Genomic DNA, 52,930 nt, shown 5'->3' with positions numbered 1-52,930 from the left:
CTGCAGGTCGTTGCCGGCGAAGACGGCGGTCGGCCGGTCGGGGCGGCGCAGCAGCTCCAGGCCCCGCCGGTAGCCGGCCTCGTGGTGGAAGTCGCCGGTGACGATGAGGGCCGGGTCGACCGGCAGCCCTGCGGTCTCCAGGGCGGCCCGATAGCCGTCGACGCGGGCGCGGCTGCACATCATGCGGGTGGGTCCGCTGATGGCGCCGATGCGGGTGTGGCCGAGGTCGATCAGGTGGCGGGTGGCGGCGAGTCCGCCCTGCCAGTTGGTGGCGCCGATGGAGGGCACGTCGGCGCCCGGGTCGCCGGCCGGGTCCATCACGACGAAGGGGATGGAGCGGCTGGTCAGCAGCGCCCGCTGGGCTCCGTCGAGGTCGGACAGGACGAGGATCACGCCGTGCGGGCGGCGGGCGGCGACCTGGTCGGCCCAGGTCCTGCCGGGGGTGAGGCGTCCGGCGCTCTCGGAGAGCACGACGCTGAGCCCCGCGTCCCGCGCCACGTTCTCCACGCCCCGGATGACCTCCATCGCCCAGGCGCTCTCCAGCTCGTGGAAGACCAGGTCGATCAGCGGCGAGCGGCTCGTCTCGGCCCGCCTGCGCCGGTAGCCGTGGGTCCGCAGCAGCTCCTCGACGCGGGCGCGGGTGGCGGGGGCGACGTCGGCGCGGCCGTTGAGGACCTTCGAAACAGTCGGTGCCGACACGCCCGCCTCGCGGGCGATCTCGGCGAGGGTCGCGGTCCGGGCGGACCGCTTCTGCGGCCGGGTCTCAGCGGGCTGGCGGGATGTCATGGCGGCGATCGTATCCCTGGGGGCGCTTGCGGCGAAGAGCCCGCAGGGACATACCGGCCGGAACATTCGACGAGAGGGCCGAAAGATTCGACCGGTCGCCACGATGCCGGCGGACCGTGCGGTCAGCGCGTGTCCACCGACTCGAACCGCCACCGGTGCACCGGGCGGGCGACCAGATCGCCGTCCGGGTCCGGCAGTTCGGGCAGGTCGGCGTCGTGGGCGGCGTCCCACCAGGTGATGACGAGGACGCGGTCCTGCGGGGCGCGCAGGGTCTCCCGGCGCAGCGGGGTGCCGTCGAGCGGCCGGGTCCGTGCCCAGGCGAGCAGCTCCTCGCCCCTGCCGGGCACGGCACGGGCCTCCCACATCAGCGCGACGGTCACGGGTACAGGTTCTCCTTGCTCACCTCGTGGACGTGGTCGTGCGTGTGGCCCCGCCCCGGCACGTGCGGGTCGGTCACCGGCAGCGAGGAGTCGGCCGACAGGTCCCAGTCGGAGGCGGCCCGGTTGCGGGCGACCATCTCGGCGCCGAGCGCGGCGACCATCGCGCCGTTGTCGGTGCACAGCTTGGGGCGCGGCACGCGCAGCCGGATGCCGGCCGCCTCGCAGCGTTCCTGGGCGAGCGCCCGCAGCCGGGAGTTGGCGGCGACGCCGCCGCCGATCATCAGGTGGTCGACGCCCTCGTCCTTGCAGGCGCGCACCGCCTTGCGGGTCAGCACGTCCACGACCGCCTCCTGGAAGGAGGCCGCCACGTCCCGCACCGGCACCTCCTCGCCCGCCGCGCGCCTGGCCTCGATCCAGCGGGCCACGGCCGTCTTCAGCCCGGAGAAGGAGAAGTCGTACGCCGGGTCGCGCGGGCCGGTGAGTCCGCGCGGGAAGGCGATGGCGTCCGGGTCGCCCTCGCGCGCGTACCGGTCGATGACCGGGCCGCCGGGGAAGCCCAGGTTCAGCACGCGGGCGATCTTGTCGAAGGCCTCGCCGGCCGCGTCGTCGATGGTGGCACCCATCGGGCGGACGTCGGAGGTGATGTCCGAGGACAGCAGGAGGGAGGAGTGCCCGCCGGAGACCAGCAGGGCCATCGTCGGCTCGGGCAGCGGGCCGTGCTCCAGCTGGTCGACGCAGATGTGCGAGGCGAGGTGGTTGACGCCGTACAGGGGCTTGCCCAGCGCGTAGGCGTACGCCTTGGCGGCCGAGACGCCGACCAGCAGGGCGCCGGCGAGGCCGGGGCCGGCGGTGACGGCGATGCCGTCGAGGTCGCGGGCGCTGACCCCGGCTTCCTTCAGGGCGCGCTCGATGGTGGGGACCATCGCCTCCAGATGGGCGCGGCTCGCCACCTCGGGGACGACGCCGCCGAAGCGGGCGTGCTCGTCGACGCTGGAGGCGACGGCGTCGGCCAGCAGGGTGGTGCCGCGCACGACACCGACGCCGGTCTCGTCGCAGGAGGTCTCGATCCCCAGGACCAGGGGTTCGTCAGCCATGGTTGTCGGTTCCTTGTACGGGGTCGGCGCCCGCGGCGGGGCCGCCGCCGGGCGCTGTGGTCAGGCGCATCACCAGGGCGTCCACGTTGCCCGGCTGGTAGTAGCCGCGCCGGAAGCCGATGGGCTCGAAGCCGAAGCGCTCGTACAGCCGCTGGGCGCGGGTGTTGTCCACCCGGCACTCCAGCATCACCTCGGTGCACTCGAAGGCGGTCGCCGCGCGCAGCAGCTCGGTCAGCAGCCGGGCGCCGAGTCCGGTGCCCCAGTGGTCGCGGGCGACGGCGATGGTCTGTACGTCGGACTGCTCGCCGGAGGCGACGAGACCGGCGTAGCCGACGACCTGTCCGTCCTGCTCGGCGACGACGTACCTGCGGGTCGCGCCGGGGCCGCGCGCGTGGGCCAGCTCGGACCAGAACATCCCCCGCGACCAGGCGTCCTCGGGGAACAGCTCCCTCTCCAGCCGGAGCACGGGGTCGATGTCCCACCAGCGCATCTCGCGCAGCACGGCTTTCTCGGGGGAAGGCACGGGAGCGGTCACCTGGGAGTGACCACCTTGTAGTTCTTGGGGACCTGGGCGTCGGGCCGGCGCAGGTACAGCGGCCGGGGCGCGGGCAGCTCCTCGCCCGCGGCCAGCTTCTCGGCGGCCAGGCACGCCAGGGCGGCGGCGGTCACGTGCTCGGGTTCGTGGGCCTTCGGGAAGGTGTCCGGGTACAGCAGGGCGCCGGCGCCGACGGCCGGGAGCCCGGCCACCTGCTCCGCGATGTCGGCGGGGCGGTCGACGGCCGGGTCGGTGAGGCGGGTGCGGGAGTCGGCGTAGCGCGCCCAGTAGACCTCCTTGCGGCGGGCGTCGGTCGCCACCACGAAGGGGCCCTCCAGGTCGGCCGCGTACGCGAGGCCGTCCAGCGTGCACACGCCGTGCACGGGCACGCCGAGGGCGAGTCCGAAGGTGTCCGCGGTCATCAGGCCGACGCGCAGCCCGGTGTACGGGCCGGGGCCGATGCCGGCGACGACGCCGGTGACGGCGTCGAGGCGCAGTCCGGCCTCGGCGAGCACCCGGTCGACGGCGGGCAGCAGCAGCTCACCGTGGCGGCGTGCGTCGACCTGGCTCGACGAGGCGATGACGTCCGTACCGTCGTGCAGCGCGACGGTCACGGCGGGCGTGGCGGTATCCAGAGCGAGCAAGAGCACGCAAACAGCCTACGGCGCCCGGGGGCTCGTGTCGGACGGCCGGGTGGGGCGGGCGGCTGCTGCTACGGTCGCCGGGAAACACGCCGCGTCACGGGATCGGCACTCCGGGTGACGCGCGCACGAGTACGTCGTACGACACCCAGGTGGTCCCAGTGGCAAGCAGCAGCGCCGGTTGGGTGGCCGCGCTCACCGCGGCGGCCCTCGGCACGATCGGTTTCCTCGCCCACCAGGCGTCGTCCCGTGTCCCGGCCGATCCGGGCGGGGCGCACGCGAGTGTCTCGCCCGCCCCCGGAGCCCCCGGCGCGCCCGGGGCGCCCCGTGACGCGCGGCGTCCGGAGGCCCTGCCCCTCGGTTCCGGCACGGGCGAGCGGGTCGTGTACTCGCTGGACGACGACCGGGTGTGGCTGGTGGGCCCGGACAACAAGGTCCAGCGGTCCTTCGAGGTCACCCCCGGCACGGTCGACCCGGCACCGGGCACCTACGCCGTCACGTCCCGCTCGAAGAGGATCACGGGGTCGGACGGTGTCCCGGTCGAGCACGTGGTGCGCTTCACCAGCGTGCGGGGTGTGGTCATCGGGTTCAGCGCGGCCGTGGACGACTCGCCGCCGAAGCCGGATCCGGCCCTGCGGACCGGCGGCATCCGGGAGTCGCGCGCGGACGGCGACGCGATGTGGCTGTTCGCGACGATCGGCCAGCAGATCGTCGTCATCCCCTGAGAGCCGTCATCCCCTGGGAGTCCTCGCCCCGCGTGAGACTCCTCGTCCCGCGCCCCTGTGCCCCGCGTCCGGGTCAGGCGGCCGCGCGGTGCTCCTGGACGGGACGGTCCTCCTCCGGCTCCGGTGCACGCGGCGGGGTGGAGACCACGGCCGCCGCGGCGCAGGCCGCGAGCAGGTCCCGCATGGGGACCGGGGCGGGCGCGGGCGGCTGGACCACGGGCTGCGACATGGACGCCTCCTGAAGGTCGGGGGCGGGCGTGGTTAGGCATGCCTAACCACGAGCTGGATACCATGTGACCACGTACGGGCCCCCGATGGCAATGCCGTACCGACACCCTGTCGGAATCCTGTCCGCGGACGGCCTCGCGGCGCGGCGCGGTGCCGGCCCCCGCGCGGCGGGGTGCGGGGGCCGGGGATGCGGAGTACGGGAAAGGCTCAGGCGGCGAGCGCGCTGAGGTCGGCCGCCGTCCAGCGCTCGCCGACGCCCGTGACCGTCACGTGCCGCACCTCGTCGGCGGTGTCGCCCACGGCCCGGTGGATCTGCAGCTGCAGCCGGTCCTCGGTCAGCTCCTCCACCTTGCCCTCGCCCCATTCGACCACGATCACCGAGTCGGACAGGGAGACGTCGAGGTCGAGGTCCTCCATCTCGTCGAGGCCGCCGGACAGCCGGTAGGCGTCGACGTGGACGAGGGGCGGGCCGTCGCCGAGCGAGGGGTGCACGCGGGCGATCACGAAGGTCGGGGAGGTGACGGCGCCGCGCACGCCGAGGCCCTCGCCGAGGCCCCGGGTCAGCGTCGTCTTGCCCGCGCCCAGCTCCCCGCTCAGCATGACCAGGTCACCGGCGCGCAGCAGTTTGGCGAGCCTGCGGCCCAGTTCCCGCATCTGCTCCGGGGAGGTGACGGTGATCTCGGCGGCGGGAGCGGGCCCGGCCGGGCCCTGCGGTGCTGGTGCTTCCATGGCCCCAACGGTAGCCGCTGCCCGCCCCGCCCCCGCCGCGTCCCCGCCTCTCCCCCGCCGCGTCCCCGGTCCTTCAGCCGACCGCGCTGCGCGCCTTCTCGTCGGCGCGGGCGAGCAGGTCGGCGAGGCGGTCGGTGACGACTTCCGGGTGCTCCAGCATGACCAGGTGCCCGGCGTCCGGCACCAGCACCAGCTCGGCGCCCGGCAGGACGTCGGCGATGGCCTCGCTGTGCTCGCTGGGCGTCACCAGGTCCCCCACCCCGGCCAGGACCAGCACCGGAACATCACGGAAGCGGGCGAGGGCCTCGGTCTTGTCGTGGTCGTTGAAGGCCGGGTAGTACTCGGCGACCACGTCGATCGGCGTCGACTCGATCATCCGCTCGGCGAACCGCGCCACGGCCGGGTCGACGTCCCGGGAGGCGAACGAGTACCGCTTGACGACCCCGGCGAACAGGTCGGCCGTCGCCCGGCGTCCCTTCTCCACCAGCTCGGCCCGCTGCCCCAGCGCCTTCAGCACGCCCGGCAGCACCCTGCGCACCGCGTTGACGCCGGCCACGGGCAGCCCGAAGTTGACCTCGCCGAGCCGCCCGGACGAGGTGCCGACGAGGGCGACGCCGACGACGCGCTCGCGGATCAGCGCGGGGAAGGCGTCGGCCAGGGCCATCACCGTCATGCCGCCCATCGAGTGCCCGACCAGCACGATCTGCCCCTCGGGCACGGCCGCGTCGATGACCGCCTTCAGATCACGGCCCAGCTCGTCGATGGTGACCGGCTCGCCGTCCCGCACCTGGGCCACGCCCCGCCCGGACCGGCCGTGGCTGCGCTGGTCCCAGTGCACGGTGCGCACGACGCCCCGCAGGGCGGCCCGCTGGAAGTGCCAGGAGTCCTGGTTGAGGCAGTAGCCGTGGCAGAAGACGACGGTGACGGGGGCCGGATCCCGGCGGCCGAACAGCCGCCGCCGGCGCCGGGTGAGCGCGGGCTCGGCCTCCTGCTCGACCTCGTCGACCTCGTAGTACAGCTCGGTGCCGTCGTCGGCGTACGCCTTGCCGGGGGTGCCGCGCAGTCCGCCGTACGGTCCCGCCGCGTCGAGGGCGAGCCGTGCCTTCTGCCGCATGCCGCGGCCGACGGTGAGCCGTTCTATCGCCACGCCGGCCGCCGCGCCCGCCGCGACGACGCCTATCGCGACGCCGGCGATGCCGGTCGCCCTGCGCCAGCCCCCGGCGGCCGCCTCGCCGGCGGCCTCCGTGGCGGAGACGACGGCCGCCGCGGCGAGGTCCGCGACGCCCTCCGCGCTGCTCTCGCTCACGTCACCGCTCCCCTTCACCGGGCCGCCGGGCGGGTTCCCGGTTCTCCTCGTGCTTCTGATTCACCTGGTCGGGTGATACATACACGACACCTGCCCGGCGTCACCGGCCGGGTGTCATCCGTTCACGTGGACGCGGGGCACGCGCGCCCCGATCCGGGTGACGATCTCGTACGCGATGGTGCCCGCGGCCTGCGCCCAGTCCTCTGCGGTGGGCTCGCCGCGGTCGCCGGGACCGAACAGCACGGCCTCGGCACCGGGCGGCGGCCGGTCCCCGCCCAGGTCGACGACGAACTGGTCCATCGCGACCCGCCCCGCGACCGTGCGCCACTTCCCGTCTACCAGGACGGGACCGGTGGAGGACGCGTGGCGCGGGACGCCGTCCGCGTAGCCGAGGGGGACGAGGCCGAGGGTGGTCCCGCCGGGGGTGGTGTAGTGGTGGCCGTAGCTGACGCCGTGGCCGCCGGGGACCTGCTTGACCAGGGCCAGCGAGGCGGACAGCGTCATCACGGGACGCAGTCCGAAGTCGGCGGGGGCGCCGATCTCGGGGCTGGGCGAGACGCCGTACATCGCGATCCCGGTGCGTACGAGGTCGAAGTGGGCCTCGGGGAGGGTGAGGGTGGCCGGCGAGTTGGCGATGTGCCGCACCTCGGGGCGGACGCCCTGCCGCTCGGCGTGGGCCGTCATCTCCCGGAAGCGGGTGAGCTGGGCGGCGATGGAGGGGTGGCCGGGCTCGTCGGCGCAGGCGAAGTGGGACCAGAGGCCGGTGACGCGGAGCAGTCCCTCGCGCTCGGCCCGCAGGGCCTCGCCGACCAGCTCCTCCCAGTCCTCCCCCGGCTGGCAGCCGTTGCGGCCGAGCCCGGTGTCGGCCTTGAGCTGCACGCGGGCGGGGATCCCCGCCCGCCGTGCCGCCTCGGTGACCTCCGCCAGGGCCCACATGCCGCTGACGGACACGTCGATGCCCGCCTCGACGACCTCCCGCCAGGGGCCGCCCGGCGTCCACAGCCAGCACATGATCCGCACGTCGTCCGGCAGCCCGGCCTCGGCGCGCAGGGCGAGCGCCTCCTGCGGCGTGGCCGTGCCGAGCCAGGTCGCGCCCGCCTCGACGGCCGCGCGGGCGCACGGGATCGCGCCGTGGCCGTAGGCGTCGGCCTTGACGACGGCCATCAGGGCCGCACCGGGCGCCCGCGCGCGCAGCGCCCGCACATTGGCCCGCAGGGCGGCCAGATCGATCTCGGCACGGGCCCGCAGCGCGGCGGCCCGCTGGGCGGAAGTCTCACTCATCGTGCCCACAGTCTCTCAGAGCCCGGAAGCACCCCCGGGCGGCAGCAGCCGCTGCCCGAGGGCGCGGGCGGGTCGTGCCTCCCCCGTGCCGAACGGCCCGGGAGTACCCCCAGGGCGCCGGGCGCGCGGCCTGCCCCGCACCGCAGGCCGCCCCCGTCAGCCCCCGCTCCGCACATCCCGCCAGGCGTCCCGCACCGCCTCCGCCACGTCGTGCGCCCCCACCGGCGCCCCCCGCGCCGCGAACCGCCCGGCGAGCCCGTGCAGATACGCCCCCGCGCTCGCCGCGTCCACCGCCGACAGCCCCGCCGCCAGCAGCGACCCCGCCAGCCCCGACAGCACGTCCCCGCTCCCGGCCGTGGCCAGCCACGACGTCCCCGTGGCGTTGACCCGCACCGGCCCCTTCCCGGACGCCGCGGCCACCACCGTCGTCGACCCCTTCAGCAGCACCGTCGCCCCGTACCGCTCCGCCAGCTCCCGCACCGAGGCCAGCCGCGCGCCCTCGACCTCCTCGCGGCTGGTCCCGAGCAGCGCCGCCGCCTCCCCGGCGTGCGGGGTCATCAGCGTCGGCGCCGTACGTCCCCGTACCGCGTCCGCGTCGGCGAGCCGCAGCCCGTCCGCGTCGATCAGCACCGGCACCTGGGCCTCCAGCACCTCCGCCACCGTCCCGGCGTCGTCACCGGCGCCGGGTCCGACGACCCACGCCTGCACCCGGCCCGCCCGCTTCGGTCCCCGGTCGGACACGAGCGTCTCCGGGAAACGGGCGATCACCGCGTCCCCCGCCGGTCCGACGTACCGCACCGCGCCGGCCCCGCCCCGCAGTGCCCCGGAGACGGCGAGCACGGCCGCGCCCGGATAGCGCGCCGACCCGGCGGCGATGCCGACGACCCCGCGCCGGTACTTGTCGCTCTCCACGCCCGGCACCGGCAGCAGCCGGGCCACGTCCGCGTGCTGCAGGGCCTCCAGTGCGGCCGCGTCGTTCGGCAGCGGCAGCCCGATGTCCACCAGCCGCACCGACCCGGCGTACTCCCGCGCCGGGTCGACCAGCAGCGCCGGCTTGTGCGTGCCGAAGGTCACCGTCAGGTCGGCCCGGACCGCCTCCCCGCGCACCTGGCCGGTGTCGGCGTCGACCCCGCTCGGCAGGTCGACCGCGACGACGGCGGCGCGGGACCGTCCGGCCGCGGCGGCCAGCGGCACCGCCTCCGCGCGCAGCCCGCCCCGGCCGCCGATCCCGACGATGCCGTCGACGACCAGGTCGGCCCGCTCGACGAGCCGCTCCCCGTCGCCGTCGGCGGCGACGCGCCCGCCGGCCCGGCGGAGCACCGCGAGGCCGCCGGCGTGCGCGCGCCCGGGTGCGAGCAGTACGGCCGTCACGCCGGCCCCGCGCCGGGCGAGCCGCGCCCCGGCGTACAGGGCGTCGCCGCCGTTGTCCCCGCTGCCGACCAGCAGCACGACCCGGCTGCCGTAGACCCGGCCGGCCACCCGGCCGAGCAGCTCCGCGCAGGCGGCGGCGAGCCCGGCGGCCGCCCGTTGCATCAGGGCGCCTTCGGGCAGCCGCGCCATCAGTTCCCGTTCGGCCGTCCTGACCGTCTCCACGCTGTACGCAGTCCGCATGCCGACGAGTCTTCCCCGTACGCCGCGAACGTCACGGCCCGCCCCCGGCCCGCCCGCGCCGGGCGCCCGCGCGGGACTATCCCTCCGCGATCACCACCGCCGAGGCCACCCCCGCGTCGTGGCTCAGCGACACGTGCCAGGACGAGACCCCCAGCTCCGCCGCCCGCGCCGCCACCGTCCCGGTGACCCGCAGCCGGGGCCGCCCGCTGTCCTCGACGTACACCTCGGCGTCCGTCCAGAGCAGTCCCGCCGGTGCGCCGAGCGCCTTGGCCAGCGCCTCCTTGGCCGCGAACCGGGCGGCGAGCGAGGCGACGCCCCGGCGCTCCCCGCTCGGCAGCAGCAGCTCGCTCTCCCGGAAGAGCCGCCGCGCCAGGGCCGGCGTGCGCTCCAGCGAAGCCCCGAACCGCTCGATCTCGGCCACGTCGATCCCGACCCCGATGATGCTCATGCCGGGCAGCCTAGAACCGCCGGCCCAGGGGCCGGCGGGCGGCCGGTCACTCCACCGTCACCGACTTGGCCAGGTTCCGCGGCTGGTCCACCTCGTTGCCGCGGGCCGTGGCCAGTTCGCAGGCGAAGACCTGCAGCGGCACCGTCGCCACCAGCGGCTGGAGCAGCGTCGGCGTGGCGGGGATCCGGACGAGGTGGTCGGCGTAGGGGACGACCGACTCGTCGCCCTCCTCGGCGATGACGACGGTCCGCGCGCCCCGGGCCCGGATCTCCTGGATGTTGGACACGATCTTGTCGTGGAGCACGGAGCGGCCGCGCGGGGAGGGCACGATCACGACGACCGGCAGGTCCTCCTCGATCAGGGCGATCGGCCCGTGCTTGAGCTCGCCCGCCGCGAAGCCCTCGGCGTGCATGTACGCCAGCTCCTTGAGCTTGAGGGCGCCCTCCAGCGCGACCGGGTGCCCGACGTGCCGGCCCAGGAACAGCACCGTGTTCTTGTGGGCGAGCGAGCGCGCCAGCTCCCGTACCGGCTCCATGGTCTCCAGGACCCGCTCGACCGCGCCGGAGACGTGGGAGAGGTCGCGGACGACGTCGCGGATCTCGTCGCCGAACTTGGTGCCGCGCACCTGGCCGAGCCAGAGGGCGACGAGGTAGCAGGCCACCAGCTGGGTGAGGAAGGCCTTCGTCGAGGCGACGGCGACCTCCGGGCCGGCGTGGGTGTAGAGCACGGCGTCGGACTCGCGCGGGATGGTCGAGCCGTTGGTGTTGCAGATGGCCAGCACCTTGGCGCCCTGTTCGCGGGCGTGGCGCAGGGCCATGAGGGTGTCCATGGTCTCGCCGGACTGGGAGATGGCGATGACCAGGGTCTGCCGGTCGAGGATGGGGTCGCGGTAGCGGAACTCGCTGGCCAGCTCCACCTCGCAGGGGATACGGGTCCAGTGCTCGATGGCGTACTTGGCGATCAGCCCGGCGTGGTAGGCCGTGCCGCAGGCGACGACGACGACCTTGTCGGTCTCGCGGAGCACTCCGGCGGGGATGCGCACCTCGTCCAGGCTCAGCGTGCCGGAGCCGTCGATGCGGCCCAGGAGGGTGTCGGCGACCGCCTTGGGCTGCTCGGCGATCTCCTTGAGCATGAAGGAGGCGTAGCCGCCCTTCTCGGCGGCGGCGGCGTCCCAGTCGACGTGGTAGGCGCGCACGTCCGCGGGGCTGCCGTCGAAGCCGGTGACGGTCACGCCGCCGGGGCGCAGCTCGACGACCTGGTCCTGGCCCAGCTCGACGGCGTCCCGGGTGTGGGCGATGAAGGCGGCGACGTCGGAGGCGAGGAAGGACTCGCCGTCCCCGACGCCCACCACGAGCGGCGAGTTGCGCCGGGCGCCCACGACCACGTCCGGCTCGTCCGCGTGCACCGCGACCAGCGTGAACGCGCCCTCCAGCCGGCGGCACACCAGCCGCATCGCCTCGGCGAGGTCGGCGCAGGCGGAGTACTCCTCGGCGAGCAGGTGGGCGACGACCTCGGTGTCGGTCTCGGAGGCCAGTCGGTGGCCGCGCTCCTCCAGCTCGGCCCGCAGTCCGGCGAAGTTCTCGATGATGCCGTTGTGGACGACGGCCACCCGGCCGGCGTTGTCGAGGTGCGGGTGGGCGTTGGCGTCGGTGGGTCCGCCGTGCGTGGCCCAGCGGGTGTGGCCGATGCCGGTCGTGGCGGACGGCAGCGGGTGTTCGGACAGTTCCTTGTCCAGGTTGACGAGCTTGCCGGCGCGCTTGGCGGCGGCGAGTCCGCCGTCCGCGAGCACGGCGACGCCCGCCGAGTCGTATCCCCGGTACTCCAGCCGCTTGAGTCCGGCCACCACGACGTCGAGTGCCGGCTGCGATCCCACGTATCCCACGATTCCGCACATAACCGGCAGCCTACGGTCAGTTTCGATCACTAACCCGCCGTCGCGTGCCCGAAATCGGAAATTCCCACCGGGGTACGCACACCCCGGTGGGAATTTTCCGTCGGTCCGGTGACCGGTCGTGTCCGCCGGTCAGCTCAGCTTGGCGAGCTGGGCGTCGCTGATCTCCGTGGGGAACGGGAAGTCCTCGCCCGAGGCGGCCGAGGCGAAGTTGAGGACGACGAAGGAGGCGACGGTGGAGCCCTTGCGGCCGACGAGGACCTTGACCGGGAAGTCGTCCCCCTCGTCGCCGGTCACGGTCAGCGTCAGCGCGACCGCCTCGTCGGCGCCGCCGGGCGCCTCGGTCTCGGTCACCTTGGAGATCCTGGCCTTGTTGCCGGCCGCGGTGTAGGGGAAGCCGCCGGCGCACGTGCCGGCGGACGCCTTCAGGTCCTTGACGACCGCCTCGGCGCCGCCGTCCTCGTAGGAGGCCAGCGTCACCAGCATCTTGTCCACGTCGAACGCGCCGGCGAGGGCCTCCTCGGACACGTCGCCCGCGGCCGGTTTCTTCGGCTCCTCCGTCCAGGACCGCTTCACCGTGGCCGCCGGCTCGCCCGCGGCGACGCCGGTCTGGGCGAGGGCGAGCGGCCGGCACGCCTGGTTGTCGGCCTGCACCTTGTCCTGCGCGATGTCGTCCGTCGGGAGGGCCGGGGTGACCTTGCCGTTCTTGACGTCGGCCTGGGCCAGGACGGCCTTCTCCAGCTCGGCGGCGGTCAGCGCCTCTGCGGCGGCCGGGGCCGCGGGGGCGGAGGCGTTCTTGCCGCCGCCGGCCTTGTCGCCGTCACCGGTCTTGTCGCCGCCGTCGTCGGAGGAGCCGCCGCAGGCGGTGACGAGGAGTGCCAGGGCGGCGCCGGTGGCCGCCAGGGCGGTACGGCGCACAGCGGTCGTTCTCACGTGGGGTGACTCTTTCTGCCAGGAACGCGGAGGAGCTCCGCGTGTTTCGCGCGCACTGTACTCACGGGTGATCGTCGGTTGATCATTTCGGCATCACCCGGTACCCGAATGTGACGCCGACGTGATCATGGTCCGCGGAGCGCGGTCGCGGAACACGATCACGGAGCGCGGTCGCGGAGCGCGGTCCGGCGTGACGCAGCACACCTGCCGCCCTGTTCGAACTCCGTTAACAATGGAATGTGATCTCTCCGGCCCCCTCGATGCCCTCGAGCGCCCACCGGCACAGGCCGGAGGCGACTCCCTACGTCGACCTCACCCGCACCGAGTGGAGTGCGCTGCGTGACAAGACGCCGCTGCCGCTGACCGCCGAGGAGGTGGAGAAGCTGCGCGGTCTCGGCGACGTCATCGACCTCGACGAGGTGCGGGACATCTACCTCCCGCTGTCCCGGCTGCTCAATCTCTACGTCGGCGCCACCGACGGCCTGCGCGGCGCGCTGAACACGTTCCTCGGCGAACAGGGCTCCCAGTCCGGCACCCCCTTCGTCATAGGGGTCGCCGGCTCGGTCGCCGTCGGCAAGTCCACCGTCGCCCGCCTCCTGCAGGCGCTGCTGTCCCGCTGGCCCGAGCATCCGCGCGTGGAGCTGGTCACGACCGACGGTTTCCTGCTGCCCACGAGGGAGCTGGAGGCCCGCGGCCTGATGTCGCGGAAAGGTTTCCCCGAGTCGTACGACCGCCGGGCGCTGACCCGGTTCGTCGCCGACGTCAAGGCGGGCAAGGCCGAGGTGACCGCCCCCGTCTACTCGCACCTCATCTACGACATCGTCCCCGGCGAGCGGCTCGTCGTCCGCCGCCCCGACATCCTGATCGTCGAGGGCCTCAACGTGCTGCAGCCCGCGCTGCCCGGCAAGGACGGCCGCACCAGGGTCGGCCTCGCCGACTACTTCGACTTCAGCGTGTACGTCGACGCCCGCGCCGAGGACATCGAGCGCTGGTACCTCAGCCGCTTCCGCAAGCTGCGCGCGACCGCCTTCCAGAACCCGTCCTCGTACTTCCGCAAGTACACCCAGGTCTCCGAGGAGGAGGCCCTCGACTACGCCCGCACCACCTGGCGCACCATCAACAAACCGAACCTGGTGGAGAACGTGGCGCCCACCCGGGGCCGGGCCACGCTGATCCTGCGCAAGGGGCCGGACCACAAGGTGCAGCGCCTGAGCCTGCGCAAACTGTGACGACCGGAGCCCGGGACCGGTAGAAATACCGGATGCTGCATCTGCGCCTGCTCACCCCGGCCGACCGGACCGACGAGGTGGTCCGCCTGATCGACCGGACGGTGGGCACCGCTCACCTCGTCGTGCTCCCCGGTGCCGCCCGCGATCCGGAGGGCGACGTCGTCATGTGCGACGTGGCCCGCGAGTCGGGGGACGAACTCATCAACCGGCTCCGGGCGCTGGGCATCGACGACTGCGGTGCCATCACCGCCGAGAGCATCGACCTGTCGCTGTCCAGACGCGCCGACGAGGCGGAGAAGGCCGCCCCGGGCGAGCCGGCCGACGCCGTGCTGTGGGAGCAGCTGGAGGAGGCGACCCACGAGGAGTCGACCCTCTCCATCACCTACGTCGCCTTCATCACCCTCGCCACGATGATCGCGGCCTGCGGTGTGGTGCTCGACAACGCCGTCCTGATCGTGGGGGCGATGGCGGTCGGCCCGGAGTTCGGTCCGCTGGCCGGCATCTGCACCGCGATCGTGCAGCGGGCGCCGCGGCTCGCGATGCGCTCGGCGCTCGCGCTGCTGGTGGGCTTCGCGGTGGCGATGACGGTGACGGTGGTCTTCAGCCGGGTCATGGCCGGGTTCGGCCTGTTCAGCGAGGGCATGCTGGAGGGCGAGCGGCCCAACACCGGCTTCGTCTACGCCCCCGACGCCTTCTCCCTCGTGGTGGCGGTCCTCGCCGGGATCGCGGGCGTGCTCTCCCTCACCTCCGCCAAGTCCGGCGCCCTGGTCGGCGTCGCCATCTCCGTCACCACGGTCCCGGCCGCGGCGAACGCGGCCGTGGCCCTGAGCTTCGGCGACACGAAGCAGACGGTGGGCTCCAGCGAACAGCTCCTGCTGAACCTGGCCGGCATCGTCGTGGCCGGCACCCTGACCCTGCTCGCCCAGAAGGCCCTGTGGGCGACCCAGCGCTCACGACTCACCAAGCCGGAGAACTCCTGACGAACGGCCGCACGGTCGCCCGGCGGCGCCGGGCCGGCCCGGCCCGGCGCCGAGAACTACCCCAGCGCCGACTTCACCACGTCGGCCAGCCGCCCGGCGACGGACCGGGCCTGCTCGATGTCGGCCGCCTCGACCATGACCCGCACGAGCGGCTCCGTGCCCGAGGGGCGCAGCAGCACCCGCCCCGTGCTGCCGAGCTCCCGCTCGGCCTCCGCGACGGCGGCCGTCAGCTCGGGGGAGGTCTTCACCCGCGTCTTGTCCACGTCCGGGACGTTGATCAGCACCTGCGGCAGCCGCTCCATGACGGACGCGAGGTCCCGCAGCGTACGGCCGGTCTGGGCGACCCGCGCCGCCAGCATCAGGCCGGTCAGCGTGCCGTCGCCGGTGGTGGCGTGGTCGAGGATGATGACGTGGCCGGACTGCTCGCCGCCGAGGGCGTAGCCGTGCTCCTTCATCTCCTCCAGGACGTACCGGTCACCGACACCGGTCTGCACGAAGCGGATGCCCTCGCGCTCCATGGCGAGCTTGAAGCCCAGGTTGGACATGACGGTGGCGACGACGGTGTCCTCGCGCAGCGCGTCCCGCTCCCGCATCGCCAGCGCGAGCACGGCGAGGATCTGGTCGCCGTCCACCTCCTCGCCGGTGTGGTCCACGGCCAGGCAGCGGTCGGCGTCGCCGTCGTGGGCGATGCCCAGGTCGGCGCCGTGCTCGACGACGGCGGCCTTGAGCAGGTCGAGGTGGGTGGAGCCGCAGCCGTCGTTGATGTTGAGGCCGTCCGGCACCGCGCCGATGGTGACGACCTCGGCGCCGGCCCGCGCGAACGCCTCGGGCGAGACCCGGTGGGCCGCTCCGTGCGCCTCGTCCAGGACGATCTTCAGCCCGTCGAGACGGTTCGGGAGGACGCCGACGAGGTGGGCGACGTACTGGTCGAGGCCCTCGTCGTAGGTGCGGACGCGGCCGACGCCGGCGCCGGTCGGCCGGTCCCAGGGGGTGCCGGTGCCGTGCTCGGTGTAGAGGGCCTCGATCCGGTCCTCCAGCTCGTCGGCGAGCTTGTGGCCGCCGCGGGCGAAGAACTTGATGCCGTTGTCGGGCATGGCGTTGTGGCTCGCGGAGAGCATCACGCCGAGGTCGGCGCCGAGCGCGCCGGTGAGGTGGGCCACGGCGGGCGTCGGCAGCACGCCGACCCGCAGTACGTCCACGCCGGCGCTGGCCAGACCCGCGACCACGGCGGCCTCCAGGAACTCCCCGGAGGCGCGCGGGTCACGGCCGACCACGGCGGTCGGCCGGTGTCCGGCGAAGGTGCCCGCCTCGGCCAGTACGTGCGCCGCGGCGACGGAGAGACCGAGCGCCAGCTCGGCCGTCAGATCCGCGTTGGCGACACCGCGCACGCCGTCCGTGCCGAAGAGTCGTCCCACTTGTCCTCCTGAGGAAACGTCAATTCAGGGAGCCGGTCGTCCGGTGCGGTCCGCACCGCCGGCTCCCGCGGCCAGGGGCACGCGTCACACCGCCACACCCCGGCCATCCGATCACACAAGCCTTTGAACAACTGAACATCAGAACGTCTGAGCACCTGAGCATCTCGACGTCTGAACGAATCAGCGCTTGAAAGTCTCAGCGTTTGAGCGCTTCAACGTCTTGTGCCGTTATACGCCCAACGGCGGAGATACACGAACGCCCCGGAAGCACAGTGGCGTGCCGCCGGGGCGTTCGGAGTACAGCCGGGCGTGTTTAGCGCTTGCTGTACTGCGGAGCCTTGCGGGCCTTCTTCAGACCGGCCTTCTTGCGCTCGACCGCACGGTCGTCGCGCTTGAGGAAGCCGGCCTTCTTCAGCGGGCCGCGGTTGTTGTCCACGTCGGCCTCGTTCAGCGCGCGGGCGACACCGAGACGGAGCGCACCGGCCTGACCGGAGACGCCGCCACCGGCGATGCGGGCGATGACGTCGTAACGGCCCTCGAGCTCGAGCACCTTGAAGGGCTCGTTGACTTCCTGCTGGTGCACCTTGTTCGGGAAGTAGTCCTCGAGGGTGCGACCGTTGATCTTCCACTTGCCGGTGCCCGGGACGATCCGGACACGGGCGATGGCGTTCTTGCGACGGCCCAGGCCGGCGGCCGGCTGGGGCTCGCCGAAGCGGGACGCCATCGACTCCGAGGTGTACTCGCCCTCGACGGGGACCTCGGACTCGGTGGTGTAGCTCTCGATGTCGATCTCTTCGATCGGCTGCTCGGCAGTGGTCTCGGCCACGATGCTCCTCAGATTCTCTTCAGTCTTAGGGGGTGGCCGGACTTACTGCGCGACCTGGGTGATCTCGAACGGCTGCGGCTGCTGCGCGCCGTGCGGGTGCTGGTCACCCTTGTAGACCTTCAGCTTCGAGAGCATCTGACGGCCCAGCGTGTTCTTGGGGAGCATGCCCTTGACGGCCTTCTCGATGGCCTTCTCCGGGTTCTTCTCCAGCAGCTCGTCGTAGCGCACCGAGCGCAGACCGCCCGGGTAGCCGGAGTGGCGGTACGCCATCTTCTGGGTCCGCTTGTTGCCGGAGAGGTGCACCTTGTCGGCGTTGATGATGATGACGAAGTCACCGGTGTCGACGTGAGGCGCGTAGATCGCCTTGTGCTTGCCACGGAGGATGGAGGCGGCGGTGGAGGCCAGACGACCCAGGACGACGTCCTGAGCGTCGATGACGTGCCACTGGCGCGTCACATCGCCGGGCTTGGGGCTGTACGTACGCACGGTTCGTAGCCTTCGCTTCTTCAGTGAATGGTCCTGACAGGTCACCGAAGACGATCACGACAGCCCTGACCGCACTGCGGTGACGCAAACCGCGTGCCGGTCGCTGGTCATCGGTCCCGGTCGACCGGTGTAAGGGCCCCTCACGTGAGAATGAGCAAGCCAATACACATACGACTGTGCAGCGTACCCGGGGTGCCCCAGCGGGGTCAAAACGGAGCCGCGGGCGTCCGCGCGGCCCCCGGCGCCTCCTCACCGCCGCGGCGCTCCCCGCCCGGGAGGCACACGTCCCGGGACCGCCGCGCCACGGCCACCGCCAGGACGCACAGGGTGAAGGCGTCCTTGAAGGCCCGCTGCCGCACCGTCTCCAGCCAGGGCCAGGTCAGACCGGGCGCCTGGGGCACCAGGGCGATCCAGAACCAGGGCCCCCGGGCCACCGCCCCGGCGTACGGCAGCCCGGCGAGCAGCAGCGGCACCGCGACCAGCAGGTAGTGGTCGTACGACGGCCTGGAGACGAGGAACGCCGAGAGCATCAGGCCGGCGCCGGTCTCCGCGTACCGCAGCGGGCCGTCGTCGGCGCGGCGCCAGCGCAGGTACGCGCAGAGCGCCCCGGCCCCGGCCCCCGCCACCGCGGCCGCCTGCGCGAGCGGCCCGGGGACCCCGAGCCGGGGCAGTACGGCCGCCGGGGACGCCTCGTAGAGCCGCACGAACCCGTCGTCGCCGTGGAGCAGGAACGGCAGGGTGCGGGTGAGGAAGCCGGCCGGGTCGGGCATCGCCAGCGCCGCCGCGCCGGAGGCCAGCGCGGGCACCAGGACGGCCGCCGCCAGGGCCCGCCGGCGCCCGGCGAACACGAACAGCAGGGCCACCGGCGCCAGCAGCGGCTTGAGCGCCACCGCCACGCCGATCACGGCCCCCGCCGCCGTCCACCGGCCCCGGCTCGCCAGCAGCAGGCACAGCGGCAGGGCGACCGCCGCCGTCACCGTCCAGTTGCCGAGCCGCACCAGATGCCCGAACGGCGCGAAGCCCGCCGCGAGCCCGGTCAGGCCGAGGACGGCGAGGCGGCTGCCGAGCGGCACCCGGTGCAGCCGCAGCGCGCAGCCCCAGCCCAGCGCCAGCAGCGCCGTCACCGCGAACGGCACCAGCACCCGCAGCACGGCCCCGGGCAGCAGCGCCTGCGGCACGGCGGCCAGGACGGCGCTCGGCAGATACAGGAAGTGCGGGTCGTCGTACGGGGAGCCGCCGGCCAGCCAGGTCCGGGCGGCCCGCACGACGATCGCGTTGTCCATCCCCCCGTCCGGGGCGGCCCGGGCCGCGCTCAGCGCCACGGCTCCCAGCACCGCCACGAGCACCGTCCACGCGTGCCGGCCCGCGGGCCGCACCAACCATCCGGAGATGTCGTTTTTGCCCGTCCGCATGAGGGGAACGCTAGGCGCTGCGGCCCCTGTCGAGGCGCACCAGCACGCCTGTGGGCCCGTCTAAGATGCGGCCCATGAGCTTTGGGCAGGGGGGACCTCAGTCGCAGTGGGATCCCTGGACACCGCAGTCGCAGCAGCAGCCGCAACAGCAGCCCTGGAACGGCGGCGGTGGCGACTCCCCTGACTGGGCCGCCCTGGCCGAGGCCTCGGAGGCCCGTACCAAGCGTCGCCGGCTGCTGCTCATCGGCGGCGGCGCGCTGGCCACCGTGGCGATCGCCGGCGCCGTGGCCGTGGCCGTGGTCTCCGCGAACGGCTCCAGGCAGGCCGCGGACACGCCCTCCTCGCAGCTGCCGTCGAGCGCGGACATACCCAGCCGGTCGGCCGCGCCCCCCTCCTTCGCGCCGACCAGCGCCCCGCCGCCGCTGGACCCGAAGGACTTCGTCTCCAGCGCCGAGAAGGACAAGGCCCCGCTCGGCCCGGACCTCCTCTTCCCCGGCGCGCGGCTGACCATGGGTGACGCCGTGTACAAGAAGGGCCCGTCCGCCGACACCCGCGCCTGCGCCTCCGCCGCCCAGGCCACCCTGCCGAAGGTCCTCACCGACAACGGCTGCACCCGGCTGATCCGCGTCACCTACACCCGGGACGACATCGCGGTGACGGTCGGGGTCGCCGTCTTCGACGAGGAGAAGCAGGCCCTGGAGGCCAAGGGCGAGACCGACACGAAGAGCATCGTGCGTTCCCTGTCCGGCGGCGGCGTGAAGCCGTTCTGCACGGGCGCGGTCTGCCGCTCCACCACCAACTCCTACGGCCGTTACGCCTACTTCACGGTCGCCGGCTTCACCGACGGCAGGGACGTGACGGAGAAGTCCACGGACGTCTTCCGGGCCGGCGACGATCTGGGCGAGTTCGCCTTCCGGCAGATCCGCGGGCGCGGCGAGACCCAGGCTTCGGCGGCGGCCACGGCCGGGGGCTGACCGCGGGGCCCCGGGGCCGACCGCGGGAGGCCGCCCCCGGGAGGCCGGCCGCCGCCTCCCGTCACAGCCGCTTGGCGCTGCGCAGTGCCCTGGCGTAGGAGCCGTTGCCGTCGAGGCGGGACGCGCCGCCCACATCGCCGATGGTCGGCCCGTCGGCCTCCTGTCGGCTGGACACGAAGACCAGGTGGCCCTCGGTGTCATGGCCCAGCACCATGCCCACGTGGTCCAGCCGCTCCCCGGTGCGCGGGTCGCGCGCGAAGAAGACGAGGTCGCCGGGCTGGAGCCGGTCGATGGCGAGCGGCCGGTGGTCCGGCCCGGCCCCGGTCGGCGGGAGGACGTCGACGCCCTCCCCGGAGCGGGCCATGGCGTCGGCGGTGCACGGCAGGCCGCCGGTGCCGGTGTCGGTGGGCAGCAGCGGGTAGCGGGCGCGGTGGCCGAACACCGTGCGGATGAAGCCCGCGTGGTCCAGGGATCGGGCGCGCGGGGTCTTCGGCCTGCCGGCCGAACCGTCGCGGAACCGGTACGGGACGCCGAGGCAGTCGTAGAAGCCGGACCGCTCCGGGCGCGGCCCGCCGTCCTCGGCGCCGGCGGGGACGGCGCCCCGCCCGTCCTTCTTCCGCGGGGCGCCCGTCACGTACTGGAAGGCGAAGGCGAACAGGTCGTCCTCCGTGCTGTCCCCGTACCGGGCGTACCAGCGCGTGAACCACCGCTCCTTCTCGGCGCCCTTCCGCCAGGGCCGGGGCAGGAGCCGGACCCAGTCCGTGGTGGAGACCCGGGAGGAGGTCGTGGCGGGCTCGGCGAAGGTGCGCACCGGTCCGGTCAGGACGGCGGTGCGCGTCCCGTCGGTGAGCACGGCCCTGACCCGGCCGTCCGCGTCGCGCAGCACGGAGCGCGCGGGGTTCTCCAGCCGGGACCAGCGCTGCCCGCCCCCGTTCTCGGGGGCGCCGCCGAGGGCGTGGGTCCCGTCCAGGACGCCGGCGCTCCGGACCTCCGTGACGCCCGTGACCTCCCGCCCGCGCAGCTCCAGGGTCAGGAAGCCGGAGACCGCGACGAGCACGAGCACCACGAGGCCCGGGACGGCCGGACGCGGCTTCCCTCTGGTCCTCGCCGCCATGATCCGCTCCTCCTCGGTTCCCACTCGGTTCTCCCTCGGGTCTCGTACGGTTCTCAGACGGCGGGCACGACGCCGAGCAGCAGGCCGCCGGCGACGACGACGTAGGCCAGGAGCGAGACGGTGCCCGTGGCCAGCAGGGTGGCGCCCTTCGGCTGGCGCACCATCTGGTACGCGATCAGGCCGGGCACGATGAAGCCGAGGGTCTCGTTGCCGTACATCAGCGGGAACTCGATCGACAGCACGATCATGACCGTGGCCTGGAGCAGCACGCCCAGCAGGACGACCGCGGCGAACAGCCGCTTGCCGTAGAGGATCACCAGCCGCTGCACGACCCTGGTGCCCGCGTAGGTCAGCGCGGTGACGCCCACCATCATGGCCGCGCGCTGGAGGTCCTCGACGAGGGTCAGCGCGATCCAGCCCGGGGTGATCATGCCGCCGGGCGACAGGTTGGTGGTGAGGTAGCACAGCAGCGAGAAGAACAGGCCTATGGCGATGCCGAGGGCGGCCATCTCGGGGGTGAGGGCGGCGGTGGTCAACGGGGTCTCCGGGCTGGTGGGCGGGGGGTTCCGCCGTGGGGGTCGTCGTGCGTCCCGCGGTGGGGCGGCCGGGGGCGCGGGACGGGGGCGTACTTCGGTTCGTGCTCACCGCGCCGCTGGCCCCGCGGTCCCGTCTGCTGGGCCGGGATGCGGACCACCGGGGTTCTCGGGCTCCGCGCGGCCTGGTGGCGTTCCCCGTCCCCGTCCGGGTCCGGGTCGGGGTCGAGGCCGGGGTCCGGGTCCGGCGCGGCGGGGGCGGGCGTGGTGTCGTCGGCCGGGAGCGCGGCCAGGTACTCCAGGAGCTCCTCGCCCTGGCCGTGGATGTTGCCGACGGCGACCAGGGAGGAGCCGTCGCTCATGCGGTCGAGCAGGGCCGGCACGAACTCGTCGGCGGGCCGCCGTTCGCCGCCGAGGTCGACCGCGCGGTCGCGCCACCGGGCCGGGACGGCGTCGAGGGCGCTCCTGGAGGGGTGGCCGATGACGAAGACGTTCTCCGGGTCCAGCTCGGCGACGATCCCGCCCATCTGGCCGTTGCGCTCGACGCGGTCCGGGCGGCAGTTGATCACGATGTTGAGCGGGCGGCGGACGGCGCCGAGGCCGAGCAGCTGGTTGATGTTCATCAGCGTCGACTCGGGGTCGTTGGCCGCGAAGACGTTGGCGAAGGCGAACCGCTTGCCCCCGGGGGCCACATGGCGCTGCACGGAGAGCACGCCCGGGTCCGGCGGGGCGTCGTACATGCCCTGGAGGGCCACCTGCCGCTCCACGCCCAGCAGTTCGGCGACGGCCAGGGCGATCGCGACGTTCTCCTTGAAGGTGAACCAGCCGAAGCCGCGCAGCTCCTCGTCGGTGACCGTGTCCGGGTCGACGCGGATCAGCCGGCAGTTACGGGCGTCGGCCTCCTCCTGGAGGATGGCGAGGCGTTCCTTCTCGGCGGTGACGCAGATGCCGTTCTCCGGCATCGAGCGGCACAGCGAGCGGGCCACGTCGTCCAGGGTGGGCCCCATCTCGGCGAGGTGGTCCTCGCGGACGTTGCACAGCACGCCGATCGTGGAGCGGATCAGCTTGCTCTGGTTGACCTCCTGGAGGGCCGGCATGACGGCCATGCACTCGATGACCAGGGCGTCGGGGCGGTAGGCCGCGGCACGGCGGACGATGCCGATCTGCTCGACGACGTTGGCGATGCCGAACTTGCGGTGGACCGGCTCCTCGGTGGCGTCGGGGTGGATGAAGCGCGCCGCCGTGCCGGTCGTCTTGGCGACGGTGACCAGACCGCCGCCGCGCAGCGCGCCCGCGCACAGCCGGGTGATGGAGGACTTGCCGCGGATGCCGTTGACCAGCACGCGGGCGGGGACGGAGTGCAGTGCCGCGTAGTGGCGGCGCTGCTCCACGATGCCCGCTACGAGCAGGAAGAGGCTGCCGGTCAGCAGGACGACGTACAGGTAGAGCACGGGGGTCACCTTCCTCCGGCGCCGGTCAGGGTCCCGGCGGGCCGGCGGGACTGGTCGTGCCGGCGGGCCCGCAGCTGCCGGCGGAGCAGTTCGAGGCTGCGGGCGACGGCTCCGACCTCGTCGTGGTAGCGGGGGTGGTGCACGGTCCTGAGGTCTCCGTCGGCGAGTGCCTCGGCACCGTCGGCCAGAGCCCTCAGCGGCCGGACGACGACCAGGTACATCCAGCCCAGGCAGACGACGGCCGCGGTGAGGCCGAGCATCCCGAGGAGGACGCTGCGGTTCTCGCGCTCGTAGGCGGCGAGCGCGAGACGGCCGGCGTCCTGTCCGCTGACCACGGTCCAGCCGAGGCCGGAGGAGGCGCCGCCGCCGGAGAAGGGAGCCGCGGCGGCCACGGTGACGTCGTCGCCGTCCCGGACGAGCAGTCCGTTCGCGGCACGGGCGGTGCCGGCCCGCACGTCGCTCGCGCGGACCAGGTCCCTCAGGGCGCCGTCGGGCAGCTCCTCGAAGGCCAGGTAGCCATGGTCGGCGGCGACGGTCCGCGCGCCGGCGTCCACCACGCGGACCTCGCCGAGTCCGGGCCGGTCCAGCAGCGCGTTGAGGAACTCCACCCGGACCTCGCCGACCAGCGTGGCGCCCTCGCGCCCCGGCAGGGGGACGCCGGCCTGGATCACCGGCCTCCTGCCGCCCTCGCCCGAGAGGCGGACCGGGGGCAGGTCCGCGTCGCCGTCCCAGCCGTGCGGGTCTCCCCCGGCGCGGGCAGCGATCTCGCCGTCGGCGTCCACGACGTACAGCGCCCGGTAGCGGGGGTGCGTCTCCAGGACGTCCGTCAGCAGCTTCCCGGCGGTGGCGGGATCGCCGGTGCCGATCATCCGGGAGGCCGGGAGGAGGTCCGTCCGGGCCTCGTCGAGCGCCCGGCGGACGCGGTCGGCGATCAGTCCGGTGCGGTCGCGCTGGTCGTCGACGAGGGTGGCGGGCACGTCCGTCGAGCCGTCGGTGCGATGCAGCAGCAGGCCGACGGGCGCGCACCACAGCAGCAGCAGAACGGCGGCCACCGCCAGCGGCACCCGTACGCCGAGGCGGGCCCTGCCGCGTCCGGTGCCCGGCGCCTCGCCGTCGCCGGCCCCGGTGAGCCGGACCCGCACGCGTTCCAGCGCGGCGCCGATCCGGGCGGCCTCGCCCCAGCGGGGCACCGCGACGGGCCGGGAGAGGTCACCGCGGGCGAGCCGGCGGGACTCCAGGAACAGCCGCAGCACAGGACGCTGTACGCCCGCCCACAGCACGGCCACGGCGGCCGCCCCGAGCACGACCAGCGACCCGGCCGCGACCGGCCCGTACCGGTCCCGGCCCGGGTCCGCGGCATCCGGCTGCCGGTCCACGGGCAGCAGGGACACCACCGTGAGACCGAGACCCGCGGCGGCGCTGTCCTTCCCCTCCGCAGCGAAGGAGAAGGAGGCGGAGGGGGCGAGAGAGGCGTATCCGGCGGTGACGATCCGGCCGCCGTGTTCGTCCCCCAGCAGGGCGCCGCTGACTCCGGGATAACCGCGCGAGCCCGGTTCCCTGGCACTGACCGGGTGCTCCCCGGTCCGTTCGGCGGCCAGGCCGGAGAGCCGCGACAGCTGCCCGCGCAGGAAGGCGAGTTCCGCGCGCTCCCGGCCGGAGCCGGTGGCCCCGGGCCGCTCGAGGCCCTCGGTCGCGAGGATCTCGCCGTCCCGGGTGACGACCGCCATGGTGCGTGCCGGTCCCAGGTCGACGGCGGGCACGGACAGGCCGCCGGACGCGATCAGCAGCTGCCGCCGTCCGTCCTTCCCGTCGAGGGCGGCCATCGTCATCAGGCGGACGGTCCCTGTCTCCAGCCGCACCATGCGTGGGGCGAGGGCGTGTTCCCCGGTGAGGACGTCCTCGTCGAGCCAGCCGAGAGGAATCCTTTCGCCATGTGCGGCGAGCACCTCGCCGCTCTCCACGTCGACCACGGTGGTGCCGGTCCACTTCTGGTAGGTCCGGCCCAGGTCGGACAGGACACGCTCCGGCTCCCCGGGCCGCCGCGCGTTCCACGCGGCGGCGGTGCGCCGCAGGTCCGTGACCCGCTCGTCGATCGAGGCGCGCAGCGCGACGGCGGCGTCCTCCGCGAAGTGCCGCTGCGAGGACAGCACCGCCTCGGGCACCGCCCCGTGGTCACGAGGGCCGAGCACCGTCGCCGTGAGCCCGGCCAGGGCGACGACCAGCAGGCACAGCGCCGCGATCGGGGGGCGGACGCCGCCCAGCAGGGGCATGTCCGCCCGCCTGCGGCGGCGCCGCCGGACCTTCCGCCCGAAGGCCGCGGCACGACTCGTCGTCACCGGTCGGCCTCCCTGGTCGCCGCGGGGCGTCCCGCGGTCGCGGTCGTGCGACACCGTCATGTGAACAGTGGGCGAACGCCGTCGTGGCGTGGCCCCGCCGCGGAACCGGCGGTGGCTCCGCCCTGTCCTTCGGTGACAGCGATACCGGGCCGTCGCCGCCGGGCCGCGAGCACGTCACCCGCGGCGGCTACGGTGCGCGCACCACCGCCCGGCGCCACGGGCCCGAAGGCGCACGCGGTGGCCACGGAGGCGACGGCGGCCGGGACCGGCCCGGTACAACCTGCACGGAAAGGCTCACGTAATGTCACCGGAGCACGTTCACATGAGCCTCGGAACTCGCACTGACTTTGTCATTACCAGTCAGTTACTTGCGCGCGTCTTCTGCCTCATCGGCGTCCTCCTGGTGCTGTCCGGGTGCCGGACGCTCTCCGAGGAGTCCTCCGGGACGGCCTCCGGCGCGTCCTCCACGGCCTCCCCGCGCGCCTCGCAGCCGAAGGCCCGTGAGTCGGCCGACCTGCGCGCCCGCGTCCTGTCGTACACGGAGGACCTGGACCCCGACGGCCCCTACTCACCGCCCGACGACGAGCAGCGCGCCCGGCTGGCCGAGGGGGTCGGGAGCCTGCTGGAGGGGGACGCGCGCGAGGCCGAACGGCTGCTCGCCCCGCTCGGCCTCGGCGTCACCCGCCTCACCGACACCGGGTCCGGCCGCCGTTACGACGAGGTCGCGGCCACCGGCCCCGGTACGAGCGCCCGGTGGGGCCGGCTGTACCTGTCCGCGGACGCCCCCCTCCGCTGGAGCGCGCAGGTGCCGCACCCGGTCGCCGACCGGGACACCGAGGAGCTGGGCGTGCGCCTGCTGGAGAGGGCTCCGGGCGGCGCACTGGTCCTGGCCGGCGCCCACCGCCGGGCCGGGCACGGGGCCGCCGACGTCGCCCACCGCGAGGACAGCGCCTTCCACGGCATCGTCCTGGAGCTCCAGAAGCGCGGTGTGCCCGGCATCCAGCTGCACGGTTTCGCCGAGTCCACCACGGACCGCTACGACGCCGTCCTGTCCACCGGCGCCGCCGGGAGCGCCCCCGGGGAGGTGTCCGCCCTGGCCGACCGGATGGAGGCGAAGGGGCTGCGAGTCTGCCGCGGCTGGTCCGCGCGCTGCCCGCTGGAGGGCACGACGAACGTCCAGGGAAGGGCGGCCCTGCGGGAGGAGGCGGCCTTCGTCCACCTGGAGCTGGCGCCCGGCGCCCGGGGCGACGGACCCGACACCGACGAGGCCGCGGACGCCGTGGCCGGCCTGCTCAGCGCCTGGGCGAAGAACTGAACGAGCGGCCGGGCGAACGGACGTCCGGGCGAGCCGGCGGCGGCGCGCACGTCCGCCCGCTCAGCAGCAGCCGGCCCCCGGCAGGGTCCGCCGGTTGCGGGCCTCCTTGTTCCGCGCGGCCAGCAGCTCGTCCGCCGGGTAGCCGACCTCCTCCAGCGTCAGCCCGTGCGGCCGTACGACGTGCACGGCGGAGTCCCGGACACCGGCGGCGAGCACCTCGGCGGGCCAGCCGGGCGGGCGGTGGCCGTCGCCGACGAACAGCAGCGCCCCGATCAGGGAGCGGACCATGTTGTGGCAGAAGGCGTCGGCCCGCACGGTGGCGGTGATGATCCCGTCCTCCCCCCGCACCAGGCTCAGCTCCTGCAGCGTCCGGATGGTGGTGGCCCCCTCGCGCTTCTTGCAGTAGGCGGCGAAGTCGTGCTCCCCGAGCAGTCCCCGGGCGGCCTCGTTCATGGCGTCCACGTCGAGCGGCCAGTCGTGCCACAGGACGTGCCCGCGCAGCAGCGGGTCGACGCCGCCGGGGTTGTCGGTGACGCGGTAGGCGTAGCGCCGCCAGATCGCCGAGAACCGGGCGTCGAAACCGGCGGGCGCCTCCCGGAGGGCCCACACCCGCACGTCCCGGGGCAGCCGTCCGGCGAGCCGCTTGAGCAGCTTGCCGCGGTGCTCGGCCCAGACCTCGCGCTCCAGGTCGACGTGGGCGACCTGCCCCCTGGCGTGCACCCCGGCGTCGGTCCGCCCCGCCACGGTCAGCTCGTACGTCTCACGGGACCGCGTGACCGTCCGCAGCGCGTCCTCGATCTCCCCCTGCACCGTCCGCCGCCCGCCGGCCTGCTTGGCCCAGCCGGAGAACTCGGTGCCGTCGTAGGAAAGGTCGAGGCGCACCCGGACACGGCCGGCCCGTACTTCGTCACTCACTCCTGGATCCTCTCAGGAACGCGGAACGGGCCCGCCCCCAGGGGCGGACCCGTTCACTGCGAGACAGAGCCTCAGGCGTCCTTCGACTCCTCGGCGGGAGCCTCGGCAGCCTCGTCGGACTTGGCCTCGACGGCCTCGTCCTTCTTGAGGGCGTCTTCCTTGACCGCACGCTTCGTCGCGGCCTCGGCCTCACCGGTGGCCTGCTGCGCCACGGTCAGCGCCTCGACCAGCTCGATGACGGCCATGGGCGCGTTGTCGCCACGGCGGTTGCCGATCTTGGTGATCCGGGTGTAGCCACCGGGACGGTTCTCGTACCGGGGGCCGATCTCGGTGAAGAGCGTGTGGACGACGCTCTTGTCCGTGATGACCTGGAGCACCTGACGGCGGTTGTGAAGGTCGCCCTTCTTCGCCTTGGTGACCAGACGCTCGGCGTACGGACGCAGACGGCGCGCCTTCGCCTCGGTGGTCGTGATCCTGCCGTGCTCGAAGAGCGACTTCGCGAGGTTCGCGAGGAGCAGCTTCTCGTGCGCGGCGCTGCCGCCCAGACGGGCACCCTTGGCGGGCTTCGGCATGATGTCTCTCCTAGGTGTCTGCCCCGGCCGTATCAGGTACCGGGGTCAGTATCCGAGCGGGCGGTCGCCCGTCGGAGACCCCGCGCCCCGAGGGGCGCGGGGAGGTGTCGGCGAACCCGAGCGCTCAGTACTGCTCGGTCTCGACGAAGCCCGCGTCCGCGTCGTCGTCGGCGCCGAAGGCGTCCGCGGCGGCGGTCGGGTCGAATCCGGGCGGGCTGTCCTTGAGCGCGAGGCCCATGCCGGCCAGCTTCGCCTTGACCTCGTCGATGGACTTCGCACCGAAGTTGCGGATGTCCAGCAGGTCGGCCTCGGAGCGGGCGACGAGCTCACCCACGGAGTGGATGCCCTCGCGCTTGAGGCAGTTGTACGAGCGGACCGTGAGCTCGAGCTCCTCGATCGGCAGCGCCAGGTCGGCGGCGAGCGCGGCGTCCGTCGGGGACGGACCCATGTCGATGCCCTCGGCGTCGATGTTCAGCTCGCGGGCGAGACCGAACAGCTCGACCAGGGTCTTGCCCGCGGAGGCCATGGCGTCACGCGGACGCATCGCCTGCTTGGTCTCGACGTCGACGATCAGCTTGTCGAAGTCGGTGCGCTGCTCGACACGCGTGGCCTCGACCTTGTACGTGACCTTGAGGACCGGCGAGTAGATCGAGTCGACCGGGATACGGCCGATCTCCTGGCCCACCTGCTTGTTCTGCACGGCGGAGACGTAGCCGCGACCGCGCTCGACGGTCAGCTCCATCTCCAGCTTGCCCTTGCCGTTGAGCGTGGCGAGGACGAGGTCGGGGTTGTGCACCTCGACACCGGCCGGGGGCGCGATGTCGGCGGCGGTGACCAGACCCGGGCCCTGCTTGCGCAGGTACATCACGACCGGCTCGTCGTGCTCCGAGGAGACGACCAGCTGCTTGATGTTGAGGATCAGGTCGGTGACGTCCTCCTTGACGCCCGGCACGGTGGTGAACTCGTGCAGGACACCGTCGATGCGGATGCTGGTCACAGCAGCGCCGGGGATCGACGAGAGGAGGGTGCGGCGGAGGGAGTTGCCGAGGGTGTAGCCGAAGCCCGGCTCCAGCGGCTCGATGACGAACCGGGAGCGGAACTCGTCGACGACCTCTTCGGTCAACGAGGGACGCTGAGCGATCAGCATGTGGTGATCCTTCAGTCAGGGGCGCCCGCTATATGACGCCCGACTCTGTACTGCAAGGGTACGGGCGGCACGACCCGAAGGAGCCGTACCGCCCGGAAATCCCTGGCGAAGCGAGGTCAGACGCGACGACGCTTCGGCGGACGGCAGCCGTACTGCGACATGTGGGGGACGACCCCCACACCCCCAGCCGGAGGCCGGTCCGCCGTGCCGAGCGTCAGACGCGACGACGCTTCGGCGGACGGCAGCCGTTGTGCGGGGTGGGCGTGACGTCCTGGATGGAGCCGACCTCGAGGCCGGTCGCCTGCAGGGAGCGGATGGCGGTCTCACGACCGGAACCCGGGCCCTTGACGAACACGTCGACCTTGCGCATGCCGTGCTCCTGAGCGCGGCGGGCAGCCGACTCGGCGGCCATCTGCGCGGCGAACGGCGTGGACTTCCGGGAGCCCTTGAAGCCGACGTGGCCGGCGGAGGCCCAGGAGATCACGTTGCCGGACGGGTCCGTGATCGAAACGATGGTGTTGTTGAACGTGCTCTTGATGTGCGCGTGGCCGTGAGCGACGTTCTTCTTTTCCTTGCGGCGCACCTTCTTGGCAGCGCCCTGACGTCCCTTGGGGGGCATGTCGTTCTCCTACGGGAGGTGGTCGGTCCTACAGCGAAGACCGCTGGACGGCGAGTCCGCTGCGGACTACTTCTTGCCCGGCTTCTTCTTACCGGCGATGGCGCGACGCGGGCCCTTGCGGGTGCGGGCGTTCGTGCTGGTGCGCTGACCGCGGACGGGCAGGCCGCGGCGGTGACGCAGACCCTGGTACGTGCCGATCTCGACCTTGCGGCGGATGTCGGCCTGGATCTCGCGACGGAGGTCACCCTCGGTCTTGATGTTGTTGTCGACGTACTCGCGGATCGCGACGAGCTGCTCTTCGGTCAGGTCGCGAACGCGGGTGTTCGGGTCGACGCCGGTGGCGGCCAGCGTCTGCTGCGAAAGGGTCCGGCCGATGCCGAACACGTAGGTGAGGGCGATCTCCACGCGCTTTTCGCGCGGGATGTCAACACCGGAAACGCGTGCCATTCAATGGCTCCAGTTGATTGTCGGAGGTCTTCCACAGAACCGGTCCCCGGCCGCCGTATCAGGTACGAACCGGGTCCCCGGCCTCCGAACCGGGGGTGTCGGACACCTGGGTGCCCGGGTCCTGCGTATGAACATGTTCAGCTCACGTCGCGCGAAGTCATGCGAATCGCGGAGGGAACGGTCGTGCGTCAGCCCTGGCGCTGCTTGTGGCGCGGGTTGTCGCAGATGACCATGACCCGACCGTGACGGCGGATCACCCTGCACTTGTCGCAGATCTTCTTGACGCTCGGCTTGACCTTCATGGGGTGAGGTTCTCCGGGTCAGTTGCCGGCGGCCCCGCGGAGTCCGCAGGGCGTGGGCAAGATCTACTTGTACCGGTAGACGATCCGGCCACGCGTCAGGTCGTACGGAGACAGCTCCACCACGACCCGGTCGTCAGGGAGGATGCGGATGTAGTGCATGCGCATCTTGCCGCTGATGTGTGCCAGGACCTGGTGGCCGTTCTGGAGCTCGACCTTGAACATGGCGTTCGGAAGAGACTCGACGACAGTGCCCTCGATCTCGATGGCACCTTGCTTCTTGGCCACGCTTCGCCCTTCGAATCGACTACCTTGATCGACTCCCCTGCGCCCTGCGAGCTGATGCAGGCATACGGGTGCACTGGAGCCGACGAGTCAGTCTACGTCAGCAACCCCGGAAAGGCGAAACGAGGAAGTCTGCCCCACCGGGTAGATCGTCATGCCAGCGGGTCCGGGGCCGCGGTGACGCCCAGCTCCGCGAGCTTCGCCCTGCCCCCGTCGGGGGCCGTCAGGACCAGGGGGCCCTGCTCGGTCAGCGCCACCGAGTGCTCCCAGTGGGACGACCAGGTGCCGTCGGTCGTGATGACGGTCCACTCGTCCTGGAGGACCTGGGTCTTCGGGGTGCCGAGGGACACCATCGGCTCGATCGCGAGGCAGAAGCCGGGCACCAGCTTGGGGCCCTTGCCGCGGCGCCGGTCGACGTAGTTCAGCAGGTGCGGGTCCATGTGCATCTCGGTGCCGATGCCGTGGCCGCCGTAGTCCTCGATGATCCCGTACTTGCCGCCGCCGGGCTTGGGCTGGCGGCGGATGTAGGTCTCGACGGCCCGCGAGATGTCGACGAGCCGGTTGCCCTGCTTCATCGCCGCGATGCCGGCCCACATCGACTCCTCGGTCACCCGGGAGAGCTCGACCAGCTCGGGGGCGTGTCCGGAGCCGACGAAGGCGGTGTAGGCGGCGTCACCGTGCCAGCCGTCGATGATCGCGCCGCAGTCGATGGAGATGATGTCCCCGTCCTTGAGGACGACGTCGTCGGAGGGGATGCCGTGGACGACGACCTCGTTCACCGACGTGCAGATGGTCGCGGGGAAACCGCCGTAACCGAGGAAGTTCGGCTTGGCGCCGTGCTCCGCGAGCACCTTGCGGGCGACCTGGTCCAGGTCCTTGGTGGTGGCGCCGGGCACGGCGGCCTCCCGCGTGGCCGCGTGGATGGCCGCCACGACCAACCCCGCCTCACGCATCTTGGCGATCTGCTCGGGGCTCTTGATCTGCACCATGGGGGCTGCGGCCTTTCTGGACCGGAGGGGAAACGGACTCACTCAACGATACGGGCAGCCCGGACCGGCGGACCGCGGGCCTGCGCGCCGCCCCGGACACACCGCAGCCGCGGCCCCCGGGAGGGAACCGCGGCTGCAGCCACGCATGAGTACTACTCGCCGCGCTTCAGCGCCTCCAGCGCCCGGCCGGTGACCTCGTCCACCGGTCCCATCGCGGAGATGGTGACGACCAGGCCCTGCGCCTTGTAGTAGTCGATGATCGGCTCGGTCTGCGTGTGGTAGACCTCGAGCCGCTTGCGGACCGTCTCCTCGGAGTCGTCGCCCCGCTGGTACAGCTCGCCGCCGCAGACGTCACAGACGCCCTCCTGCTTCGGCGGGTTGTACGTCACGTGGAAGACGTGGGCCGAGTTGTTGCGGCAGACGCGCCGGCCGGCGATCCGCTTGACCACCTCGTCCTCGGGAGCCTCGAGGTCCAGCACCGCGTCGAGCTTCATCCGCTCGGTCACGAGCAGCTCGTCCAGAGCCTCGGCCTGCGAGACGTTACGCGGGAAGCCGTCCAGCAGGAAGCCGCCCGCGGCGTCGGGCTGCTCCATCCGGTCCTTCGCCATGGCGATGGTGACCTCGTCCGGCACGAGGTTGCCGGCGTCGATGTACGACTTGGCGAGCTTGCCCAGCTCCGTCTGCCGGCTGATGTTCGCGCGAAACAGGTCGCCCGTGGAGATGTGCGGAATGTGCAGCGTCTCGGCAAGGCGGGTGGCCTGCGTTCCCTTTCCGGCGCCCGGCGGCCCGACGAGGACGATTCGCATCAGCGGAGGAACCCTTCGTAATTGCGCTGCTGGAGCTGGCTCTCGATCTGCTTCACCGTCTCGAGACCCACACCCACGATGATCAGGATGCTGGTGCCGCCGAACGGGAAGTTCTGGTTTGCCCCGAAACCAGCCAACGCCATTGTCGGGACGAGAGAAATCAGACCCAAGTACAGCGAACCCGGCCAGGTGATCCGGTTGAGTACGTAGCTCAGATACTCAGCGGTCGGTCGGCCAGCCCGGATGCCCGGGATGAAGCCACCATACTTCTTCATGTTGTCCGCGACTTCCTCGGGGTTGAACGAGATGGCCACGTAGAAGAAGGCGAAGAAGACGATCAGGAAGAAGTACAGGATGATGTGCGGCGTCGCCGCGGTGTCCGCGAGGTTCTTCGTGACCCAGGTGGCCCAGCCCGCCGTCGAGTTCGAGAACTGGACGATCAGCGCCGGGATGTAGAGCAGCGACGAGGCGAAGATGACAGGGATCACACCCGCCTGGTTCACCTTGAGCGGGATGTACGTCGACGTGCCCCCGTAGGAACGGCGGCCGATCATGCGCTTCGCGTACTGGACGGGGATACGGCGCTGGGCCTGCTCCACGAAGACCACCAGGCCGACCATGACGAAACCGACGATCATGACCGTGCCGAACTCGATCCAGCCGTCCGCCAGCTCGCCACCGGTCTTGATGGCCCACAGGGCGGACGGGAAGGTCGCGGCGATCGAGATGAACATCAGGATCGACATGCCGTTGCCGACACCGCGGTCGGTGATGAGCTCGCCGAGCCACATGACGAGGGCCGTGCCGGCGGTCATGCAGATCACCATGACGATCGTGGCGAAGATCGAGCGGTCCGGCACGATCTGGCCGGCGACGGTGCAGCCGGAGAAGAGGGCGCCGCTGCGGGCGGTGGCCACCAGGCCGGTGCCCTGCAGGATCGCGAGCGCGATGGTCAGGTAGCGGGTGTACTGCGTGATCTTCGCCGTACCCGCCTGGCCCTCCTTCTTGAGGGCTTCCAGGCGCGGGATCACCACGGTCAGCAGCTGCAGAATGATGCTCGCCGTGATGTACGGCATGATGCCGAGCGCGAAGACCGTGATCTGCAGCAGGGCGCCACCGCTGAACATGTTGACCAGACCGAAGAGGCCCTGGTTGCCCGACGCCTGGTCCACACACTCCTGGACACTCTTGTAGTCGACGCCGGGGATCGGGATGTGGGTACCGAGTCGGTACACCACGATGATGCCGAGCGTGAAGAGCAGCTTCTTGCGCAGGTCGGGCGTCTTGAACGCCCGGGCGAACGCGGTGAGCACGGTGCCTCCTGCGACCCCCGCGCTTCTGCGTCAAGGGTGACGGTCTTGAGGTTCGACTGACGACTAAGGGGATAACGGTCAACTGCCGTTCAGAGTGCCTCATGTGTGGCACCCGTGAAAGAGGACAGCGCAGGCCACCTTACCGGCGGCACCACTGCCCTTGGAACGACCGACCGGGGATACCCCATTTTGTGGGGTATCCCCGGTCGGGATCGCTCAAGTCATCGAGACGCCTGAAGGGTTCAGACGAGCTCGGTGACGGTACCGCCGGCGGCGGTGATCTTCTCCTTGGCGGAGCCGGAGACGGCGTCGACCGTCACCTGCAGCGCCACGGAGATCTCGCCCTGGCCGAGGACCTTGACGAGGCTGTTCTTGCGAACGGCACCCTTGGCCACGAGGCCCTCGACGGTGACCTCGCCACCCTCGGGGTACAGCGCGGCCAGCTTGTCGAGGTTCACGACCTGGAACTCGGTCTTGAACGGGTTCTTGAAGCCCTTCAGCTTCGGGAGACGCATGTGGAGGGGCATCTGGCCACCCTCGAAGCGCTCCGGAACCTGGTAACGGGCCTTGGTGCCCTTGGTACCACGACCGGCCGTCTTACCCTTCGACGCCTCACCACGACCGACACGGGTCTTCGCGGTCTTGGCGCCCGGGGCGGGACGGAGGTTGTGGATCTTGAGCGGGTTGCTCTCCGCCATGATCAGTCGACCTCCTCGACCGTCACGAGGTGGCGGACGGTGTGCACCATGCCGCGGAACTCGGGACGGTCCTCCTTGACGACCTGCGTGTTGATGCCCTTGAGACCAAGGGAGCGCAGGGTGTCGCGGTGGTTCTGCTTGCTGCCGATGTAGGACTTGACCTGCGTAATCCTGAGCTGCGCCATGATTACGCACCCGCCCCGGCACGCGCACGCAGCAGAGCCGCGGGGGCGACGTCCTCGAGCGGCAGACCGCGGCGGGCCGCGATCTCCTCGGGACGCTGCAGGCCCTTGAGGGCCGCCACGGTCGCGTGCACGATGTTGATCGCGTTGTCGGAGCCGAGCGACTTCGACAGCACGTCGTGGATACCGGCGCACTCGAGCACGGCGCGCACCGGACCACCGGCGATCACACCGGTACCCGGGGACGCGGGCTTGAGCAGCACGACGCCGGCAGCCTTCTCACCCTGGATGGGGTGCGGGATGGTGCCCTGGATGCGGGGGACCTTGAAGAAGTGCTTCTTGGCCTCCTCAACACCCTTGGCGATGGCGGCCGGCACCTCCTTGGCCTTGCCGTATCCGACGCCCACGGTGCCGTCACCGTCGCCCACCACGACCAGCGCGGTGAAGCTGAAGCGACGACCACCCTTCACAACCTTGGCGACGCGGTTGATCGCGACAACGCGCTCAACGTACGCGGTCTTCTCGGCGGCAGCAGCGCCGCCGTCACGGCCCTTCCGGTCCCGCCGCTCGCCGCCACCGGCACCGCTTCCGCGGCGCTGGGGTCCAGCCATTGGAATTACCTCTCTCTGTTTCCGCTAGCTCCGGAACCGGCTCAGAACTTGAGCCCGGCCTCGCGGGCGGCGTCGGCCAGGGCGGCGATGCGCCCGGCGTACTGGTTGCCACCACGGTCGAACACGACGGCCTCGACACCGGCGGCCTTGGCGCGCTCGGCAACCAGGGCACCGACCTGCTTGGCCTGTGCGGACTTGTCGGCCTCGCCGCCACGGATCGAGCTGTCCAGGGTGGACGCCGACGCAAGGGTGTGACCCTTGAGGTCGTCGATCACCTGGGCCACGATGTGGCGGTTCGAGCGGGTAACGACCAGACGCGGACGCTCCGCCGTACCGGTGATCCGCTTGCGGATCCGGATGTGACGGCGCTTGATCGCGGCGCGCTTGTAGGCGTCGCCCTTGAGGATCTTCTGCCCGTATGCCATGGCTTACTTACCCGCCTTTCCGACCTTGCGGCGGATGACTTCGCCCTCGTACTTGACGCCCTTGGCCTTGTACGGGTCGGGCTTGCGGAGCTTGCGGATGTTGGCCGCAACCTCGCCGACCTTCTGCTTGTCGATGCCCTCGACCGAGAAACGGGTCGGGGACTCCACCTTGAAGGTGATGCCCTCGGGGGCCTCGACGGTGATCGGGTGGCTGTAACCGAGGGAGAACTCCAGGTTCGAACCCTTGGCGACCACGCGGTAACCGACACCACTGATCTCGAGCTTCTTCACGTAACCCTGGGTCACGCCGGTGATCATGTTCGCCACCAGCGTGCGGGACAGGCCGTGCAGGGCCTTGCTCTGACGCTCGTCGTTGGGGCGGGTGACGTGCAGCACGCCGTCCTCACCCTTGGCGATGTCGATCGGCGCCACGACGGTGTGGGTCAGCGTGCCCTTGGGGCCCTTGACCGCGACCGTACGGCCGTCGATGGTGACGTCCACGCCGGCGGGAACCGCGATGGGGAGCTTGCCGATGCGCGACATAGCTGTTTCCTCCGTTCCCTTCCGTTACCAGACGTAGGCGAGGACTTCCCCACCCACGCCCTTCTTGCCGGCCTGCTTGTCGGTGAGGAGCCCGTGCGACGTGGAGATGATCGCCACGCCCAGGCCGCCCAGCACCTTCGGCAGGTTGGTGGACTTCGCGTACACCCGGAGACCGGGCTTGGAGATCCGCTTGATGCCCGCGATGGAGCGCTCACGGTTCGGGCCGAACTTCAGCTCGAGGACGAGGTTCTTGCCGACCTCGGCGTCCTCGATCTTCCAGCCCGTGATGAAGCCCTCCTGCTGGAGGATCTCCGCGATGTGAGACTTGATCTTGGACGCCGGCATCGTCACGGAGTCGTGGTACGCCGAGTTCGCGTTCCGCAGACGCGTAAGCATGTCTGCGATCGGATCAGTCATGGTCATGAATTGGCCTTCGGCCTCTCTCGCCGGGGTTTCCTGGTGCGCCATCCCTCTCCCCGATCCGAGACGGGACGGGTGCGGCGCGGTGGACCTACGGCGTAGTAAGCAAACATTTGCAGGCACTGCCTGCGGGCGTACGGGGCGGCAGACGCCCAACCCCACAAGCCTAAGGCATGCGGAGCCGGGCCCCTGCCGACCCGGGTGCTTACCGAGAGTCTGAATAACCCGGAATTACCGGATTACCAGGAGCTCTTGGTCACGCCCGGCAGCTCGCCGCGGTGAGCCATCTCACGAAGGCACACGCGGCACAGGCCGAACTTGCGGTAGACGGAGTGCGGGCGGCCGCAGCGCTGGCAGCGGGTGTAGCCACGCACACCGAACTTGGGCTTGCGAGCAGCCTTAGCGATCAGAGCCTTCTTCGCCATCTCGCTCACGCCTCCTTGAACGGGAAGCCGAGGTGACGGAGAAGGGCACGGCCCTCTTCGTCGTTGGTCGCCGTGGTGACCACGGTGATGTCCATACCCCGGACACGGTCGATCTTGTCCTGGTCGATCTCGTGGAACATGACCTGCTCCGTGAGACCGAAGGTGTAGTTGCCACGGCCGTCGAACTGCTTGGGGGACAGACCACGGAAGTCGCGGATGCGCGGGAGCGCGAGCGACAGGGTGCGGTCCAGGAACTCCCACATGCGGTCGCCACGGAGCGTGACGTGGGCGCCGATCGGCTGGCCCTCACGCAGCTTGAACTGCGCGATGGACTTGCGGGCCTTGGTGACGGCCGGCTTCTGACCGGTGATCGTGGTGAGGTCGCGGATGGCGCCCTCGATCAGCTTGGAGTCGCGGGCGGCGTCGCCCACACCCATGTTGACCACGATCTTGACGAGGCCGGGAACCTGCATGACGTTCTCGTAGGAGAACTCCTCACGCAGCTTGCCCGCGATCTCCTCGCGGTACTTCGTCTTCAGACGCGGAGTGGTGGTGGTCGCCATCAGATGTCCTCACCCGTCCGCTTGGCAACGCGGATCTTGTTGCCCTCGTCGTCGAAGCGGTAACCGACGCGCGTGACGACCTTCTTGCCGTCCTTCTCCACGACCAGCTGGACGTTGGAGACGTGGATCGGGGCCTCGGTGGTCACGATGCCGCCGGCCTGCGAACCGCGAGCGGTCGGACCGGCCTTGGTGTGCTTCTTGACCCGGTTGACACCCTCGACCAGGACGCGGTCCTCGCGGGGGAAGGCCGCGATGACCTTGCCCTGCTTGCCCTTGTCCTTACCGGTGATGACCTGGACCAGGTCGCCCTTCTTGATCTTCATGCTCACAGCACCTCCGGCGCGAGGGAGATGATCTTCATGAACTTCTTCTCGCGCAGCTCACGGCCGACCGGGCCGAAGATACGGGTGCCACGAGGGTCGCCGTCGTTCTTCAGAATGACGGCGGCGTTCTCGTCGAAGCGGATGTACGAGCCGTCCGGACGGCGGCGCTCCTTGACGGTGCGAACGATGACCGCCTTGACGACGTCACCCTTCTTCACGTTGCCACCGGGGATCGCGTCCTTGACGGTGGCGACGATGACGTCACCGATACCCGCGTAGCGGCGACCGGAGCCACCGAGCACACGGATGCAGAGGATCTCCTTCGCACCCGTGTTGTCGGCGACGCGCAGTCGCGACTCCTGCTGGATCACGTCTATCTCCTGATTGTCTGCCGGTTCCCTCCGGGGGTGAGCCCGGAGAGCCTGGCGGAACTCTCCTGCGGATGGTCCCCGCAGGAATTACGAGGCCGCCCCGGTCGAGCCGCGTGGGTCGTCCACGCTTGCGCGCGTGCGACGCACGCGGCTCGGCCGGTTTCCGGCGGGGGCCGTGAGTCGGTCCACGGTCCCCCGCCCAGGCGGCGCATCTGGCCTGCGGGTCACCCCGCAGGAATTACTTGGCCTTCTCGAGGATCTCGACGACGCGCCAGCGCTTCGTCGCGGACAGCGGCCGGGTCTCCATGAGGAGGACGCGGTCGCCGACACCCGCGGCGTTCTGCTCGTCGTGCGCCTTGAGCTTGTTGGTACGGCGGATGACCTTGCCGTACAGCGCGTGCTTGACGCGGTCCTCGACGGCGACGACGACGGTCTTGTCCATCTTGTCGCTGACGACAAGACCCTCGCGGGTCTTGCGGAAACCGCGCGCTTCGCCCGCGCCGGAGGCGCTGGTGTTTGCAGTCTCAGTCACGTTGTTCTCGCTCATGCGTTCTCCACCGTTTCGATGCCCAGCTCGCGCTCGCGCATCAGGGTGTAGATCCGCGCGATGTCCTTACGGACGGCCTTGAGCCGACCGTGGTTCTCGAGCTGACCCGTCGCCGCCTGGAAGCGGAGGTTGAACAGCTCTTCCTTGGCTTCGCGGAGCTTCGCGAGAAGCTCCTCGTCACCCAGTTCGCGCAGCTCGGACGCCTTGGTACCGGCCGACATCACGCTTCACCTGCCTCGCGCTTGACGATCCGGCACTTCATCGGCAGCTTGTGGGCCGCACGGGTCAGCGCCTCACGGGCGATCTTCTCGTTGGGGTACGACAGCTCGAACATGACGCGTCCGGGCTTGACGTTGGCGATCCACCACTCCGGCGAACCCTTACCGGAACCCATGCGGGTCTCGGCCGGCTTCTTGGTGAGCGGACGGTCCGGGTAGATGTTGATCCAGACCTTGCCGCCACGCTTGATGTGGCGGGTCATCGCGATACGGGCCGCCTCGATCTGGCGGTTCGTGACGTAGGCCGGGGTCAGCGCCTGGATGCCGTACTCGCCGAACGCAACCTGCGTTCCACCCTTGGACATACCGTTGCGCTTCGGGTGGTGCTGCTTGCGGTGCTTGACCCTACGGGGGATCAGCATGTCGGTCAGGCCTCCGTTCCGGTGCTCTCAGCCGGAGCGGCAGCGGCGGGCGCCTCGGCCTTGGGGGCCTCGGCGGCCGGAGCCGACTGCTGCTGCGGCTTGCGCCCGCGACGCTCGCCACCGCGGCCACCACGGGCCGGGCGGTCGTTGCCGCCACCACGGGCCGGGCGGTTGCCCGCACGGGCGGCGGCGTTCTCGGCGCGGACCTCGGCGATGTTCTTGACGTCGCCCTTGTAGATCCAGACCTTCACGCCGATGCGGCCGAAGGTCGTCTTGGCCTCGAAGAAGCCGTAGTCCACGTTCGCGCGGAGCGTGTGCAGGGGCACACGGCCCTCGCGGTAGAACTCCGAGCGGGACATCTCGGCGCCACCGAGGCGGCCACCGCACTGGATCTTGATGCCCTTGGCGCCGGCCTTCATCGCCGACTGCATGCTCTTGCGCATGGCACGGCGGAAGGAGACGCGGGAGGAGAGCTGCTCGGCGACGGCCTGGGCCACGAGCTGAGCGTCGGTCTCGGGGTTCTTGACCTCGAGGATGTTCAGCTGGACCTGCTTGCCGGTGAGCTTCTCGAGGTCGCCGCGGATGCGGTCGGCCTCGGCGCCGCGGCGGCCGATGACGATGCCCGGACGAGCGGTGTGGATGTCCACACGCACGCGGTCACGGGTGCGCTCGATCTCGACCTTGGAGATGCCGGCGCGCTCCATGCCGGACGTCATCATCCGGCGGATGGCGACGTCTTCCTTGACGTAGTCCTTGTACAGCTTGTCGGCGTACCAGCGCGACTTGAAGTCGGTGGTGACACCGAGCCGGAACCCGTGCGGGTTTACCTTCTGGCCCATTACCGGGTTCCTTCCTTGCTGCTGACGACCACGGTGATGTGGCTGGTCCGCTTGCGGATCCGGTAGGCGCGGCCCTGGGCGCGCGGCCGGAACCGCTTCAGGGTCGGGCCCTCGTCGACGTAGGCCTCGGAGATGTAGAGGCTGTCGACATCGGTGTGGTCGTAGTTGTGCGCGGCGTTGGCGATGGCGCTGTCCAGCACCTTGCCGACCGGCACGCTCGCGGCCTGCGGGGCGAAACGCAGGACCGCCTGAGCCTCCGTGGCATCCATGCCACGGATGAGGTCCACCACGCGGCGGGCCTTCATGGGCGTGACGCGGATGTACCGCGCCTGGGCCCTGGCTTCCATGGTTGTCCCTTCAGTGTTTGTCATGGTCTTTCACACCCCGCTGACTAGCGGCGCTTCGACTTCCGGTCGTCCTTGACGTGACCCCGGAAGGTGCGCGTCGGCGAGAACTCGCCGAGCTTGTGGCCGACCATGGACTCGGTGACAAACACCGGGATGTGGGTCTTGCCGTTGTGCACCGCGATCGTGTGGCCGAGCATCGCCGGGACGATCATCGAGCGACGGGACCAGGTCTTGATGACGTTCTTGGTACCGGCTTCGTTCTGCGAGTCCACCTTCTTGATCAGGTGGTCGTCGACGAAGGGTCCCTTCTTCAAGCTACGAGGCATCTCAACCCGTCCTTAGCGCTTCTTGTTCGTCTTGCGGCGGCGGACGATGTACTTGTTCGACGCCTTCTTGGGCGAACGAGTACGGCCTTCCTTCTTGCCCCACGGGGACACGGGGTGACGACCGCCGGAGGTCCGGCCCTCACCACCACCGTGCGGGTGGTCCACCGGGTTCATGACCACACCACGGACGGTCGGGCGAACGCCCAGCCACCGCTTGCGGCCCGCCTTGCCCCAGTTGATGTTCGACTGCTCGGCGTTGCCGACCTCGCCGATCGTGGCGCGGCAGCGCTGGTCGACCAGGCGGATCTCTCCGGACGGCATGCGGAGGTGGGCCATGGTGCCCTCCTTCGCGAGCAGCTGCACGGAGGCGCCGGCGGAGCGGGCGAACTTGGCACCGCCACCGGGACGGAGCTCGATCGCGTGGATCGTGGTACCGACCGGGATGTTGCGGAGGGCCAGGTTGTTGCCCGGCTTGATGTCGGCCCCGGGACCGTTCTCGACGCGGTCGCCCTGCTGCAGGTTGCGCGGGGCGAGGATGTAGCGCTTCTCGCCGTCCGCGTAGTGCAGCAGCGCGATGCGCGCGGTGCGGTTGGGGTCGTACTCGATGTGCGCGACCTTCGCCGGCACGCCGTCCTTGTCGTGACGACGGAAGTCGATCACGCGGTAGGCGCGCTTGTGTCCGCCACCCTGGTGGCGAACGGTCACACGACCGGCGTTGTTACGGCCGCCCTTGCTGTGCAGCGGGCGGACCAGCGACTTCTCCGGCGTGGACCGCGTGACCTCGACGAAGTCGGCGACGCTGGAGCCACGACGGCCCGGAGTCGTCGGCTTGTACTTGCGGATACCCATTTCTCAGTCCTCGTCCGATATCGGACGATCCGGACCTCCGTCAGGAGGTCGGACCGCCGAAGATGTCGATACGGTCGCCCTCGGCGAGGGTCACGATCGCGCGCTTGCTGTCGGCACGCTTGCCGAAGCCGGTGCGGGTCCGCTTGCGCTTGCCCTGGCGGTTGATCGTGTTGACCCCGGTGACCTTGACCGAGAAGACCGCCTGGACGGCCTCCTTGATCTGGGTCTTGTTGGAGCCCGGCGCGACGATGAACGTGTACTTGTTCTCGTCGAGGAGCGCGTAGCTCTTCTCGGACACGACCGGCTTGAGCAGGACGTCACGGGGGTCCGTGAAGGCCTTGCTCGCCGGGGTGACGACGGTGTTCTTGCCCTCGGCCTCGTGGCGGCGCGCCTTGGCGACGCGCGCGGCCTTGGCCGCCTTGGCGGCCTTCGAGGCGATGCTCGGGTGACGCGTAGCCATCAGGCCTCGCTCCCTTCGGTGTCAGCGGCCTTGGGGCCAGACACGAAGGACTCGAAAGCGGCCTGGGTGAAGACCACGTCGTCCGAGACGAGAACGTCGTACGTGTTCAGCTGGCCCGGCTCCAGAATGTGGATCTGGGGCAGGTTGCGGGCGGACAGCCACGCGGCCTCGTCGGAGCGGTCGGCGACGAGCAGCAGGTTCTTACGCTCGCTGATCTTGCCGAACAGGCTCTTGGCGGCCTTGGTGGAGGGGGTCTCGCCCTCGATCACGCCGGAGACGACGTGGATGCGGTTGTGGCGGGCCCGGTCGGTGAGGGCGTGGCGCAGGGCCGCGGCCTTCATCTTCTTCGGGGTCCGCTGCGAGTAGTCGCGCGGCACGGGACCGTGCACGACGCCACCACCGGCGAACTGCGGCGCGCGGGTCGAGCCCTGACGGGCGCGGCCGGTGCCCTTCTGGCGGTACGGCTTCTTGCCGCCACCGCGGACCTCGCCACGGGTCTTGGTCTTGTGCGTGCCCTGGCGGGCAGCGGCCAGCTGCGCGACGACGACCTGGTGGATCAGCGGAACGCTGACCTTCTCCACGCCGAAGATCTCCGCGGGGAGCTCGACGCTACCGGTCTTCTCGCCGGCAGGCGAAAGGATGTCAACAGTGCTCATCGGTTACCTCAGGCCCCCTTGGCCGCGGTGCGGACCAGGACGAGGCCGCCGTTCGGACCGGGAACCGCGCCCTTGATGAGCAGCAGACCCTTCTCCGCGTCAACGGCGTGGACGGTCAGGTTCTGGGTGGTGACCCGCTCGTTGCCCATGCGGCCGGCCATGCGCATGCCCTTGAAGACACGGCCCGGGGTGGCGCAGCCACCGATGGAACCGGGCATGCGGTGCACGCGGTGGGCACCGTGGGATGCCTTGCCACCACGGAAGTTGTGGCGCTTCATGACACCGGCGAAGCCCTTGCCCTTGCTCTTGCCGGTCACGTCGACCTTGACACCGGCCTCGAAGACCTCGGCGGTGACTTCCTGGCCGAGCGTGTACTCGGAGGCGTCGGCCGTGCGGATCTCGACGAGGTGGCGGCGGGGGGTGACGTCGGCCTTGGCGAAGTGACCCTTGAGGGGCTTGTTCACCTTGCGCGGGTCGATCTCGCCGAAGGCGATCTGAACGGACTCGTAGCCGTCGACGTCGTTCGTGCGGACCTGGGTGACGACGTTCGGTCCGGCCTTGACGACGGTGACGGGAACAACGCGGTTGTTCTCGTCCCACACCTGCGTCATGCCGAGCTTCTCGCCCAGGATGCCCTTGATCTGCTTGGTCATCTTCAGATCACCGGCCTCAGAGCTTGATCTCGATGTCGACACCGGCCGGGAGGTCGAGTCGCATCAGAGAGTCAACGGTCTTGGGAGTCGGGTCGAGGATGTCGATCAGGCGCTTGTGCGTGCGCATCTCGAAGTGCTCGCGCGAGTCCTTGTACTTGTGCGGCGACTTGATGACGCAGTACACGTTCTTCTCAGTGGGCAGCGGCACCGGGCCCGCGACCGACGCACCAGTACGCGTCACCGTCTCGACGATCTTCTTCGCCGAGCTGTCGATGACCTCGTGGTCGTAGGCCTTGAGCCGGATGCGGATCTTCTGTCCCGCCATGGCTACTTCGTAGTCCTGTCTCTCGTAACGCTCTGGACCCGGTGGTCCCGTGCTGTCCCGCCCCTCCTCCGACCCACGCGGTCGGGCGTGTCGCACTCCCGCTGACACAGATGTCCCTCTTCGGGACTTCCCTGCTGGGGAGTACGGGCCCTTCCGGAACCGCGGGCGGGGGCGAGAGGCCCACCGGGCGCCTGGTCTGCACCCCGCTGACGCTTCCCGGAAGATTCCCGTACTTCCGCCCCTGATCAGGGACGACGAGTACTGTGGGACTCGCTTCCGGTCCTCCCGGCGGGAGGCGCGCAGCATCGGCACTCGACCGAGCAACCCCGCCAGTCTGCCATACGAGGCAGGGGGCTGGCCAATCGAGCCGGAGAGAATACCCCGAAGGTGACATGGGTCAAACTGTGGCCCGCCGGGTGCGGGCGCCCCGGGGACATGACCGGACATTCGGGAGGGGCGGCAGTGACGGAGGAGGACGGGGCGATGGGTGCCGGGGCGGCGGGCTCCGGGACGACGGAGATACTCCGGGCCGCCGGCCGGGCGGACAAGTGGTCGATCGCGTGGGTCCTGCTCGCCCTGGCCCTGTGGGGCTGCTTCGCGGTCCTGATGCTCGGCTCCTACGGCGGTGACGGCGCGCCGCGCTGCGAGGGCCCGCTGACCGACCCCTTCCAGCAGACCGGCGGTGCCTGCGACAGCGAACTCCGCCAGTGGCCGGCCCTGCTCGGCATCCTCGCCCTCGCCACCCTCACGACGACCGTCGCGGCGACGACGACGGTCTACGCCAAGCTGCTGACCCGCCTGGCGACGGGGCACAGCCGCCCGGTGCCGGGCGCCGGAACGGGGCCGGGCACCCCCTGACCCGCCGCGCTGGTGCCCGTGCGGAGCCGGACGCACGCACATGCCTGACGCCCTCCGTGGCGTCTCCACGCCCGTCAGCTCAGGCGCAGTGAGAGCAGTCGACCGGCTCTACCGCCAGTGGGGCCAGAGGCCCGTGGTCCGCGGAGGATGCCCAGAGGGCGGGGGACGGCCCACGGCGGGGGTGCCTGCGGCGCGTCAGAGGTCAGCCGCACTTCAGGGTCTTCACGGTGGCGGGGAAGTAGGCGCGCATGAATTTCTCGATGTCGCGCCGGTGACCGGTATCCGTGGGGTTGCCCGCCTTCAACAGGACCGACAAGGTGAAGTAAGCACCACGTTTGCTACGGCACGTCGTGGTCGCAATGGCCCCGTCATTGCCCACGACCATGTCCGGCGCTTTGTTCACACGCTCAGGCATCTGAAGCTGTGAGATGGAGTTCAACGAATTCGCGATCTCCAGCGGGTCCACGAGGTCGCTGTGCCACGCGAATCGCACGTCGACAGCTTCTTTGCCACCTACATTCAAGCTGCACCACGAGGAGGGACTCGGGTCACTCCGGTCCACGTCATTACGTTCGGTAATGGCACCTTCAGCGGGAATCAGCGGTTCCAGGTCATTCGGAGTGATCCGTGTGCCGCAGAGCGACTGCGGAAGTACACGCTTTTCGTCACGTTGCCCGACCCACAGGGCGGTGAGCGCGACCAGGCACACGACCAGGGCAACCCACAGGCTCACCCGCCAGCTCCGCCTCACTGCGTAGCCCCTGAGCCCGTGACCCCCTGCGCATGCAGGACACCTGCTTCGGTCGACTTCTCGATGGTGTCCATCGGCCCGTACTTGTCGGCAGCTACGCCGTGGACGCTTCTCCATTCATCCGCCAGGGCGGAGAGCTGCCCGTTCCGAGTCTTGTAAGCCTTCACGCTCTCTTCAGTCGCCTGATCATCCAGTCGCCTCTGCTCGTCCTCCAGCCACTTACCCGTGACATAGTCGGCCGCTTGCTGCACCTTGTCGCTGGCGACGGGAATGTAGCTGATCGCCTCGTCCATCAGAGGTTTCCACGTGAGCTCCGCGACCTTGGGATCTCCTTGTGCCTGGGTTCGTGCTTCCTCCAGGAAACCGACCGTGCGGCCGGCCCTGACGAGGGACTCCGTCGCCTTGGGCTGAGAATCGTCGTGAATGTCGGCGACCATCGTCTGGTTCAGTCCCGCGTTCAGGGTGCTGTAGGCGTCCTGGTCCTTGGAGATCTGTTTTGTGACCTCGAAGAGGTTGCCCTGGTCCAAGGGGGAGTTGGCGATGGCGATGTCGCTCATCGCCGTGTGCACGGTGGTGCCGTGGTTGACCAGGATGTTCGCCATCGGTTCCCGCAGGGACGGGGGGAAGTCGTCGCCGTTCTCGGCCAGGGAGGTGAGGGCCGACTTGAGGACGGCCTCGTTCTGCTTCGTGTGTTCGACGTACCGCGCGTTCCCGTCCGACGGGTCGATGCCGGTCGCCGCGGCCTGCAGGGCGGCGCCGAGACCGGCGCGGTCGTCGCCGTCCACGCCGGGCGTGTACGTGCTGGCCTTGGCGCCCTCGCGTTCGTGCAGGACGACGTCCCAGTCCCTGTCCTTCATCAGGTACGTCATCCTCTCGCCGGAAGCGAGGTAGGACGCCGCCGCGTCGGGGTCGTGGCTCATGATGCCGAGCATGCCGTCCACCGGGTCGTTGGCGAACCAGCCGTCCCGCTCACCTGCGTACTCGTGCTTCAGCTGCCAGATGCCCGGGTCCTTCTTCTCCGCCGCGATCATGTCGTCGGTGAGGTCCCCGAGCATGTCCGGTGCGTATCCGTCCCCCTTCCGCATCAGCGTGACGAGCGTCTGGTAACCGACGGCCTTGTCCAGACGGGCGCCCTGCGCGTCGGTGGCGTGCCGCTGCACGCCCGCTTCGCGCATGTCCTCGCGCCAGCCCTCGTACCACGACGACCTGGTGTCCTTCGTCGCCGAGGCCAGGGCGTCGGCGAGGCCGGTCTCGATGGTCGCGTAGTGGGCCGCCCGGTCGCCGCCCCGGACGTGGATGAGGTCGTTCAGCTCGTTCGTCAGCGTGAGGGTGCCGTCGGCGCCCAGGCCGTCGAGGAGGGTGCGGGAGAACGCCGGGTCGTCGCTGTTGTCGCGGAACGTCCGCTCGAGCTCGGCGATCTCCTTGTCGGACAGGCGGCCACCGTCGCGGAGCTTCTCCAGCGCCTTCTCGGCCGCTTCGCCCTCGTACTTCTCGATGTCGTTCTTCGCCTCGCCGTTGAAGCCCTTGCCCCCGGCGATGACACCGGAGTCGGTCACGACGGCCTGCAGGGCGATCCGCACGCCCTCGTCCGCGTCCGTGACGTCCCGTACCGCCTTGTCGATGCGGTCCTGCCACGACCGGACGGCCTCCTGCCACCCCGGATCGTTGCGCAGCGTCCGGCGTTCGGCGTCCGACAGCCGCTCGGTGTCCAGACTCACCCGGCCCTGCTCGGACACCTTCATGCCCGCGTCGACGGCCTCCTGCCGGGCCGTCTTCAGCCGGCCGCGCAGTTCGGTGAACTGCGTGTGCGCGTCGCGCAGCAGCCCGGCCACCGCTCTGGCCTCGATCTGCGCGTACTCGTACTCCTTGAGGGTGATGTCGAAACGGCGGTCGGCCGCGTCGGCGCTCAGGCCGATCCAGCCGGTGCCCATGGAGATGCCGTGCACATCCCGGTCGTAGGCCTTCTCCTGCTCGGCGAACTCGTCCGCCATGCCGTCCCACCGGGCGGCGGCGGTGGTGAGCGTGCCGAGGTCGGTGGTCATGATCTCGTGGTACGTCGGCATCCGTCCGTTTCCTGCCCTCGCGCGTCAGAACCGGTCCGGCTCTGACGGGAACCGATTCGGACTCGTGCCGGCCACCCGTTCCGCCGAACGGCCCCGCCGCCGCTTCCCCCGTCCGCTGTTCGGCCGCGGCAGCCACACGAGCGTTGCGTAGCGTATCGTCCCGCGCTCGGGGCGTGACGAGTGGGCCGTCCCGGCGGGAGAGATGTCCCCCGGGCCTCGACGGGTCAGAGCCTGAGCACTCCCCGCCAGGCCCATCCCGCGCCGAGCACCGCGTCCCGCAGGGGGTCGGTCATCTCCCTGGTGTCGAAGCGGAACGTCTCGACCCTGTGCTCGCGGCCGTCGGGTCCCTGTCGCTTCTCCCACTGCCGGAGCACCGCGGGCGCGTGCCCGCGTCCGTACTGGCTGCCGGTGTTGCCGCCGGAGCGGTTCTCCCACCGCTCTTCGAGAAAACGCACCTCGTGCCTGTCCGGGACCAGCCGCATCCGTGTCCGGAGTCTGACGCCGACCCGTCGTATGTGGCACTCCGCCACCAGGTCGGCCTTCTCACCGGGGAGGGCGTCGCGCACCCGGTACGGCGCGTCCGTGCCGTCGAGCGCGAGCAGTGCGGCCCGGACGTCGGCCGCGGAGCGGGGGACGACAGCGCTGTCGGGCCGCCTGGTGCCGGTCAGTCTGTCGAGAAGTCCCATGGAGGGGACTGTAGAACCGTCCGGCTGGTCCGCCGTCGGCGCGGAACACCCCACACGGGGCACCGGCTTCGCGTGGGGTGAGGCTGTCGGTGGGTCAGCTCTGCGACGCGTAGGTCACGAAGTCGGCCCACGCCTCCGGTGTGAGCGCGAGGCGCGGGCCGGAGGCGTTCTTGGAGTCGCGGACGTGGACGGTGGTGGGGGTGGGGGCGACTTCGAGGCAGTCGTTGCCGTTGCTGCTGTCGCTGTAGCTGCTCTTGAACCAGTGGAGTTCCGGCGTGCTCATAGTTCTCCCAGCGTTTGCTCGATGAAGACCAGAGACTCCTCTGGCGTGAGCGCCTGAGCCCGGATGATGCCATAGCGCAGGTCGAGGACGCGGAGCTGCCTGGGGTGCGAGACCGGGCGGCCTCCGAAGTCACCGTCGGTACGGCCCATCCCCGTGCCGTCCGCGAACTTCAGCACTTGGATACGGCCCCCGGTTCCAGGGTGGTTCGCGCGTGCGGTCGGCATCACCTGGAGCTCCACGGACGGCAACTTCGCCACCTCCAGCATGTGTTCGAGCTGTCGGCGCAGCACCATTGTGTCCCCGATCGGGCGGCGCAGCGTCACCTCTTCCAGGACGAAGCCGAACTCCGGCGCGGGCGAGCGGTCGAAGACGGACTTCCGGGCCATGCGAGCGGCCACCATGCGTTCCAGCTCGTCCGGCGAGTAGGCCGGACGCCAGGTGCGCAGCAGCGCTCGCGCGTACTCCTCCGTCTGCAGCAGCCCATGGATGTTGTGGTTGCTGTAGAGCAGCATCTCCACCGCCCGTTCCTCCAGGTCCGCCAGTTCTCGGACCTTCTTCGGGTACCGGGCCTTCCGCATGTCCTCCATGAAGGCCCGCAGGTGCCCCTGTGCCTTCAGGAGTCGGTCCGCTCTGTCCAGGTACTCCGGGCGGGGGATGCGGGCTCCGCGTTCGATCTTGCGGATCATGTCCTCGCCGTATCCGAGAGTGGCCGCCAGCTCGGAGACGCTCACCCCGGCCGCCTCCCGGCAGACCTTGAGCAGGCGGCCCACCGCCTGCACCACCGGCTCGATCTCGTCGCCCGGCTCGACATCCCAGCCCGCCTCGTCGACACCCTCGCCCACGGCTCCTCCTTCGACGCGTACCCGTACTCGTACAACGCCGGGACAGCCGAGACAGCCGAGACAAAAGCCGGGACAGTGACGGTACGTGCGGGCGTTGTCACTCACCTACGGAAGCAGCTTCGGCCACGCTGAGTGACGTGAACCAGGAAATCAGCGGCTCCCCGCCCCGGATCGCCTCCCCCGTCCGGAATTTCAGCCTCCAGCTGTCCTCCACGCCTCGCGGCGCCCGTCTCGCCCGGCTGCTCGCCACCGAGCAACTGCGCACGTGGGGGCTGCCGTCGCACCCGGCGGAGCTCATCGTCGCGGAGCTGTCGGCCAACGCCGTCACCCATGGCCGCGTCTCCGGCCGGGACTTCCGGCTGTTGCTGTGCGTCGTCGGCAACACCCTCCGCATCGAGGTCACCGACACGCGTGGTGACCGGTTGCCGTGCCTGCAACACTTCGCCACCGACGCCGAGTCCGGCCGCGGTCTGCTGCTCGTGGAGGCTCTCGCCGACCGTTGGGGAGCCGTCCCCGGCCCGCCCCCGTGCAAGACCGTCTGGGCCGAAGTGAGGACCGGCCCCACCGGGTCCCGGCACCGGTGAGGCGGGCGCGGCCGCGCAGTACCTGGAGGGGCGCCTCGCCGGGTTCTCGTGCTCGGCGAGGGTGGTGCCGGCCGTCGGAGTCGGAAGACTCCCCGCCAGGTCCGTCCCGCGCCGTGGACCGCGTCCGGCAGGGGGTCGGTCATCTCCCGGGTGTCGAAGCGGAACGCCTCCACCCGCCCCCGCGCCCCCGCCCCGCGTCAGTGAGTGCACGGCCCAATATCACGCTTGTCGCTTTTCTACTGTGAGCAACTCCCCTTCTACAGAAAGACGTTGACGTTCCTTCACTTTGATTTTACTGTTCCCCGGTCGCATGTACATGATCACCTACTCGTAAGGAGTGGTCCCCGTGCAGCTCAACATCCCCAAGGCCTTCCGGAGAAAGGCGGCCCTCACCGTCACGGCCGCCATGGCGCTCGTCGGCTTCAGCGCGACCACGGCCTCGGCCAACTGGTCCAGCTACATCTCCAGCTGGACCGACGGTGACCGTTCTCGCAAGTGGACCGACTCCGGTACCTACAGCCAGGTCCAGTTCCGGAGCTGCTTCGCCCAGTACGGCACGACCGAGCAGGTCGTCGTCAAGATGTGGAAGATCGACACCTGGACGCCGAACGACAACCTCGGCAGCAAGACCTTCACCAACTGCTTCAACGGCTCCAGCTCCTGGTCCAACGGCCAGTGGACCAACGTGCCGACCGGTGAGCACACGCTGCAGTTCGAGGCCGACAAGGTCGCTCAGGGCGGTTCCTGCTGCCTGCTGAACGTGGCCGAGGTCTACGTCGACACCTCCCAGGCCGACTGACGCACGGTTCGAACGCCCTGCCCGCGGTGGTGCACGGAAGCAGCCCTTCCGTGCACCACCCGCTTCCGCCGGAGAGCACCACTTGAGAATTCGGACCCTCTTCCGTACGTCGCCCGCGTTCATGTGTCTGCCGATCGCCGTCGGCATCACGGTCCTGTACTACACGCAGGAGACGGCCGACCAGATCCGTTACTTCCCGTACCCGTGGGCCCCGCTGCTCGTCCAGCGGCCGATCGAGTACCTGGCGGCGCCCGCCTACGCCCTGGTCGCCGCCCTCGCCGCGTGGACCGCGGCGCGTGTGCGTGAAGCGGGTACCTGGCAGCTCGCCGCCCACCGTCCCACCTGGCAGGTGATCGCGCAGGCCCTCGTACCCGTCGTCACGGTGGGATGGCTGATGTTCCTCGCGTCCGCCGCCTGGGCCTTCACCGAACGCCCGACCTGGCCCACCCCCGCCAGCCTGGCCCCGCTGCTGCTCACCTGGGTCCTGACCGTCGCCTGGGCGGTGATCGGCTTCACCGTCGGCCACCGTGTGAAGCCTCTGATCGCCGCGCCCGTCCTCGCGTGCGGGGTGTTCGTCGTCGTGGCCTACCCGCACGCCGTACAGCCGTTCTACCTGCGGCACCTGTCCGGTGAGTACTTCGCCCACCTGGGCGTCGGCGAATCCGCGACCTTCGAGTCCATGGCCGCGCAGATGATGCCGACCCTGGGTGTGGCCGCCGCCGTGACCCTGGTGTGGGCTCGCTGGAAGCCGGTGGTGCGCATCGTGTCCGCCGCCGTGCTGGTGGTCGCCCCCGCCCTGGCGGGCTACAGCATCGTCAAGGACTGGGACTACAACCCGAGCGTCAACACCCACGTCGCCCTCGCGTGCCACGGCACCGAGCCCCAGGTCTGCCTGCCCGAGAACGGGGCGCACGATCTGCCCGAGGTGCACGCCCAGGTCGCCGAGGCATTCCGGATCCTCGACGCCTACGCCATCACCACCTCGCTGCCCAGTCGGGTGGAGGACCAGATGGCGTACGGGCGTTTCACCCAGCGGAACACCGGCCGCACGGTCTACATGCAGCTCGGCATCGCTCACCACAAGGGCGGCCTCGACCGCTCGATCGTCACCAGTGCCGTGCAGTTCGGATGCGACGCGGATCCGCATCTCGCCCGCACGATCCACTTCTGGCTGGAGAGCAAACTCGGCGGCATCACCCCGTACGCACGTATCGCGGCCGGGGACCCCTACTACACGCGTGCTCAGTACCGGGAGGCCGTCGCCACCGCCGAGCGCGTCTCGGGTCTGTCCACTTCCGAGCAGAAGCAGTGGTTCGACAGGACCAGGACCGCCGCCTGTGCGGGGCGGCCGTCGTGACCTGGTGGCTGAGGGTCCGGCTCGTCCCGACCGTGCTCATGAGCGCGCTGGCCGGCTACACGCTGTTGCTGCTCACCGTGCGGGACGGGACCGTGATCCTCCCGGCGATCAGCGTGAACGCGGGCAACACCGTGCCCCTGGCGTTCTTCCTGCCGCTGCTCGTCGCGGGGCCCCTCGCGCACTGCCTCGACTCCCGCCAGCCGCACGCCGAACTCACCGGCATCCGCCGCACCGCCTGGAGGGACACCGTGCTGGCGGCCGCCTCGACGGCGGCGGCGCTGGCACTGACGGGCCTGGTCCACGCCGTCACCTCCGCGGACGTCACCCTGCAGACGGGGCGCAACACGCTCTTCCTGACGGGTCTGATGCTCACGGCCCGCGCCGTGCTCGGGCGGGCCGGCATCGTCGTCCCGCTGGGCTGGGTGTTCGCCGTCATCCTGCTCGGCCGCCGCA

General features: G+C 71.1%; 67 protein-coding genes (2 of these 67 only partly in view). 10 read left to right on the top strand and 57 right to left on the bottom strand.

Annotated elements, in window-relative coordinates; all coding sequences use genetic code 11:
- From ACFYOJ_RS21010 to tsaB, 5 genes are all read right to left on the bottom strand, one after another.
- Positions 1-786, bottom strand: partial view of a LacI family DNA-binding transcriptional regulator gene (locus ACFYOJ_RS21010; protein WP_356552648.1) — the 5' portion only. 273 nt of this gene lie to the left of the window's left edge; the window shows 786 of its 1,059 coding nt (coding positions 1-786); it begins with the start codon at positions 784-786; its stop codon lies off the left edge, out of view.
- Between the two features lie 122 nt (positions 787-908).
- A complete protein-coding gene (locus ACFYOJ_RS21005) occupies positions 909-1,166 on the bottom strand; it encodes a hypothetical protein (protein ID WP_356552649.1) in 258 nt (85 codons plus the stop codon).
- Positions 1,163-2,260, bottom strand: coding sequence for a tRNA (adenosine(37)-N6)-threonylcarbamoyltransferase complex transferase subunit TsaD (gene tsaD, locus ACFYOJ_RS21000; RefSeq protein ID WP_356552651.1), 1,098 nt, complete (start codon positions 2,258-2,260; stop codon positions 1,163-1,165). Before tsaD ends, ACFYOJ_RS21005 begins: the two co-directional genes overlap by 4 nt.
- Positions 2,253-2,750, bottom strand: coding sequence for a ribosomal protein S18-alanine N-acetyltransferase (gene rimI / locus ACFYOJ_RS20995; protein WP_356552862.1), 498 nt, complete (start codon positions 2,748-2,750; stop codon positions 2,253-2,255). Before rimI ends, tsaD begins: the two co-directional genes overlap by 8 nt.
- A 41-nt stretch (positions 2,751-2,791) precedes the next feature.
- Positions 2,792-3,445, bottom strand: coding sequence for a tRNA (adenosine(37)-N6)-threonylcarbamoyltransferase complex dimerization subunit type 1 TsaB (tsaB, locus tag ACFYOJ_RS20990; protein WP_356552652.1), 654 nt, complete (start codon positions 3,443-3,445; stop codon positions 2,792-2,794).
- 152 nt (positions 3,446-3,597) lie between these two features.
- On the opposite strand from tsaB, the gene ACFYOJ_RS20985 reads away from it, so the two are divergent.
- Positions 3,598-4,161, top strand: coding sequence for a hypothetical protein (locus ACFYOJ_RS20985; protein ID WP_356552653.1), 564 nt, complete (start codon positions 3,598-3,600; stop codon positions 4,159-4,161).
- 73 nt (positions 4,162-4,234) lie between these two features.
- Here ACFYOJ_RS20985 and ACFYOJ_RS20980 read toward each other — a convergent pair whose 3' ends face one another.
- The 8 genes from ACFYOJ_RS20980 to ACFYOJ_RS20945 form a co-directional block, all read right to left on the bottom strand.
- Positions 4,235-4,390 carry a hypothetical protein gene (locus ACFYOJ_RS20980; RefSeq protein ID WP_356552655.1) on the bottom strand — a complete coding sequence of 52 codons (156 nt, stop codon included), beginning with the start codon at positions 4,388-4,390 and terminating at the stop codon, positions 4,235-4,237.
- 206 nt (positions 4,391-4,596) lie between these two features.
- Positions 4,597-5,118, bottom strand: a complete 522-nt coding sequence (gene tsaE, locus ACFYOJ_RS20975) for a tRNA (adenosine(37)-N6)-threonylcarbamoyltransferase complex ATPase subunit type 1 TsaE (RefSeq protein WP_356552656.1) — start codon at positions 5,116-5,118, stop codon at positions 4,597-4,599.
- 73 nt (positions 5,119-5,191) lie between these two features.
- Complete coding sequence (locus tag ACFYOJ_RS20970) at positions 5,192-6,424, bottom strand: alpha/beta hydrolase (RefSeq protein WP_356552658.1); 1,233 nt, start codon at positions 6,422-6,424, stop codon at positions 5,192-5,194.
- Between the two features lie 114 nt (positions 6,425-6,538).
- On the bottom strand, positions 6,539-7,705 hold the full coding sequence (gene alr, locus ACFYOJ_RS20965) for an alanine racemase (RefSeq protein WP_356552660.1): 1,167 nt from the start codon (positions 7,703-7,705) through the stop codon (positions 6,539-6,541).
- 156 nt (positions 7,706-7,861) lie between these two features.
- Positions 7,862-9,316: an NAD(P)H-hydrate dehydratase gene (locus ACFYOJ_RS20960; protein ID WP_356552661.1), complete on the bottom strand. Its 1,455-nt coding sequence runs from the start codon at positions 9,314-9,316 to the stop codon at positions 7,862-7,864.
- A 76-nt stretch (positions 9,317-9,392) separates the two neighbouring features.
- The gene (locus ACFYOJ_RS20955; protein WP_356552663.1) at positions 9,393-9,764 is read right to left on the bottom strand and encodes a holo-ACP synthase; all 372 of its coding nucleotides are present in this window, start codon (positions 9,762-9,764) and stop codon (positions 9,393-9,395) included.
- 46 nt (positions 9,765-9,810) lie between these two features.
- Positions 9,811-11,658: a glutamine--fructose-6-phosphate transaminase (isomerizing) gene (gene glmS, locus ACFYOJ_RS20950; protein ID WP_356552665.1), complete on the bottom strand. Its 1,848-nt coding sequence runs from the start codon at positions 11,656-11,658 to the stop codon at positions 9,811-9,813.
- Between the two features lie 129 nt (positions 11,659-11,787).
- On the bottom strand, positions 11,788-12,588 hold the full coding sequence (locus ACFYOJ_RS20945; RefSeq protein WP_356552666.1) for a hypothetical protein: 801 nt from the start codon (positions 12,586-12,588) through the stop codon (positions 11,788-11,790).
- A 260-nt stretch (positions 12,589-12,848) separates the two neighbouring features.
- Here ACFYOJ_RS20945 and coaA point away from each other — a divergent pair, with 260 nt between their 5' ends.
- Entirely contained in the window at positions 12,849-13,817 is a 969-nt protein-coding gene (coaA, locus tag ACFYOJ_RS20940; RefSeq protein ID WP_356552864.1) for a type I pantothenate kinase, read from the top strand.
- A 32-nt stretch (positions 13,818-13,849) separates the two neighbouring features.
- Positions 13,850-14,797, top strand: a complete 948-nt coding sequence (locus ACFYOJ_RS20935) for a DUF389 domain-containing protein (RefSeq protein ID WP_356552668.1) — start codon at positions 13,850-13,852, stop codon at positions 14,795-14,797.
- A gap of 56 nt (positions 14,798-14,853) precedes the next feature.
- On the opposite strand, the gene glmM is transcribed toward ACFYOJ_RS20935, so the two are convergent.
- The 4 genes from glmM to ACFYOJ_RS20915 all read right to left on the bottom strand — a co-directional run bounded on the left by glmM (position 14,854) and on the right by ACFYOJ_RS20915 (position 18,936).
- On the bottom strand, positions 14,854-16,212 hold the full coding sequence (gene glmM, locus ACFYOJ_RS20930) for a phosphoglucosamine mutase (RefSeq protein WP_356552670.1): 1,359 nt from the start codon (positions 16,210-16,212) through the stop codon (positions 14,854-14,856).
- A gap of 313 nt (positions 16,213-16,525) precedes the next feature.
- Positions 16,526-17,038 carry a 30S ribosomal protein S9 gene (gene rpsI, locus ACFYOJ_RS20925; RefSeq protein ID WP_161162943.1) on the bottom strand — a complete coding sequence of 171 codons (513 nt, stop codon included), beginning with the start codon at positions 17,036-17,038 and terminating at the stop codon, positions 16,526-16,528.
- A gap of 42 nt (positions 17,039-17,080) precedes the next feature.
- A complete protein-coding gene (rplM, locus tag ACFYOJ_RS20920; protein WP_356197797.1) occupies positions 17,081-17,524 on the bottom strand; it encodes a 50S ribosomal protein L13 in 444 nt (147 codons plus the stop codon).
- A 206-nt stretch (positions 17,525-17,730) separates the two neighbouring features.
- Entirely contained in the window at positions 17,731-18,936 is a 1,206-nt protein-coding gene (locus tag ACFYOJ_RS20915; protein WP_356552673.1) for a glycosyltransferase 87 family protein, read from the bottom strand.
- 74 nt (positions 18,937-19,010) lie between these two features.
- On the opposite strand from ACFYOJ_RS20915, the gene ACFYOJ_RS20910 reads away from it, so the two are divergent.
- Positions 19,011-19,910 carry a hypothetical protein gene (locus ACFYOJ_RS20910; protein WP_356552674.1) on the top strand — a complete coding sequence of 300 codons (900 nt, stop codon included), beginning with the start codon at positions 19,011-19,013 and terminating at the stop codon, positions 19,908-19,910.
- Positions 19,911-19,971: 61 nt separating this feature from the next.
- Here ACFYOJ_RS20910 and ACFYOJ_RS20905 read toward each other — a convergent pair whose 3' ends face one another.
- From ACFYOJ_RS20905 to ACFYOJ_RS20890, 4 genes are read right to left on the bottom strand one after another with little or no spacing between them, the layout of a single operon-like run.
- On the bottom strand, positions 19,972-21,024 hold the full coding sequence (locus ACFYOJ_RS20905; RefSeq protein WP_356552866.1) for a hypothetical protein: 1,053 nt from the start codon (positions 21,022-21,024) through the stop codon (positions 19,972-19,974).
- Between the two features lie 53 nt (positions 21,025-21,077).
- Entirely contained in the window at positions 21,078-21,560 is a 483-nt protein-coding gene (locus tag ACFYOJ_RS20900) for a poly-gamma-glutamate biosynthesis protein PgsC/CapC (RefSeq protein WP_356552676.1), read from the bottom strand.
- Positions 21,557-23,008: a poly-gamma-glutamate synthase PgsB gene (gene pgsB, locus ACFYOJ_RS20895; RefSeq protein WP_356552677.1), complete on the bottom strand. Its 1,452-nt coding sequence runs from the start codon at positions 23,006-23,008 to the stop codon at positions 21,557-21,559. The genes ACFYOJ_RS20900 and pgsB overlap by 4 nt, the downstream gene beginning before the upstream one ends.
- 5 nt (positions 23,009-23,013) lie before the next feature.
- Positions 23,014-25,278 carry a HAMP domain-containing protein gene (locus tag ACFYOJ_RS20890; RefSeq protein WP_356552868.1) on the bottom strand — a complete coding sequence of 755 codons (2,265 nt, stop codon included), beginning with the start codon at positions 25,276-25,278 and terminating at the stop codon, positions 23,014-23,016.
- Between the two features lie 388 nt (positions 25,279-25,666).
- On the opposite strand from ACFYOJ_RS20890, the gene ACFYOJ_RS20885 reads away from it, so the two are divergent.
- Positions 25,667-26,659, top strand: coding sequence for a hypothetical protein (locus ACFYOJ_RS20885; protein WP_356552678.1), 993 nt, complete (start codon positions 25,667-25,669; stop codon positions 26,657-26,659).
- 60 nt (positions 26,660-26,719) lie between these two features.
- Here the strand turns inward: ACFYOJ_RS20885 and truA are convergent, their stop codons facing one another.
- The 31 genes from truA to rpsJ form a co-directional block, all read right to left on the bottom strand.
- Complete coding sequence (gene truA / locus ACFYOJ_RS20880; protein ID WP_356552680.1) at positions 26,720-27,574, bottom strand: tRNA pseudouridine(38-40) synthase TruA; 855 nt, start codon at positions 27,572-27,574, stop codon at positions 26,720-26,722.
- Positions 27,575-27,645: 71 nt separating this feature from the next.
- A complete protein-coding gene (gene rplQ, locus ACFYOJ_RS20875) occupies positions 27,646-28,146 on the bottom strand; it encodes a 50S ribosomal protein L17 (protein ID WP_356552682.1) in 501 nt (166 codons plus the stop codon).
- 124 nt (positions 28,147-28,270) lie between these two features.
- Positions 28,271-29,293: a DNA-directed RNA polymerase subunit alpha gene (locus ACFYOJ_RS20870; protein WP_003966937.1), complete on the bottom strand. Its 1,023-nt coding sequence runs from the start codon at positions 29,291-29,293 to the stop codon at positions 28,271-28,273.
- Positions 29,294-29,507: 214 nt separating this feature from the next.
- Positions 29,508-29,912, bottom strand: coding sequence for a 30S ribosomal protein S11 (rpsK, locus tag ACFYOJ_RS20865; RefSeq protein WP_003956432.1), 405 nt, complete (start codon positions 29,910-29,912; stop codon positions 29,508-29,510).
- Between the two features lie 66 nt (positions 29,913-29,978).
- The gene (gene rpsM, locus ACFYOJ_RS20860) at positions 29,979-30,359 is read right to left on the bottom strand and encodes a 30S ribosomal protein S13 (RefSeq protein ID WP_006130767.1); all 381 of its coding nucleotides are present in this window, start codon (positions 30,357-30,359) and stop codon (positions 29,979-29,981) included.
- Positions 30,360-30,547: 188 nt separating this feature from the next.
- A complete protein-coding gene (gene rpmJ, locus ACFYOJ_RS20855) occupies positions 30,548-30,661 on the bottom strand; it encodes a 50S ribosomal protein L36 (RefSeq protein ID WP_003974245.1) in 114 nt (37 codons plus the stop codon).
- A gap of 63 nt (positions 30,662-30,724) precedes the next feature.
- On the bottom strand, positions 30,725-30,946 hold the full coding sequence (gene infA / locus ACFYOJ_RS20850) for a translation initiation factor IF-1 (protein WP_003948620.1): 222 nt from the start codon (positions 30,944-30,946) through the stop codon (positions 30,725-30,727).
- 149 nt (positions 30,947-31,095) lie between these two features.
- Complete coding sequence (gene map, locus ACFYOJ_RS20845; RefSeq protein WP_356552684.1) at positions 31,096-31,932, bottom strand: type I methionyl aminopeptidase; 837 nt, start codon at positions 31,930-31,932, stop codon at positions 31,096-31,098.
- 152 nt (positions 31,933-32,084) lie between these two features.
- Positions 32,085-32,738, bottom strand: a complete 654-nt coding sequence (locus ACFYOJ_RS20840) for an adenylate kinase (RefSeq protein ID WP_356552685.1) — start codon at positions 32,736-32,738, stop codon at positions 32,085-32,087.
- Positions 32,738-34,051, bottom strand: a complete 1,314-nt coding sequence (gene secY, locus ACFYOJ_RS20835; RefSeq protein ID WP_356552687.1) for a preprotein translocase subunit SecY — start codon at positions 34,049-34,051, stop codon at positions 32,738-32,740. The genes ACFYOJ_RS20840 and secY overlap by 1 nt, the downstream gene beginning before the upstream one ends.
- 242 nt (positions 34,052-34,293) lie before the next feature.
- Entirely contained in the window at positions 34,294-34,749 is a 456-nt protein-coding gene (rplO, locus tag ACFYOJ_RS20830) for a 50S ribosomal protein L15 (protein WP_327184613.1), read from the bottom strand.
- 2 nt (positions 34,750-34,751) lie between these two features.
- Positions 34,752-34,934, bottom strand: a complete 183-nt coding sequence (rpmD, locus tag ACFYOJ_RS20825) for a 50S ribosomal protein L30 (RefSeq protein WP_004927226.1) — start codon at positions 34,932-34,934, stop codon at positions 34,752-34,754.
- Positions 34,935-34,936: 2 nt separating this feature from the next.
- Complete coding sequence (gene rpsE / locus ACFYOJ_RS20820) at positions 34,937-35,542, bottom strand: 30S ribosomal protein S5 (protein ID WP_324936594.1); 606 nt, start codon at positions 35,540-35,542, stop codon at positions 34,937-34,939.
- 41 nt (positions 35,543-35,583) lie between these two features.
- Positions 35,584-35,967: a 50S ribosomal protein L18 gene (gene rplR, locus ACFYOJ_RS20815; RefSeq protein ID WP_356552689.1), complete on the bottom strand. Its 384-nt coding sequence runs from the start codon at positions 35,965-35,967 to the stop codon at positions 35,584-35,586.
- A gap of 3 nt (positions 35,968-35,970) precedes the next feature.
- Entirely contained in the window at positions 35,971-36,510 is a 540-nt protein-coding gene (rplF, locus tag ACFYOJ_RS20810; RefSeq protein ID WP_356552690.1) for a 50S ribosomal protein L6, read from the bottom strand.
- 24 nt (positions 36,511-36,534) lie between these two features.
- On the bottom strand, positions 36,535-36,933 hold the full coding sequence (gene rpsH, locus ACFYOJ_RS20805) for a 30S ribosomal protein S8 (RefSeq protein ID WP_007494756.1): 399 nt from the start codon (positions 36,931-36,933) through the stop codon (positions 36,535-36,537).
- Positions 36,934-37,169: 236 nt separating this feature from the next.
- Positions 37,170-37,355: a type Z 30S ribosomal protein S14 gene (locus ACFYOJ_RS20800; protein ID WP_003948630.1), complete on the bottom strand. Its 186-nt coding sequence runs from the start codon at positions 37,353-37,355 to the stop codon at positions 37,170-37,172.
- Between the two features lie 5 nt (positions 37,356-37,360).
- On the bottom strand, positions 37,361-37,918 hold the full coding sequence (gene rplE / locus ACFYOJ_RS20795; protein ID WP_004984522.1) for a 50S ribosomal protein L5: 558 nt from the start codon (positions 37,916-37,918) through the stop codon (positions 37,361-37,363).
- Positions 37,918-38,241 (bottom strand): 50S ribosomal protein L24, encoded by a 324-nt coding sequence (gene rplX, locus ACFYOJ_RS20790; RefSeq protein ID WP_010036713.1) that lies wholly within the window; start codon positions 38,239-38,241, stop codon positions 37,918-37,920. Before rplX ends, rplE begins: the two co-directional genes overlap by 1 nt.
- Before the next feature lie 2 nt (positions 38,242-38,243).
- On the bottom strand, positions 38,244-38,612 hold the full coding sequence (rplN, locus tag ACFYOJ_RS20785) for a 50S ribosomal protein L14 (protein ID WP_003998823.1): 369 nt from the start codon (positions 38,610-38,612) through the stop codon (positions 38,244-38,246).
- Positions 38,613-38,850: 238 nt separating this feature from the next.
- On the bottom strand, positions 38,851-39,159 hold the full coding sequence (gene rpsQ, locus ACFYOJ_RS20780; protein ID WP_356552692.1) for a 30S ribosomal protein S17: 309 nt from the start codon (positions 39,157-39,159) through the stop codon (positions 38,851-38,853).
- Positions 39,156-39,380: a 50S ribosomal protein L29 gene (rpmC, locus tag ACFYOJ_RS20775; protein WP_030831683.1), complete on the bottom strand. Its 225-nt coding sequence runs from the start codon at positions 39,378-39,380 to the stop codon at positions 39,156-39,158. The genes rpsQ and rpmC overlap by 4 nt, the downstream gene beginning before the upstream one ends.
- Positions 39,380-39,799 (bottom strand): 50S ribosomal protein L16, encoded by a 420-nt coding sequence (gene rplP / locus ACFYOJ_RS20770; protein WP_009190136.1) that lies wholly within the window; start codon positions 39,797-39,799, stop codon positions 39,380-39,382. Before rplP ends, rpmC begins: the two co-directional genes overlap by 1 nt.
- Positions 39,800-39,804: 5 nt before the next feature.
- The gene (rpsC, locus tag ACFYOJ_RS20765) at positions 39,805-40,638 is read right to left on the bottom strand and encodes a 30S ribosomal protein S3 (protein WP_356552694.1); all 834 of its coding nucleotides are present in this window, start codon (positions 40,636-40,638) and stop codon (positions 39,805-39,807) included.
- Entirely contained in the window at positions 40,638-40,985 is a 348-nt protein-coding gene (rplV, locus tag ACFYOJ_RS20760) for a 50S ribosomal protein L22 (protein ID WP_028420772.1), read from the bottom strand. Before rplV ends, rpsC begins: the two co-directional genes overlap by 1 nt.
- Before the next feature lie 44 nt (positions 40,986-41,029).
- Positions 41,030-41,311 (bottom strand): 30S ribosomal protein S19, encoded by a 282-nt coding sequence (rpsS, locus tag ACFYOJ_RS20755; RefSeq protein ID WP_031076666.1) that lies wholly within the window; start codon positions 41,309-41,311, stop codon positions 41,030-41,032.
- A gap of 12 nt (positions 41,312-41,323) precedes the next feature.
- Positions 41,324-42,160 carry a 50S ribosomal protein L2 gene (gene rplB, locus ACFYOJ_RS20750; RefSeq protein WP_356552695.1) on the bottom strand — a complete coding sequence of 279 codons (837 nt, stop codon included), beginning with the start codon at positions 42,158-42,160 and terminating at the stop codon, positions 41,324-41,326.
- 40 nt (positions 42,161-42,200) lie between these two features.
- The gene (gene rplW / locus ACFYOJ_RS20745; protein ID WP_007443985.1) at positions 42,201-42,620 is read right to left on the bottom strand and encodes a 50S ribosomal protein L23; all 420 of its coding nucleotides are present in this window, start codon (positions 42,618-42,620) and stop codon (positions 42,201-42,203) included.
- Positions 42,620-43,276: a 50S ribosomal protein L4 gene (gene rplD, locus ACFYOJ_RS20740; RefSeq protein ID WP_356552697.1), complete on the bottom strand. Its 657-nt coding sequence runs from the start codon at positions 43,274-43,276 to the stop codon at positions 42,620-42,622. Before rplD ends, rplW begins: the two co-directional genes overlap by 1 nt.
- 8 nt (positions 43,277-43,284) lie before the next feature.
- Positions 43,285-43,929, bottom strand: a complete 645-nt coding sequence (gene rplC / locus ACFYOJ_RS20735; RefSeq protein WP_356552699.1) for a 50S ribosomal protein L3 — start codon at positions 43,927-43,929, stop codon at positions 43,285-43,287.
- 16 nt (positions 43,930-43,945) lie between these two features.
- Positions 43,946-44,254, bottom strand: coding sequence for a 30S ribosomal protein S10 (gene rpsJ / locus ACFYOJ_RS20730; RefSeq protein WP_003948644.1), 309 nt, complete (start codon positions 44,252-44,254; stop codon positions 43,946-43,948).
- 462 nt (positions 44,255-44,716) lie between these two features.
- On the opposite strand from rpsJ, the gene ACFYOJ_RS20725 reads away from it, so the two are divergent.
- Complete coding sequence (locus tag ACFYOJ_RS20725) at positions 44,717-45,112, top strand: hypothetical protein (protein ID WP_356552701.1); 396 nt, start codon at positions 44,717-44,719, stop codon at positions 45,110-45,112.
- 202 nt (positions 45,113-45,314) lie between these two features.
- On the opposite strand, the gene ACFYOJ_RS20720 is transcribed toward ACFYOJ_RS20725, so the two are convergent.
- From ACFYOJ_RS20720 to ACFYOJ_RS20700, 5 genes are all read right to left on the bottom strand, one after another.
- A complete protein-coding gene (locus tag ACFYOJ_RS20720) occupies positions 45,315-45,845 on the bottom strand; it encodes a hypothetical protein (RefSeq protein WP_356552703.1) in 531 nt (176 codons plus the stop codon).
- A 14-nt stretch (positions 45,846-45,859) separates the two neighbouring features.
- Positions 45,860-47,926, bottom strand: coding sequence for a hypothetical protein (locus ACFYOJ_RS20715; protein WP_356552705.1), 2,067 nt, complete (start codon positions 47,924-47,926; stop codon positions 45,860-45,862).
- A gap of 224 nt (positions 47,927-48,150) precedes the next feature.
- Positions 48,151-48,612 (bottom strand): hypothetical protein, encoded by a 462-nt coding sequence (locus ACFYOJ_RS20710; protein ID WP_356552707.1) that lies wholly within the window; start codon positions 48,610-48,612, stop codon positions 48,151-48,153.
- A gap of 94 nt (positions 48,613-48,706) precedes the next feature.
- A complete protein-coding gene (locus ACFYOJ_RS20705) occupies positions 48,707-48,895 on the bottom strand; it encodes a DUF397 domain-containing protein (RefSeq protein WP_356552709.1) in 189 nt (62 codons plus the stop codon).
- Positions 48,892-49,737 (bottom strand): helix-turn-helix transcriptional regulator, encoded by an 846-nt coding sequence (locus ACFYOJ_RS20700; RefSeq protein ID WP_356552711.1) that lies wholly within the window; start codon positions 49,735-49,737, stop codon positions 48,892-48,894. Before ACFYOJ_RS20700 ends, ACFYOJ_RS20705 begins: the two co-directional genes overlap by 4 nt.
- 137 nt (positions 49,738-49,874) lie before the next feature.
- Here ACFYOJ_RS20700 and ACFYOJ_RS20695 point away from each other — a divergent pair, with 137 nt between their 5' ends.
- From ACFYOJ_RS20695 to ACFYOJ_RS20680, 4 genes are all read left to right on the top strand, one after another.
- Positions 49,875-50,321, top strand: coding sequence for an ATP-binding protein (locus tag ACFYOJ_RS20695; protein ID WP_356552712.1), 447 nt, complete (start codon positions 49,875-49,877; stop codon positions 50,319-50,321).
- A gap of 346 nt (positions 50,322-50,667) precedes the next feature.
- On the top strand, positions 50,668-51,120 hold the full coding sequence (locus tag ACFYOJ_RS20690) for a hypothetical protein (RefSeq protein WP_356552714.1): 453 nt from the start codon (positions 50,668-50,670) through the stop codon (positions 51,118-51,120).
- Positions 51,121-51,202: 82 nt separating this feature from the next.
- Entirely contained in the window at positions 51,203-52,477 is a 1,275-nt protein-coding gene (locus ACFYOJ_RS20685) for a hypothetical protein (protein ID WP_356552715.1), read from the top strand.
- Positions 52,429-52,930 carry the 5' portion of a hypothetical protein gene (locus ACFYOJ_RS20680; RefSeq protein ID WP_388597459.1) on the top strand. The gene runs 131 nt beyond the window's last position, so the window shows 502 of its 633 coding nt (coding positions 1-502); its start codon is at positions 52,429-52,431; its stop codon lies off the right edge, out of view. Before ACFYOJ_RS20685 ends, ACFYOJ_RS20680 begins: the two co-directional genes overlap by 49 nt.

Source organism: Streptomyces sp. NPDC006384 (genome assembly GCF_042870695.1).
Taxonomy (GTDB): Bacteria; Actinomycetota; Actinomycetes; order Streptomycetales; family Streptomycetaceae; genus Streptomyces.
The sequence above is the reverse complement of the archived record's forward strand: the minus strand, read 5'-3'. Positions and strand labels throughout refer to the sequence as shown.

Excerpts from the sequence above, each read along its gene's own strand:
- tsaD (WP_356552651.1), bottom strand. The coding sequence starts at position 2,260 with ATGGCTGACGAACCCCTGGTCCTGGGGATCGAGACCTCCTGCGACGAG.
- rimI (WP_356552862.1), bottom strand. The coding sequence starts at position 2,750 with ATGCGCTGGTGGGACATCGACCCCGTGCTCCGGCTGGAGAGGGAGCTG.
- ACFYOJ_RS20980 (WP_356552655.1), bottom strand. The coding sequence starts at position 4,390 with ATGTCGCAGCCCGTGGTCCAGCCGCCCGCGCCCGCCCCGGTCCCCATG.
- tsaE (WP_356552656.1), bottom strand. The coding sequence starts at position 5,118 with ATGGAAGCACCAGCACCGCAGGGCCCGGCCGGGCCCGCTCCCGCCGCC.
- alr (WP_356552660.1), bottom strand. The coding sequence starts at position 7,705 with ATGAGTGAGACTTCCGCCCAGCGGGCCGCCGCGCTGCGGGCCCGTGCC.
- ACFYOJ_RS20960 (WP_356552661.1), bottom strand. The coding sequence starts at position 9,316 with ATGCGGACTGCGTACAGCGTGGAGACGGTCAGGACGGCCGAACGGGAA.
- ACFYOJ_RS20955 (WP_356552663.1), bottom strand. The coding sequence starts at position 9,764 with ATGAGCATCATCGGGGTCGGGATCGACGTGGCCGAGATCGAGCGGTTC.
- glmS (WP_356552665.1), bottom strand. The coding sequence starts at position 11,658 with ATGTGCGGAATCGTGGGATACGTGGGATCGCAGCCGGCACTCGACGTC.
- coaA (WP_356552864.1), top strand. The coding sequence starts at position 12,849 with ATGCCCTCGAGCGCCCACCGGCACAGGCCGGAGGCGACTCCCTACGTC.
- ACFYOJ_RS20935 (WP_356552668.1), top strand. The coding sequence starts at position 13,850 with ATGCTGCATCTGCGCCTGCTCACCCCGGCCGACCGGACCGACGAGGTG.
- ACFYOJ_RS20915 (WP_356552673.1), bottom strand. The coding sequence starts at position 18,936 with ATGCGGACGGGCAAAAACGACATCTCCGGATGGTTGGTGCGGCCCGCG.
- ACFYOJ_RS20910 (WP_356552674.1), top strand. The coding sequence starts at position 19,011 with ATGAGCTTTGGGCAGGGGGGACCTCAGTCGCAGTGGGATCCCTGGACA.
- ACFYOJ_RS20905 (WP_356552866.1), bottom strand. The coding sequence starts at position 21,024 with ATGGCGGCGAGGACCAGAGGGAAGCCGCGTCCGGCCGTCCCGGGCCTC.
- ACFYOJ_RS20890 (WP_356552868.1), bottom strand. The coding sequence starts at position 25,278 with ATGCCCCTGCTGGGCGGCGTCCGCCCCCCGATCGCGGCGCTGTGCCTG.
- ACFYOJ_RS20885 (WP_356552678.1), top strand. The coding sequence starts at position 25,667 with ATGAGCCTCGGAACTCGCACTGACTTTGTCATTACCAGTCAGTTACTT.
- rplQ (WP_356552682.1), bottom strand. The coding sequence starts at position 28,146 with ATGCCGAAGCCCGCCAAGGGTGCCCGTCTGGGCGGCAGCGCCGCGCAC.
- ACFYOJ_RS20870 (WP_003966937.1), bottom strand. The coding sequence starts at position 29,293 with ATGCTGATCGCTCAGCGTCCCTCGTTGACCGAAGAGGTCGTCGACGAG.
- rpsK (WP_003956432.1), bottom strand. The coding sequence starts at position 29,912 with ATGCCCCCCAAGGGACGTCAGGGCGCTGCCAAGAAGGTGCGCCGCAAG.
- rpsM (WP_006130767.1), bottom strand. The coding sequence starts at position 30,359 with ATGGCACGCGTTTCCGGTGTTGACATCCCGCGCGAAAAGCGCGTGGAG.
- rpmJ (WP_003974245.1), bottom strand. The coding sequence starts at position 30,661 with ATGAAGGTCAAGCCGAGCGTCAAGAAGATCTGCGACAAGTGCAGGGTG.
- map (WP_356552684.1), bottom strand. The coding sequence starts at position 31,932 with ATGGTGCAGATCAAGAGCCCCGAGCAGATCGCCAAGATGCGTGAGGCG.
- ACFYOJ_RS20840 (WP_356552685.1), bottom strand. The coding sequence starts at position 32,738 with ATGCGAATCGTCCTCGTCGGGCCGCCGGGCGCCGGAAAGGGAACGCAG.
- rplO (WP_327184613.1), bottom strand. The coding sequence starts at position 34,749 with ATGGCGGAGAGCAACCCGCTCAAGATCCACAACCTCCGTCCCGCCCCG.
- rpmD (WP_004927226.1), bottom strand. The coding sequence starts at position 34,934 with ATGGCGCAGCTCAGGATTACGCAGGTCAAGTCCTACATCGGCAGCAAG.
- rpsE (WP_324936594.1), bottom strand. The coding sequence starts at position 35,542 with ATGGCTGGACCCCAGCGCCGCGGAAGCGGTGCCGGTGGCGGCGAGCGG.
- rplR (WP_356552689.1), bottom strand. The coding sequence starts at position 35,967 with ATGGCATACGGGCAGAAGATCCTCAAGGGCGACGCCTACAAGCGCGCC.
- rplF (WP_356552690.1), bottom strand. The coding sequence starts at position 36,510 with ATGTCGCGCATCGGCAAGCTCCCCATCGCGGTTCCCGCCGGCGTGGAC.
- rpsH (WP_007494756.1), bottom strand. The coding sequence starts at position 36,933 with ATGACCATGACTGATCCGATCGCAGACATGCTTACGCGTCTGCGGAAC.
- ACFYOJ_RS20800 (WP_003948630.1), bottom strand. The coding sequence starts at position 37,355 with ATGGCGAAGAAGGCTCTGATCGCTAAGGCTGCTCGCAAGCCCAAGTTC.
- rplE (WP_004984522.1), bottom strand. The coding sequence starts at position 37,918 with ATGGCGACCACCACCACTCCGCGTCTGAAGACGAAGTACCGCGAGGAG.
- rplX (WP_010036713.1), bottom strand. The coding sequence starts at position 38,241 with ATGAAGATCAAGAAGGGCGACCTGGTCCAGGTCATCACCGGTAAGGAC.
- rpsQ (WP_356552692.1), bottom strand. The coding sequence starts at position 39,159 with ATGAGCGAGAACAACGTGACTGAGACTGCAAACACCAGCGCCTCCGGC.
- rpmC (WP_030831683.1), bottom strand. The coding sequence starts at position 39,380 with ATGTCGGCCGGTACCAAGGCGTCCGAGCTGCGCGAACTGGGTGACGAG.
- rplP (WP_009190136.1), bottom strand. The coding sequence starts at position 39,799 with ATGCTGATCCCCCGTAGGGTCAAGCACCGCAAGCAGCACCACCCGAAG.
- rpsC (WP_356552694.1), bottom strand. The coding sequence starts at position 40,638 with ATGGGCCAGAAGGTAAACCCGCACGGGTTCCGGCTCGGTGTCACCACC.
- rplV (WP_028420772.1), bottom strand. The coding sequence starts at position 40,985 with ATGGAAGCCAGGGCCCAGGCGCGGTACATCCGCGTCACGCCCATGAAG.
- rpsS (WP_031076666.1), bottom strand. The coding sequence starts at position 41,311 with ATGCCTCGTAGCTTGAAGAAGGGACCCTTCGTCGACGACCACCTGATC.
- rplB (WP_356552695.1), bottom strand. The coding sequence starts at position 42,160 with ATGGGTATCCGCAAGTACAAGCCGACGACTCCGGGCCGTCGTGGCTCC.
- rplW (WP_007443985.1), bottom strand. The coding sequence starts at position 42,620 with ATGGCTACGCGTCACCCGAGCATCGCCTCGAAGGCCGCCAAGGCGGCC.
- rplD (WP_356552697.1), bottom strand. The coding sequence starts at position 43,276 with ATGAGCACTGTTGACATCCTTTCGCCTGCCGGCGAGAAGACCGGTAGC.
- rplC (WP_356552699.1), bottom strand. The coding sequence starts at position 43,929 with ATGACCAAGCAGATCAAGGGCATCCTGGGCGAGAAGCTCGGCATGACG.
- rpsJ (WP_003948644.1), bottom strand. The coding sequence starts at position 44,254 with ATGGCGGGACAGAAGATCCGCATCCGGCTCAAGGCCTACGACCACGAG.
- ACFYOJ_RS20715 (WP_356552705.1), bottom strand. The coding sequence starts at position 47,926 with ATGCCGACGTACCACGAGATCATGACCACCGACCTCGGCACGCTCACC.
- ACFYOJ_RS20710 (WP_356552707.1), bottom strand. The coding sequence starts at position 48,612 with ATGGGACTTCTCGACAGACTGACCGGCACCAGGCGGCCCGACAGCGCT.
- ACFYOJ_RS20705 (WP_356552709.1), bottom strand. The coding sequence starts at position 48,895 with ATGAGCACGCCGGAACTCCACTGGTTCAAGAGCAGCTACAGCGACAGC.